56 protein-coding genes and 1 pseudogene (1 of these 57 running past the window's edge) are annotated in these 55139 nt (G+C 66.7%); 28 read left to right on the forward strand and 29 right to left on the reverse strand.

Annotated elements, in window-relative coordinates:
* The 9 genes and pseudogenes from ABE485_RS20410 to ABE485_RS20450 form a co-directional block, all read right to left on the reverse strand.
* Positions 1 to 204 (reverse strand): annotated as a pseudogene (locus ABE485_RS20410) (hypothetical protein); the annotation flags it as partial.
* Positions 201 to 716, reverse strand: coding sequence for a DUF2878 domain-containing protein (locus tag ABE485_RS20415; protein WP_346517095.1), 516 nt, complete (start codon positions 714 to 716; stop codon positions 201 to 203). The gene ABE485_RS20415 and the pseudogene ABE485_RS20410, both read right to left, overlap by 4 nt.
* Entirely contained in the window at positions 713 to 1987 is a 1275-nt protein-coding gene (locus ABE485_RS20420) for a cyclopropane-fatty-acyl-phospholipid synthase family protein (protein ID WP_346517096.1), read from the reverse strand. Before ABE485_RS20420 ends, ABE485_RS20415 begins: the two co-directional genes overlap by 4 nt.
* Positions 1984 to 2760, reverse strand: coding sequence for a DUF1365 domain-containing protein (locus tag ABE485_RS20425; RefSeq protein WP_346517097.1), 777 nt, complete (start codon positions 2758 to 2760; stop codon positions 1984 to 1986). Before ABE485_RS20425 ends, ABE485_RS20420 begins: the two co-directional genes overlap by 4 nt.
* The gene (locus tag ABE485_RS20430; protein WP_346517098.1) at positions 2757 to 4022 is read right to left on the reverse strand and encodes an NAD(P)/FAD-dependent oxidoreductase; all 1266 of its coding nucleotides are present in this window, start codon (positions 4020 to 4022) and stop codon (positions 2757 to 2759) included. The genes ABE485_RS20425 and ABE485_RS20430 overlap by 4 nt, the downstream gene beginning before the upstream one ends.
* A gap of 2 nt (positions 4023 to 4024) precedes the next feature.
* A complete protein-coding gene (locus ABE485_RS20435; protein ID WP_346517099.1) occupies positions 4025 to 4945 on the reverse strand; it encodes an acyl-CoA desaturase in 921 nt (306 codons plus the stop codon).
* Between the two features lie 80 nt (positions 4946 to 5025).
* Complete coding sequence (locus ABE485_RS20440; RefSeq protein ID WP_346517100.1) at positions 5026 to 5940, reverse strand: alpha/beta hydrolase; 915 nt, start codon at positions 5938 to 5940, stop codon at positions 5026 to 5028.
* A 58-nt stretch (positions 5941 to 5998) separates the two neighbouring features.
* Positions 5999 to 6670 (reverse strand): anti-sigma factor, encoded by a 672-nt coding sequence (locus ABE485_RS20445; RefSeq protein WP_346517101.1) that lies wholly within the window; start codon positions 6668 to 6670, stop codon positions 5999 to 6001.
* On the reverse strand, positions 6667 to 7212 hold the full coding sequence (locus ABE485_RS20450) for an RNA polymerase sigma factor (protein ID WP_346517102.1): 546 nt from the start codon (positions 7210 to 7212) through the stop codon (positions 6667 to 6669). Before ABE485_RS20450 ends, ABE485_RS20445 begins: the two co-directional genes overlap by 4 nt.
* 254 nt (positions 7213 to 7466) lie before the next feature.
* On the opposite strand from ABE485_RS20450, the gene ABE485_RS20455 reads away from it, so the two are divergent.
* The gene (locus ABE485_RS20455) at positions 7467 to 8432 is read left to right on the forward strand and encodes a DUF3829 domain-containing protein (protein WP_346517103.1); all 966 of its coding nucleotides are present in this window, start codon (positions 7467 to 7469) and stop codon (positions 8430 to 8432) included.
* Between the two features lie 83 nt (positions 8433 to 8515).
* Here the strand turns inward: ABE485_RS20455 and ABE485_RS20460 are convergent, their stop codons facing one another.
* The 4 genes from ABE485_RS20460 to ABE485_RS20475 all read right to left on the reverse strand — a co-directional run bounded on the left by ABE485_RS20460 (position 8516) and on the right by ABE485_RS20475 (position 13399).
* Positions 8516 to 9499, reverse strand: coding sequence for a Bug family tripartite tricarboxylate transporter substrate binding protein (locus ABE485_RS20460; RefSeq protein ID WP_346517104.1), 984 nt, complete (start codon positions 9497 to 9499; stop codon positions 8516 to 8518).
* Between the two features lie 403 nt (positions 9500 to 9902).
* Positions 9903 to 11630, reverse strand: coding sequence for a ubiquinone-dependent pyruvate dehydrogenase (poxB, locus tag ABE485_RS20465; protein ID WP_346517105.1), 1728 nt, complete (start codon positions 11628 to 11630; stop codon positions 9903 to 9905).
* Between the two features lie 229 nt (positions 11631 to 11859).
* Entirely contained in the window at positions 11860 to 12216 is a 357-nt protein-coding gene (locus ABE485_RS20470) for a hypothetical protein (protein ID WP_346517106.1), read from the reverse strand.
* A gap of 454 nt (positions 12217 to 12670) precedes the next feature.
* Complete coding sequence (locus tag ABE485_RS20475) at positions 12671 to 13399, reverse strand: IclR family transcriptional regulator (RefSeq protein WP_346517107.1); 729 nt, start codon at positions 13397 to 13399, stop codon at positions 12671 to 12673.
* Positions 13400 to 13535: 136 nt separating this feature from the next.
* Between ABE485_RS20475 and ABE485_RS20480 the strand changes: the two genes are divergently transcribed.
* From ABE485_RS20480 to ABE485_RS20525, 10 genes are all read left to right on the forward strand, one after another.
* Positions 13536 to 14462: a hydroxymethylglutaryl-CoA lyase gene (locus tag ABE485_RS20480; protein ID WP_346517108.1), complete on the forward strand. Its 927-nt coding sequence runs from the start codon at positions 13536 to 13538 to the stop codon at positions 14460 to 14462.
* Between the two features lie 12 nt (positions 14463 to 14474).
* Positions 14475 to 15671, forward strand: coding sequence for a CaiB/BaiF CoA transferase family protein (locus tag ABE485_RS20485; RefSeq protein WP_346517109.1), 1197 nt, complete (start codon positions 14475 to 14477; stop codon positions 15669 to 15671).
* 3 nt (positions 15672 to 15674) lie between these two features.
* Entirely contained in the window at positions 15675 to 16655 is a 981-nt protein-coding gene (locus tag ABE485_RS20490; RefSeq protein WP_346517110.1) for a Bug family tripartite tricarboxylate transporter substrate binding protein, read from the forward strand.
* Positions 16656 to 16696: 41 nt separating this feature from the next.
* Positions 16697 to 17695: a Bug family tripartite tricarboxylate transporter substrate binding protein gene (locus tag ABE485_RS20495; RefSeq protein WP_346517111.1), complete on the forward strand. Its 999-nt coding sequence runs from the start codon at positions 16697 to 16699 to the stop codon at positions 17693 to 17695.
* A gap of 4 nt (positions 17696 to 17699) precedes the next feature.
* Positions 17700 to 18599 carry an SMP-30/gluconolactonase/LRE family protein gene (locus tag ABE485_RS20500; RefSeq protein WP_346517112.1) on the forward strand — a complete coding sequence of 300 codons (900 nt, stop codon included), beginning with the start codon at positions 17700 to 17702 and terminating at the stop codon, positions 18597 to 18599.
* 137 nt (positions 18600 to 18736) lie between these two features.
* The gene (locus ABE485_RS20505) at positions 18737 to 19612 is read left to right on the forward strand and encodes a prephenate dehydratase (RefSeq protein ID WP_346517113.1); all 876 of its coding nucleotides are present in this window, start codon (positions 18737 to 18739) and stop codon (positions 19610 to 19612) included.
* A gap of 289 nt (positions 19613 to 19901) precedes the next feature.
* Complete coding sequence (locus tag ABE485_RS20510) at positions 19902 to 20507, forward strand: IS3 family transposase (RefSeq protein ID WP_346517114.1); 606 nt, start codon at positions 19902 to 19904, stop codon at positions 20505 to 20507.
* A gap of 443 nt (positions 20508 to 20950) precedes the next feature.
* Complete coding sequence (groES, locus tag ABE485_RS20515; RefSeq protein ID WP_006221616.1) at positions 20951 to 21238, forward strand: co-chaperone GroES; 288 nt, start codon at positions 20951 to 20953, stop codon at positions 21236 to 21238.
* A gap of 37 nt (positions 21239 to 21275) precedes the next feature.
* Positions 21276 to 22916: a chaperonin GroEL gene (gene groL / locus ABE485_RS20520; protein ID WP_346517115.1), complete on the forward strand. Its 1641-nt coding sequence runs from the start codon at positions 21276 to 21278 to the stop codon at positions 22914 to 22916.
* 209 nt (positions 22917 to 23125) lie between these two features.
* On the forward strand, positions 23126 to 24070 hold the full coding sequence (locus ABE485_RS20525; protein WP_346517116.1) for a YihY/virulence factor BrkB family protein: 945 nt from the start codon (positions 23126 to 23128) through the stop codon (positions 24068 to 24070).
* Positions 24071 to 24143: 73 nt separating this feature from the next.
* Here the strand turns inward: ABE485_RS20525 and ABE485_RS20530 are convergent, their stop codons facing one another.
* On the reverse strand, positions 24144 to 24626 hold the full coding sequence (locus tag ABE485_RS20530; protein ID WP_346517117.1) for a MarR family winged helix-turn-helix transcriptional regulator: 483 nt from the start codon (positions 24624 to 24626) through the stop codon (positions 24144 to 24146).
* A gap of 140 nt (positions 24627 to 24766) precedes the next feature.
* On the opposite strand from ABE485_RS20530, the gene ABE485_RS20535 reads away from it, so the two are divergent.
* The 10 genes from ABE485_RS20535 (at position 24767) to ABE485_RS20580 (ending at position 34485) form a co-directional block, all read left to right on the forward strand.
* Complete coding sequence (locus ABE485_RS20535) at positions 24767 to 26224, forward strand: 2-hydroxymuconic semialdehyde dehydrogenase (RefSeq protein ID WP_346517118.1); 1458 nt, start codon at positions 24767 to 24769, stop codon at positions 26222 to 26224.
* A 22-nt stretch (positions 26225 to 26246) separates the two neighbouring features.
* On the forward strand, positions 26247 to 26681 hold the full coding sequence (locus tag ABE485_RS20540) for a RidA family protein (protein WP_346517119.1): 435 nt from the start codon (positions 26247 to 26249) through the stop codon (positions 26679 to 26681).
* A 21-nt stretch (positions 26682 to 26702) separates the two neighbouring features.
* On the forward strand, positions 26703 to 27749 hold the full coding sequence (locus ABE485_RS20545) for a LysR substrate-binding domain-containing protein (protein ID WP_430795450.1): 1047 nt from the start codon (positions 26703 to 26705) through the stop codon (positions 27747 to 27749).
* Between the two features lie 510 nt (positions 27750 to 28259).
* On the forward strand, positions 28260 to 28811 hold the full coding sequence (locus ABE485_RS20550; protein WP_346517121.1) for a 3-hydroxyanthranilate 3,4-dioxygenase: 552 nt from the start codon (positions 28260 to 28262) through the stop codon (positions 28809 to 28811).
* 13 nt (positions 28812 to 28824) lie between these two features.
* On the forward strand, positions 28825 to 29829 hold the full coding sequence (locus ABE485_RS20555) for an amidohydrolase family protein (RefSeq protein WP_346517122.1): 1005 nt from the start codon (positions 28825 to 28827) through the stop codon (positions 29827 to 29829).
* 51 nt (positions 29830 to 29880) lie between these two features.
* The gene (locus ABE485_RS20560) at positions 29881 to 31056 is read left to right on the forward strand and encodes an ABC transporter substrate-binding protein (protein WP_346517123.1); all 1176 of its coding nucleotides are present in this window, start codon (positions 29881 to 29883) and stop codon (positions 31054 to 31056) included.
* 40 nt (positions 31057 to 31096) lie between these two features.
* Positions 31097 to 32017, forward strand: coding sequence for a branched-chain amino acid ABC transporter permease (locus tag ABE485_RS20565; RefSeq protein WP_346517124.1), 921 nt, complete (start codon positions 31097 to 31099; stop codon positions 32015 to 32017).
* A gap of 13 nt (positions 32018 to 32030) precedes the next feature.
* Entirely contained in the window at positions 32031 to 33014 is a 984-nt protein-coding gene (locus tag ABE485_RS20570; RefSeq protein ID WP_346517125.1) for a branched-chain amino acid ABC transporter permease, read from the forward strand.
* Entirely contained in the window at positions 33011 to 33778 is a 768-nt protein-coding gene (locus ABE485_RS20575; RefSeq protein WP_346517126.1) for an ABC transporter ATP-binding protein, read from the forward strand. The genes ABE485_RS20570 and ABE485_RS20575 overlap by 4 nt, the downstream gene beginning before the upstream one ends.
* Positions 33775 to 34485 carry an ABC transporter ATP-binding protein gene (locus ABE485_RS20580; protein ID WP_346517127.1) on the forward strand — a complete coding sequence of 237 codons (711 nt, stop codon included), beginning with the start codon at positions 33775 to 33777 and terminating at the stop codon, positions 34483 to 34485. The genes ABE485_RS20575 and ABE485_RS20580 overlap by 4 nt, the downstream gene beginning before the upstream one ends.
* On the opposite strand, the gene ABE485_RS20585 is transcribed toward ABE485_RS20580, so the two are convergent.
* The 9 genes from ABE485_RS20585 to ABE485_RS20625 form a co-directional block, all read right to left on the reverse strand.
* A complete protein-coding gene (locus ABE485_RS20585) occupies positions 34482 to 35552 on the reverse strand; it encodes an Ldh family oxidoreductase (protein WP_346517128.1) in 1071 nt (356 codons plus the stop codon). The two genes, ABE485_RS20580 and ABE485_RS20585, sit on opposite strands and share 4 nt — an antisense overlap.
* Before the next feature lie 10 nt (positions 35553 to 35562).
* Positions 35563 to 37083: a mannitol dehydrogenase family protein gene (locus ABE485_RS20590; protein WP_346517129.1), complete on the reverse strand. Its 1521-nt coding sequence runs from the start codon at positions 37081 to 37083 to the stop codon at positions 35563 to 35565.
* A gap of 60 nt (positions 37084 to 37143) precedes the next feature.
* Positions 37144 to 38679, reverse strand: coding sequence for a UxaA family hydrolase (locus ABE485_RS20595; RefSeq protein ID WP_346517130.1), 1536 nt, complete (start codon positions 38677 to 38679; stop codon positions 37144 to 37146).
* 31 nt (positions 38680 to 38710) lie between these two features.
* The gene (locus ABE485_RS20600) at positions 38711 to 39577 is read right to left on the reverse strand and encodes a fumarylacetoacetate hydrolase family protein (RefSeq protein WP_346517131.1); all 867 of its coding nucleotides are present in this window, start codon (positions 39575 to 39577) and stop codon (positions 38711 to 38713) included.
* 33 nt (positions 39578 to 39610) lie between these two features.
* Positions 39611 to 40357, reverse strand: a complete 747-nt coding sequence (locus ABE485_RS20605) for an SDR family oxidoreductase (RefSeq protein WP_346517132.1) — start codon at positions 40355 to 40357, stop codon at positions 39611 to 39613.
* 14 nt (positions 40358 to 40371) lie between these two features.
* A complete protein-coding gene (locus ABE485_RS20610; RefSeq protein WP_346517133.1) occupies positions 40372 to 41781 on the reverse strand; it encodes a TRAP transporter large permease in 1410 nt (469 codons plus the stop codon).
* A 51-nt stretch (positions 41782 to 41832) separates the two neighbouring features.
* Positions 41833 to 42459 (reverse strand): TRAP transporter small permease, encoded by a 627-nt coding sequence (locus ABE485_RS20615; protein WP_346517134.1) that lies wholly within the window; start codon positions 42457 to 42459, stop codon positions 41833 to 41835.
* A gap of 63 nt (positions 42460 to 42522) precedes the next feature.
* A complete protein-coding gene (locus ABE485_RS20620; protein ID WP_346517135.1) occupies positions 42523 to 43497 on the reverse strand; it encodes a sialic acid TRAP transporter substrate-binding protein SiaP in 975 nt (324 codons plus the stop codon).
* Positions 43498 to 43648: 151 nt separating this feature from the next.
* The gene (locus tag ABE485_RS20625) at positions 43649 to 44359 is read right to left on the reverse strand and encodes a FadR/GntR family transcriptional regulator (RefSeq protein WP_346517136.1); all 711 of its coding nucleotides are present in this window, start codon (positions 44357 to 44359) and stop codon (positions 43649 to 43651) included.
* 172 nt (positions 44360 to 44531) lie between these two features.
* On the opposite strand from ABE485_RS20625, the gene ABE485_RS20630 reads away from it, so the two are divergent.
* From ABE485_RS20630 to pyrF, 3 genes are read left to right on the forward strand one after another with little or no spacing between them, the layout of a single operon-like run.
* On the forward strand, positions 44532 to 44930 hold the full coding sequence (locus ABE485_RS20630) for a diacylglycerol kinase (RefSeq protein WP_313621545.1): 399 nt from the start codon (positions 44532 to 44534) through the stop codon (positions 44928 to 44930).
* Between the two features lie 48 nt (positions 44931 to 44978).
* Positions 44979 to 46298: an NAD(P)/FAD-dependent oxidoreductase gene (locus ABE485_RS20635; protein ID WP_346517137.1), complete on the forward strand. Its 1320-nt coding sequence runs from the start codon at positions 44979 to 44981 to the stop codon at positions 46296 to 46298.
* Positions 46299 to 46305: 7 nt separating this feature from the next.
* The gene (pyrF, locus tag ABE485_RS20640) at positions 46306 to 47124 is read left to right on the forward strand and encodes an orotidine-5'-phosphate decarboxylase (RefSeq protein ID WP_346517138.1); all 819 of its coding nucleotides are present in this window, start codon (positions 46306 to 46308) and stop codon (positions 47122 to 47124) included.
* A 98-nt stretch (positions 47125 to 47222) separates the two neighbouring features.
* Here pyrF and ABE485_RS20645 read toward each other — a convergent pair whose 3' ends face one another.
* The 6 genes from ABE485_RS20645 to ribBA all read right to left on the reverse strand — a co-directional run bounded on the left by ABE485_RS20645 (position 47223) and on the right by ribBA (position 51706).
* Positions 47223 to 47789 carry a CinA family protein gene (locus tag ABE485_RS20645; protein WP_346517139.1) on the reverse strand — a complete coding sequence of 189 codons (567 nt, stop codon included), beginning with the start codon at positions 47787 to 47789 and terminating at the stop codon, positions 47223 to 47225.
* A complete protein-coding gene (locus ABE485_RS20650; protein ID WP_346517150.1) occupies positions 47786 to 48292 on the reverse strand; it encodes a phosphatidylglycerophosphatase A family protein in 507 nt (168 codons plus the stop codon). The genes ABE485_RS20645 and ABE485_RS20650 overlap by 4 nt, the downstream gene beginning before the upstream one ends.
* Positions 48293 to 48357: 65 nt before the next feature.
* A complete protein-coding gene (thiL, locus tag ABE485_RS20655; RefSeq protein WP_346517140.1) occupies positions 48358 to 49323 on the reverse strand; it encodes a thiamine-phosphate kinase in 966 nt (321 codons plus the stop codon).
* A 188-nt stretch (positions 49324 to 49511) separates the two neighbouring features.
* Positions 49512 to 50021 carry a transcription antitermination factor NusB gene (gene nusB / locus ABE485_RS20660; protein WP_056325438.1) on the reverse strand — a complete coding sequence of 170 codons (510 nt, stop codon included), beginning with the start codon at positions 50019 to 50021 and terminating at the stop codon, positions 49512 to 49514.
* Positions 49990 to 50520: a 6,7-dimethyl-8-ribityllumazine synthase gene (gene ribH, locus ABE485_RS20665; RefSeq protein ID WP_108005873.1), complete on the reverse strand. Its 531-nt coding sequence runs from the start codon at positions 50518 to 50520 to the stop codon at positions 49990 to 49992. Before ribH ends, nusB begins: the two co-directional genes overlap by 32 nt.
* A 10-nt stretch (positions 50521 to 50530) precedes the next feature.
* Positions 50531 to 51706 (reverse strand): bifunctional 3,4-dihydroxy-2-butanone-4-phosphate synthase/GTP cyclohydrolase II, encoded by a 1176-nt coding sequence (gene ribBA / locus ABE485_RS20670; RefSeq protein WP_346517141.1) that lies wholly within the window; start codon positions 51704 to 51706, stop codon positions 50531 to 50533.
* A 149-nt stretch (positions 51707 to 51855) separates the two neighbouring features.
* Between ribBA and ABE485_RS20675 the strand changes: the two genes are divergently transcribed.
* The 4 genes from ABE485_RS20675 to phnC all read left to right on the forward strand — a co-directional run.
* On the forward strand, positions 51856 to 52674 hold the full coding sequence (locus ABE485_RS20675; RefSeq protein WP_346517142.1) for an HAD-IIB family hydrolase: 819 nt from the start codon (positions 51856 to 51858) through the stop codon (positions 52672 to 52674).
* Positions 52675 to 52687: 13 nt separating this feature from the next.
* A complete protein-coding gene (locus tag ABE485_RS20680; RefSeq protein WP_346517143.1) occupies positions 52688 to 53500 on the forward strand; it encodes an IclR family transcriptional regulator in 813 nt (270 codons plus the stop codon).
* 146 nt (positions 53501 to 53646) lie between these two features.
* Positions 53647 to 54645, forward strand: coding sequence for a phosphate/phosphite/phosphonate ABC transporter substrate-binding protein (gene phnD / locus ABE485_RS20685; protein WP_346517144.1), 999 nt, complete (start codon positions 53647 to 53649; stop codon positions 54643 to 54645).
* A 6-nt stretch (positions 54646 to 54651) separates the two neighbouring features.
* Positions 54652 to 55139: the 5' portion of a phosphonate ABC transporter ATP-binding protein gene (gene phnC / locus ABE485_RS20690; protein ID WP_346517145.1), read on the forward strand. Its footprint extends 283 nt past the window's final position; only the first 488 of its 771 coding nucleotides appear in the window; it begins with the start codon at positions 54652 to 54654; its stop codon lies off the right edge, out of view.

A 55139-nucleotide genomic window follows, 5' to 3' on the forward strand; every position in this document is an offset into this window, starting at 1 on the left:
CCCCCCCACACCCCCCTGGCCTCCCATGCCGCCCGGCCTGCCCCCGCCGGTGGCGGCAACCCCCCCGCCCCCCGCGCCCATGCCCAGCGCCCACACCACGTCGACGATGCCGGCGTTGCCGTGGCCGCGCTGCCAGCGCCACGCCAGCGCCATGGCGATGACCATCGCGACCGCGATGCAGGACCATTGTTGCCAGATCGTCATGATGCCTCCCGGGTCCAGCGGCGCGCGCCCGCGGTCAGCGCCGGCAGCGCCAGCGCCCAGCCCGCAGCCAGCGCGGCGGTGGCGCGCCAGGCCGGCGGTTCGAATTGCACGGGTTGCCAGCCGCGCGCGGCGCCCCAATAGGCCAGCGGTCCGCCCACCGCGCCGAACACGCAAGCCAGCCAGGGCCGCGGACGCAGGTAAGCCAGCGAGTGGTTCAGCGTCAACGCAAACGCGGCCCACACCGCCAGGATCCAGAGCGGCGCTGGCCACGCGTCGGCGGCATAGCGCACCCAGCCCAGCGCGGAAAGCGTGCCATCCAGCGCCACGCCGCACAGCACTGCGGCGCCCGCCAGGCGCAGGTCGGCACGCACCGTCGCCGACACGGCCAGTTGCGCCGCGACGAACACGACGGCGGCGGCCACGCCCGGCCAGGCCAGGCCGCTGCCCGCGCCGATCACGGCGCAGAACCACACGACCTGGTAGCCGATCAGGTTGGCCCAAAAGCGCATCATGTGTCCTCCCGCACCCAGCGGGCGCCCTCGGCGCGTGCCTGCGGATGCGTCAGCAGCAGGTGCGCGACACCGATGGAGCGCTCGCGAAAACCGCCTTCGCAGTACGCCAGATAGAACTCCCACAGGCGGCAGAAGCGCGCATCGAAACCCTGCGCCCGCACCTCGGGCTGACGCGCCAGGAAACGCTCGCGCCAGACTTGCAGCGTGCGCGCGTACGACAGCCCGAAGTCCTCCAGATGCACCAGCGCCAGGTCGCAGGCGCGCGTCTTGGCGCGCAGCATCGCCTCGATCGACGGAATGAAGCTGCCCGGAAAGATGTGCCGCTTGATGAAATCCACCGAGGCCAGCGCCTGTTCGTAGCGATGGTCCTCGATGGTGATGGCCTGGATCAGCGCGCGGCCGCGCGGGTCCAGCAGGCTGGCAACCTTGGCGAAATAGGATTCCAGGAAGTTCGCGCCGACGGCTTCGATCATCTCCACCGACACCACCTTGTCGTACTGCCCCTGCAGGTCGCGATAGTCCCGCAGCACGACGCTGACGCGATCCTGCAGGCCGGCGGCGCGCACCCGCTCGACCGCCAGGTCGTGCTGCTCGCGCGACAGCGTGGCGGTGGTGACATGGCAGCCATGATGGCGCGCGGCGTGGATGGCAAAGCCGCCCCAGCCGCTGCCGATCTCCACCACGCGGTCCGCGGGCCGCAGCGCCAGCTTGCGGCAGATCGCTTCCAGCTTGCGATGGGACGCCGCCTCCAGCGTGTCGTCGCCGTCGGCCCACAGCGCCGACGAATACATCAGGTCATCGGACAGGAACAGCGCGAAGAACGGGTTGCCCAGGTCGTAGTGGGCGGCGATGTTGCGGCGGCTGCCTTCGCGGGTGTTGCGATTGCCGGCATGCCAGCGCCGCAGCGCCCACCCTGCCAGCCGCGCCAGTCCCGACTCCATGGCATCCAGCGTGTCGCGGTTGCGCACCAGCAGGCGCACCAGCCCGACCAGGTCGTCGCAGCGCCACAGGCCGTCGCCGTAGGCCTCGCCCGCGCCGACGCTGCCTTGCGCCGCCACCAGCCGGTAGAACCCCGGATCGCAGACGGCCAGCCGCACTAGCGGCTCGCCGCGGCCCAGCGTGGCGCTGCCCAGGCCGTCCTCGATCAGCAGCCGGCCGTGGTCCAGTGTTGCCAGGCTGGCAAACAGCCGCTGGCGCAACAGGCGGTCGAGCGGACCGGCGCGGCGGCTGGCCGCGATCGCGGCGTGTTCCGGGGACGTCATGGGTTTCATCGCGGTTCTCCGTTGGGCGTGCGGGGATGGTCATAGACGGGATTGCGCTTGAGCCACAGGCGCAGCGCCTGCCAATGAATGGCGCCGACGACTTGCAGGGTCATCAGCGGATAGCGCCACAGCAGGCGCGCCAGCGCCGCGCCGTCCAGGGCGCGGCGTTGCAGGTCCAGGCGCGCGTCGAACTGCGCCACCCCCTCCCGGCTGACCCGCATATGCACACGCAAGTCGTCGCCGGGCAGGCTAAAGCGCCAGTCATAGGCGCAGTCCATGGGCATGAAGGGCGACACGTGAAAGCGCTTGTCGAAGCGCCAGGCCAGCGCGCCGCCCTCGCGCTCGGCGGCGGCGGCGGGCAGCACCACGCAATGGCGCTGCTTCCACGGCGTATTGGTGATCTCCGCCACGATCGCCGCCAGCGTACGGCCGTCGGCGTCAAAGCAGTAATAGAAGCTCACCGGGTTGAAGACGTAGCCGGCGTAGCGAGGGTGCGCCAGCACGCGGATAGGCCCCGCCGGCACGTCTCCCAGATGCGCCCGCAGGCGTTGCCGCACCGCCTGCGCCAGCGGCAGGCCTACGTCGGCGTCGAGATAATCGGCCCGGCGCCACTGCGCCAGGTTGGGCCGCTCCACCGACCACAACCAGCGGCCCTGGAACACGCGATCGATCTCATCCAGATCCAGGTAGAGCTGCGCCATGCGGTAGCCAAAGCCGTGCGGGTGCGGATGGTGGCGCCGGTGCGTCACCCGTCCCTCGTAGACGGCGCTTTGCAGGTTCATGCCGCCTCCCGCGCCCGGACACGCGGCTGCTCCTGGATCGCGCGCACCACGTCCAGCGCGCTGGCCACGCCGTCTTCATGAAAGCCCCATCCCCAGTAAGCGCCGGCGTACCAGCTGCGCCGCCGGCCCGAGATCTCTGCGCGTCGCGCCTGCGCGGCCACCGATTCGTGGGTGTACACGGGATGGTGGTAACGCATGCGCGCCAGCACCTCGCCCGGATCGATGGCGTCGCTGCGGTTCAGCGTGACGATAAACGGCCGCGGCGACGTGATGCCCTGCAGCAGGTTCATGCAATAACTGACCGAACAAGGTGCCTGCGGGTCGGCCGGCACGTAAGCATTCCAGGCGGCCCAGGCCTTGCGCTGGCGCGGCAACAGGCGGGTGTCGGTGTGCAATACGACGTCGTTGTCCTGGTAGGTGATGGCCCCCAGGACCTCGCGTTCCTGCGGCGTCGGGTCGGCCAGCAGCGCCAGCGCCTGGTCGCTGTGGCAGGCGAAGATCACTTCGTCGTGATGTTCCTGGCCATCGCGCGTGATCACCTGCACGCCGCCCGGTTGGCGCCTGACGGCGCGCACGGCGCAGTTCAGCCGTTCACGCACCGTCCAGCGCTGGCGCATGGCGTCGATATAACGGCGCGATCCGCCTTGCACCACGCACCACTGCGGCCTGCCGCTGATGCGCAGCATCTGGTGGTTGGCCATGAACCGCACAAGGTAGCGCGCCGGGAATTCCAGGATGCGCGAGGCCGGCGACGACCACAGCGCCGAGGCCATCGGAATCAGGTGATCGGTGCGAAAGGCCTCGCCGTAACGGTGTTGCGCCAGGTATTCGCCCAGCGTGGGGCCGGGCTCTGGCGAGCGCAGCAGCGCGGGCGACTCCCGGTAAAAGCGCATCAGGTCGCGCACCATGCCCAGGAAGCGCGGCGACAGCAGGTTGCGCCGCTGGCAGAACAGCGTGTCCAGCGACGTGGCGTTATAGGCCAGATCGTCCACCTGCTTGTGGACCGAAAAGCTCATGGTGGTGGGCTTCGACGCCACGCCCAGTTCGGCCAGCAACGCCGTGAAATGCGGGTAATTGAGCGGGTTGTGAACGATGAACCCGCTGTCCACCGCATAGCGCCGGCCGTCCTGTTCAACCGCGTGCGTATGCGTGTGTCCGCCCAGGTAGTCGTTGGCCTCGTACAGCGTGACGTCGTGGTCGCGGCGCAACTTCCAGGCGCATACCAGCCCCGCGATGCCCGAACCGATGATGGCGATGCGCATGTTCACTCCTTGGCGGCGGCCAGCGCCCAGGCCGGCACGGCCTTGAGGTCCCAGATGAGGCCGGAGGCGGCCAGCAGGCGCAGGCCGTACCAGGTGATGTCGATCTCGTGGGTGCGAAACCCCTGCCGCGCAGACCCCGGATAAAAGTGATGGTTGTTGTGCCAGCCCTCTCCGAACGTCAAGAGCGCGAGCCAGGCGTTGTTGCGGCTGTCGTCGGCGGTGTCATAGCGCCGCTTGCCGCAGCGGTGCGCCAACGAGTTGATGGTGACGGTGGCGTGGAACAGGGCCACCGTGGAGATGAAGAAGCCCCACACCAGCATCTGCGGCCCGTCCGTGCCCAGGCCGGGCGCCACGCGTGCCAGCAGCGCGCCCAGGGCGTAGCAGCCCAGCGCCAGCGCCAGCGGCACCGCCGCGTCGAAGCGGTCGAGCCAGCGCAGTTCCGGGTAGCCGCGAAGGTCCGGCACACGCGCCATGTCGGTGGCGAAGGCACGGCGCGTCAGGAACCATCCCATGTGGCTCCACCAGAAGCCATGGCGGCGCGGCGAATGCAGGTCATGCTCATCGTCGGCATGGCGATGGTGATGGCGATGATGGGCCGCCCACCACAGCGGTCCGCGCTGCGCGCACGATGCCCCCAGCACGGCGAACACCAACTGCATGCCGCGCGAGGTGCGGAAAGTCCGATGCGAGAAGTAGCGATGGTAGAAGCCGGTCAGGGCGAACATGCGCACCGCGTACAGCGCGCCCGCCAGCGCCAGCGCAACCGGCGACACGCCGGTCCATAGCACACCCAGGCAGCCGGCGTGCAACAAGGCAAAAGGCAAGGCGCGGGTCCAGTCGATGCGATCGGGGTCACCGCCCGGCGCATCCTGCGCCCGCGTATCGACCCAGCGCCGTATCGAAGCGGTCCAACCGGTAAGCATGGAGCGCATCATCGTGTCCTGTGTGAAACGTGAGGAGATATACGGGCGCGGCGTCGCATCGGATGCGTAGGTGAAAACCCCTATCCGAACGCGTCATCATTCACCTCGGGGGATGAACAGGGTCGGGCCACGAACGCGCTGATGTCGTCAAGTACGGGCGCGTGCCAGCGCAGCGGCCGCGACAGCGCCCCCACCAGCAGCTTGTGGCCGAGGTCGGGGTACTGCACCAGCCGCGCGCACGCGCCCGCCGCCTGCAAGGCGTTCGCCAGGCTGACGCTGTTTCGACGCGGATCCACCGCGGTGTCGGCAATGCCTGTCAGCAGCAGACCGGGTGGCGCGTGGCTGGTGACGTGGTGGATGGGTTGGGAGTCGGCCGGCGTGTCCGGATAGCCGAACACCGGCCGCACGTCGCGCGCCACGATAGGCAGGAAGTCATAGGGGCCGGCCAGTCCGATCCACCCGGCCAGCGTCGCCGGGCTGGAGCCGGCGCCATCCAGCCAGCGCGCGTCCAGCGCCAGCATGGCCGCGATATAACCGCCCGCACTGTGGCCAGCGACGAAGACGCGCGCCGGATCGCCACCATAGGCGCCGATATGGCGCTGGGTCCACGCGACCGCCATGGCGGCGTCGCGCAGGAAGTCCGGAAAGCCGGCCTCGGGATAGAGCCGGTAGTCGGCGACAACGGCCACCATGCCCCGCGCCGCCAGCGCGTCGCCCACGAACCGGTAATCGGCGCGTTCGCCCGTTCGCCAGCTACCGCCGTAGAAAAAAACCACCACCGGCGCGCGCGTTGCGTCCGGTGGCCGGTAGATGTCCAGACGCTGACGCGGCAATGTGCCGTAAGCCATGCCCACCGTGACGCCGCTGGCGTCGGCGGGCACCGCGCCATTGAGCAGCGTCAACGGCGAACAGGCGGCCAGCAGGCCCAGGGCCAGCGCGGCCACGGCCATGATGGCAAGCAGCCCACGCGGGCCGGCAGCGATCCAGGAAGACATGGGGCACTCCGCAACGGAACACCCCTCTATACGCGGCCCGGCCTGCTTTGGATGCAGATCAGATCTTGAGCACGTCGCCCTTCATGATGACCGGTCCGGTGGGCTTGCCCGTCGGCGACCCGCCCGGCGGTTCGAGCGTAATCGCCAGGGTCTGCACCCCCTCCAGCCCCTGGGCGCGCGGCAGCGCCGTCAAGCCTTCGGGCGCCACCACCCCGACCGATTTCGGCGCCTGCCCCGGCGGTATCACCCACAGCTCCAGGGCCTTGCCGCCGGCGCGCGACGCCAGATCCTGCAAAGCATGGACGTGCAGGCCGCCGCGCTCGTCGGCGCGCACCACCAGCATGGCCTGCGCCTCGGGGCTTTGCAGCACCGCCATCAGTTGTGTGCGCGCGGCGCGGTCAACCTGCATCGGGTAGACCACCACCCCTGCCACCAGCATGGCCGCCAGCGCGCCGCTGAGCACGCGCCAGAATGTCAGGCCCTGCCAGCCGCGGCCGCCACCGGGCTTGAGGCGCGATTCGATGGCGCGCCAGACACGGCGCGGCGGCACCCGGGTCGGCAGCGACCACAACAGCGGATAGATGTCGTTTTCCCAGTCGCGCACCTGGCGGCGCAGGTTGGCGTCGGCCGCCATCAAGCCCTCGAAGCGGCGGCGCGCGCCGCCGCGCATGGCGCCGGCCACGTAGTCCGCCGCAAGCCGCTCGCGCAGTTGGGGATTGCTGTAATTCATGACAGACACCTCTTGAGCCGGTCCATGCCGCGCCGCACCCAGCTCTTGATCGTGCCCAGCGGCGCTTGCAGGCGGCGGGCGATCTCGCTGTGGCTGAGGTCGTCGAAAAAGGACAGCGCGATGGCAGTGCGTTGCTGCCCCTCGAGCTGTTTCAGGCAGTCGGCCAGGCGCTGGCCGTCCTGGTCGCGTTGCAACCGCTCGAACGGGCCGGGCGCGTCATCGGCCCAGGCCAGCGTCAGCGCGCCGTCGGCGTCCGGACGCTCCAGGTCCGGCCGACGCAGCTGGTCGATGCAGCGGTTTCGCACGATGCGCGTCATCCAGGTCATGACTTGGCTCTGCTCCGAGGAATAGCGGGCGGCGTTGCGCCAGACATTGATGAAGCTGTCCTGGAGGACTTCCTCCGCCCAGTCGCTTCGCCGCAATATACGTACGGCAAGCGCAAACAGATGCGGGGAAGTCTGACGATAGAGTTCCGCCAGCGCGGACTCCTGCCCGCGTGCGCACTCCTGAATCAAAGCCTGCAGACGAAGCGGGTCGGGCATGGCGGCTATCCGGGTCACTGGCAGTCCGGCCGCGCGTCGGACAACGGCGGTCTGGGGACGGATGTCTTGCAGCGGATGATACAGGCAAGTCCGGGGCGCCGGCGCATCGAGAACCCCCGGTCGCAAGCGCCGGCCGGGCGTTAAAAGCTGGCCTGAAAACTCTTGTGACAGGGCTGAATGACTTTGTAGCGTGTTAAGCAAATGGAGGGCATATCATGCGTCCCCTTCATAACAACCCGCAACAGGAAACAAAGATGTATATGCCGCGCCCCTTGCGCATGTCCGCAGTTCTGCTCGTCACGCTGGCGCTCGCCGCGTGCGGCGACGATAGCGCCAAAAAGGAAGCGAAGGCGCCCGAAGCGACAACCGCTCAGGCCGAAATCACCAAGTACAACCTGTACGTGGATACCGCAAACAACATCTCCACGACGTTCGCGCAGGCACTGGACCGCTACGAGACCTATGCCGTCCCGGCGCTCAAAAGCGGCAAACCGCTCAAGGATTTCGTCATCAGCAATGACACGACCATCCTGCGCACCAAAGAGAAGCTCGACCGCGCGCTGGCCATGACGGCGCCCATCGCCGAAATCGACGCACCGGCCAAGGCATTCTCGGATGCGCTGGGCAAGCTGGCCCCGCTGAGCAACGAACTGCAGAACTATTCGGCCGCCAAGACCTTCCTGTCGGACAACGGCGCATTGGCCCGCGAGAAAAGCCCGGCCTACGTGGCAGCGCTGACCGAAGTCGTGAAGGCGGAAGACGGCTTCTATCGCGGCATTTCCATCAAGGACACGGCCAACACCAAGGAAGCCTTCGAGAAGGCCAAGAAGGACACGGTCGCCTACTACCGCGCCGGCATGGTCTATTACGGCAAGGCCACGATGGACAAGGCGTCGGGCGTGTTCGACGGCAAGGGCCTGGGCGCCGACCAGGACGCGTTCAAGCAGCAGTTGGACAAGATGAATGAGATGGCGCTGGGCTTTGACAAAAAGACGCGCGAAGCCGACCCCAAGGGCTGCAGCGGCATGATGATGAACGTCAACGGCTTCCTGGCCTCCGGCCGCAAGATCCTGGAGCACACCAATAATGGCCGCTACAAGGAAGACGCCGCGCGCACCGGCGCGTTCAAGATGATGCGCCCCACGATCGAAGACGACGCCAATGATCTGCGTCAGAATTTCAACAACCTGATCTCCGACCTGAACGTCGGCCGCTGCTGATCCCTGCCCTTGGAAAGACATTCATCCACTCGTACCCCGGGCACGAGTGGAGGCGGTTATTCAGAACAGATGCTACCGGCCTGCTACTGTTCCTTTAGCCCCAACGACTTCATCAACGGGGCGAACAGTTTCTTTTCGTCCTGCACGCGCGCGGCATAGTCGGAAACGCGCAGCGGCAGCGCCTCGGCCCCCGCATCCAGAAAGCGCGCCTGGATCTCGGGCCGCGCAAGCACCTTGTTGATTTCGGCGTTCATGTGATCGACGACATCATCGCGAGTGCCCGCGGCGGCATACACACCGAACAGGCTGTCCGCGAAAACACCGTCGATGCCGGCCTCGGAAAAGGTTCGTATGTCGGGCGCCACCGCAGCGCGTTGCCGGCTCGCCACCGCCAGTACCTTCAGCTTGCCCGCCTGCACCATGGGAAAGACCGTGGCGGGTCCAAACGCGAAGTCGATCTGGCCCGCCGCCAGGTCTTGGATCGCCGGCGCGACGCCGCGATACGGCGCATGGGTGGCCTGCATGCCAGTAGCCTGCTTGAGCAGCTCGCCGGCCAGATGCGGCGTCGTGCCGTTGCCGGCCGAACCGTAATTGAGAGGATCGGGCCGCTTGCGCGCATATTCCACGAACTCTTCGAGCGTATTGACGCCAAGCGAGGACCGGACAAACAGGAACAACTGGCTGTTGGCCAGCAAGGCAACCGGCCGCAGGTCCCGCTGCGGATCGAACGGCATGCTGGTGAACATCAGGGGGTTGACCGATTCGGTCGTCGATGGATTGAGCAGGAAGGTATGGTTGTCTCCCCCGTTGCGAACGACCTCGGCTCCCGCCACGTTGCCGCCCGCGCCGCCCCGATTCTCCACGATAACGGTCTGCTTCAAGGCCTCGGCCAAGTGCGGCTGCACTGTCCGCGCCAGCACGTCGACCAGCCCGCCGGGCGCCAGCCCCACGACCAGGCGCACGGGCTTGACGGGCCAGGCCTGAGACGGCGTTTGCGCATGGCTGCCCGTCGCCCAGCCCGTCAGCGCCAGCAACATCATGGCCAGACAACGTCTACGCAGCAACATGCGATTCTCCTTGTGGGGGGGGGGCACCCCGCGATCCCGCGCACGGTGCGTCACGTGCCGCACCACGGAGAACCGCCTTGGTGCCTCATCGCGGCGCCGGCCCTCCATCAGCCGCTCATTCTTCACAAAAGTTTAAGCATAAAGAATCCCGGATAACCCTAATTTGCCGGCGACAAGCGCGGCTTATCGAGACGGTTTTAGTCCGAACAAAAAACGGGATGACTCCAATGCGAGCCTCCCGTTCCTATATTCGAGATACCAAAACTCTATCTACACAACCGTAGCAGCGTCCAAGGGCTTTCACACAGCCTCGATCGAGAACGGTCAGTTCCGAGCAGTCCTTCCCGTTCGGCTGACCTGCCCTGACGCACCTCGCCAAAAGCGCCTCCCTGGCGCGCGCCCCTCACCGCCCCAGATTCGTCCTGGCCAATTCAATCACCTCGTCGCCTCTGCCGTTCATGATGGCCTTCAGCATGTACAAGCCAAACCCCTTGGCCTGTTCGAGCTTGATCTTGGGGGGGACGATCAGCTCTTGCGCCGACGTCAGCACGTCGACCAGCACCGGGCCGGGATGAGCAAGCGCCTCCTGCAGCGCGGCATCAAGGAATTCGGATGATTCGACTCGCATGCCTCGTACGCCGACCGCTTCGGCCATGGCGGCGAAATCGGGATTTGACAGGTCGGTGCCCGTATCCAGAAACCCCGCGGCTTTCATTTCCATGGAAACAAAGCCGAGAGAGCCGTTGTTGAAGACGACGATCTTTACCGGAAGCTGCAACTGGGACAGGGACAGGAAGTCTCCCATCATCATCGTGAATCCGCCGTCGCCGGACATGGAAATTACCTGCCGGCCAGGCGCCGCTGCCTGCGCGCCAAGAGCCTGGAGCATCGCGTTGGCCATCGAGCCGTGGTTGAAGGACCCCAGCAATCGGCGCTTGCCATTCATGGTGAGGTATCGGGCCGCCCACACGGTTGGCGACCCGACGTCCACTGCGAAGATGGCGTCGTCATCGGCCAGTTCGTTGATGCGGCGGGCGAGATACTGGGGATGCAGGGAGCGGCCAGCGGGCGCCGGTGCGGCAAGGTTGTCGAGTTCTTTGCGGGAATCCCGGTAATGCCGCAGCGCGGCGTCGAGGAAGGCGCTGTCTTGGCGCTCGTCAAGCTGCTCCAGCAGCGCGGCGATGGTCTCGTCCACGTCCGCGGCAATGCCCAACGTCAGCGGTGCACGCCGGCCGAGAGCGCTTGGATCGCGATCGACCTGCACGATCTTTGCGTGTTTGGGATAGAACGGGCGATAGGGAAAGTCTGTGCCCAGCATCAGCAGGAGGTCGGCGTTTTCCATCGCATGGTAGCCGGACGAAAAGCCGATGAAGCCTGTCATGCCGACATCGTAGGGGTTGTTCCACTCGACGTGCTCTTTGCCGCGCAGCGCATGGATGACGGGTGCCTTGAGGCGCTGGGCCAGCGCGACGACCGCGTCGTGGCTGCCTGCGCAGCCGCTGCCGGCCAGTATCGACACCTTCCCTGCCCCGTTCAACAGTTGGACCAGTTCCTGCACCGCCGTTGCGTCCGGGCGGATGTGCGGACGCGTGGGAGGCAAAGGCCACGAGGCCGGCACGTCCGAAGGCGCGGCAGCGAGCGCCACGTCGCCGGGTATCACCAGGACCGCCACCCCCTGTTTGCCGATCGCCGTGTTGATGGCGCGGGCCAGCACCCCAGGGAGTTGCGCGGGATTGGAGACGAGTTCGACAAATTCCGAGCATTCCTTGAACAAGTCCTGGGGATGGGTTTCCTGGAAGTACCCCAGCCCGATTTCAGACGACGGAATGTGGGCGGCGATGGCCAGCACCGGGACGCGGCTGCGTTGGCAGTCGAACAGGCCGTTGATCAGGTGCAGATTGCCGGGACCGCAACTACCGGCGCACACCGCCAGCGTGCCCGTAATCGCGGCCTCGGCCCCGGCGGCGAAAGCCGCGGTCTCTTCGTGGCGGGTGTGCATCCACTCGATCTGGTCCATCCTTCGAAGGCTGTCATTCAGTCCATTGAGACTGTCGCCCGTCACGCCCCAGATGCGGCGAACCCCTACTTCGGCAAGCACTTTAACAAGATAATCTGCGACGGTTGCGGCCATGGAATGCTCCCTGAAGGAACGCCGCCGGGACACTTATCGCTACGGTTTGCCCCCAGCGCCGGAAGTTGACACACGAGCGGAAATCGTAGCACCGCACCCGGTGCCAAGCCCACACGCCAGATGTCGGCGGCGCCATCCCCTGCCGCACGGCCGCCTTGCGGCAGCTTGTGTCCAAGACCCGCTCTGCCCGGGTCTCGTCCCGGCGCACGACACCCGAGCGGGTCTCTTATCACGCCACCTCCCACAACGCCGCTGTCAGACCCAGCAACAGCAGCGTCGCCGACGCGATGAACCATCGCACGGTTTTCCGGTATTCATCCTCGGCGTCATCCTCCAAACGCAAGGCGCGGTAAAGCGCAATTATCTGCAGCAGGATGGCGAGCAACAAGAACACGCCCGGCAGCACGGACAGCACGCTCCAATTGCCCGGCGCATCGAAGCCCCAGTAGCGCAGGAAACCCAGCGAAAAGCCCAGCAATACCGTGATGGCCGTAATCAATCCAGCCCGAAAGCCCTGGGGCAGTTCGCGTGGTCTGTGGCTGCGGGTCCGAACCAAGTCGTCGTCTGGCTTTTCCGGTGTCATCATTGAGACATTCCGCACTGAGTCCGCTACGGCCCACCCGCTACCGGTTTATGTGGGAACGAAAACTGAACTCCTGCCGTCACTCGAGGCCAGGGTGAATTGATTATGGCGGATATCCGACTCGACGTGGAGTTTCTCCAATTCTGTTTCCGTCAGCCGTTCATCAGAGTTTTCGAACGCGGCCAGTGCTCGTCGCACCTCCGGACGCCAAACCGCTTCCGGGAATCGTCGAGATGCAGGCCCTCGCCGGGTACCCACAGAGAGTGAAGTCGGCGCCGATAGGCCCGCCCGGAATAAGGAACCGAAGAATGCTCGCCTTGCACAAGAGCCGGCCCCTGACGCGCCTGGCTCGGGAGACCCTATCCATCGCACGTCAGCTTGTTTTCGATCTGCCCGCAACGGGCGAGTAATGCGTACAAGGCAGGCCCTATTCCCAGGGCACGGCACTTGCCCCGCATCACCCCACTTTTCCGCTCAGCCGTCTTGCCGCCAGCAAGACCGCATCAAGGTGCGCGTGGCGATGCCGATGCACTGGCGCGGTTAGGGTCACCGCAGCGGCAACACCCCCTTCCGCCAGGAATACTGGTGCGGAAATGCCAGCCACTTCCGCCAAGCGGTCGCCCACGGCCACGATATAGCCATCCGCGCGGATGCGCGCATACAAAGCCTGATCCCTCCCCGGCGCGACACCCAGCACCGGATCGAACGCGGTCAGCACCCGCCCCCCCGTGCCCCGGTCCAGCGGCAGCAGGTCGCCAGCGCGGATGTGATCGCGCACCGGGTGCGGAGAATCCACGCGGTACAGGCATAGCCGCGCATCGCCCTGGCGCACGTGATAGGCAGCGCTTTCGCCAGTTGCCGCAACCAAGTCATTCAGCACTGGCATCACGATGCGCTCCAGAGAAAAGGACGCGGCGTATAGCCCGTGCAGGCGCGCAATCTCTGGGCCCAGCGCGAAGCGGCCATCTTCGAGCCGCTGCACCCAGCCGGCATGCGCCAGCGATGCCAGCAGCCGCAGCACCGTGCTTTTGTACAACTGCGTGCGTTCGGCCAGTTCGACCAGCGAAAGCGAGGCATCCCCTTCGCCAAAAACCGACATGAGGCTCAACGCCCGATCCACCGCGGCCACGCCGCCCTCGGCGGCATCGCGGTCGGCTAATGATTCCGTCGCGGCTTTACGCGGCATGGTGGCTCCTGCATTCCATCTATTAGAACGTTGCATTGTAGGCGGCGCTTGACAAGCGCATTGCGCCTGCCGCATCATTTCAACTTATAGAATCATATTCTATCTTATAGAACACAAGACATGGAGAGAGACACCGATGTCACAACGCCCTTTCGTCCTCATCAGTGAAGTGGGTCCGCGCGACGGCCTACAGTCGGTCAAGGCCACCATGCCGACCGAGGCGAAGTGCCGCTGGATCGACGCGCTGGTGGCCGCCGGCGTCCGGGAAATCGAAGTGGCCTCGTTCGTGCCGCCGAGATTGTTGCCGCAGATGGCCGACGCCGCTGACGTCGTCCGCCATGCCCTCACGCATCCCGGCCTGACTGTCATAGCCCTGGTGCCCAACCTGCGGGGCGCGCAGGCGGCATTGAACGCGGGCGTGCACAAGCTGACTATGCCCGTGTCCGCCAGCCGCGCCCATTCGCTGGCGAACGTGCGCAAGGCTCCTGAAGAGATGGTCGAGGAAGTCCGCGCCATCGCGCGGCTACGCGACGAGATCGCGCCAAACGTGAAGCTCGAGGCCGGCATTTCCACTGCCTTCGGCTGCACGCTCCAGGGAGCGGTTTCCGAGGACGACGTGATCCGCCTGGCGGTCCAGTGCATCGCGGCGGGCGCCGATGAATCCGGCCTGTCCGATACCGTGGGTTTTGCCAATCCAGCCCAGGTGCGCCGGCGATTTCGCCGCCTGCGCCAGGAATTGGGCGGACACGCCGGCGCGGCCCATCTGCACAACACGCGCGGACTGGGATTGGCCAATTGCCTGGCGGCTTATGACGAAGGCGTGCGCACCTTCGACAGTTCGCTGGGCGGGCTTGGCGGGTGCCCCTATGCACCCGGCGCTTCGGGCAACGTGGTCACCGAGGATCTCGTTTTCATGTTCGAGGCCATGGACATCGACACAGGTATCGACCTGGCCGCCCTGTTTGCCGCGCGTGCGCCGCTGGCGGCTGGCCTGCCCGGCGAACCGCTCTACGGCATGACGCCGGACGCCGGTCTGCCCAAGGGTTTCGGGGCGGCGGACTGAAACAGGACAACCATGAACAGCAAAACTCCGACTCGCCTGCCCTATGAGGGCGTGCGCGTCATCGAATTCACCCACATGGTGATGGGTCCGACCTGCGGCATGATCTTGGGCGACCTGGGTGCCGAAGTCATCAAGGTGGAACCCCCCGGCGGCGATAGCACGCGACGGCTGCTGGGCTCCGGCGCAGGCTTCTTCCCCATGTTCAATCGCAACAAAAAGAGCATTGTCCTTGACCTCAAGCGCGCCGAGGGCCGCGAAGCGGCCCGGCGCCTGGTGGCCTCGGCGGACGTCGTCAGCGAAAACTTCAAGCCCGGCGTCATGGCCAAGCTGGGCCTGGACTACGCCGCGCTGCGGCAGGACCATCCCCGCCTCATCTATGTCAGCCACAAGGGCTTCCTGCCCGGCCCCTACGAACAGCGCACCGCCCTGGACGAAGTGGTGCAGATGATGGGCGGCCTCGCATACATGACGGGGCGCGTTGGCGATCCCCTGCGCGCCGGCTCCAGCGTCAACGACATCATGGGCGGCATGTTCGGCGCCATCGGCGCGATGGCCGCGCTGGCCCGGCGCGAAAGCACGGGCGCAGGCGGCGAGGTGCAGGCATCGCTCTTCGAGAACAACGTCTTCCTGGTCGGCCAGCACATGATGCAGTACGCGATGACGGGCCGCCCGCCGGCCCCCATGCCCAGCCGCATTTCCGCCTGGGCGGTGTACGACGTCTTCACGGTACAGAACGGGGAGCAGATCTTCCTGGCCGTCGTGAGCGACAAGCAATGGACGATCTATTGCGACGCGCTCGGCCTGGCGGACCTGCACGGCGACCCCCGCCTGCAATCGAACAATGACCGCGTGCAGGCGCGCGACTGGCTCATGCCGATCCTGCGCAGCCGCATGGCCGAATACAGCGCTGCCGCGCTGGCGGAGGTGTTCGAACGCGAGGGCCTGCCCTATGCCCCGATCACGAAGCCGGAGGAACTGTTCGACGATCCCCATCTGGCCTGCACCGGCGGCCTGGCGCCGATCGCGCTGGGCGACGGGCGCACCTCCAAGGTGCCGCTGGCGCCCTTCACGCTCGATGGCGAACAACCCGGCATCCGGCTGCAGCCTCCCGCTGCCGGCCAACACACCGACGCGCTCCTGCGGGGCGTCGGCTACAGCGAACAAGAGATAGAGGCCCTGAAGGCCCAACACATAGCCCAAGGAGACTGACCCATGTTCACCCTCACCCGCCGCGCTTTCGTCGGGGCCGCGCTGTGCGCGGCCGCCCTGCCCCTGCGCGCCGCCAACGCCTACCCCCATGGCCGCCCGGTTCGACTGATCGTTCCCTATACCCCCGGCGGCGGCACCGACACGGTGGCGCGCGCCATCGCCGCCAAGACCACCTCGGTGGCCGGCTGGTCGGTCGTGGTCGAGAACCGCCCCGGCGCCAGCGGCAATATCGGCCTGGATCTGGTCGCCAAGTCCAAGCCGGACGGCCTGACGCTCGCTCTCGGACAGACCGCCAACCTGGCCATCAACCCCGCGCTGATGCCGAACGTGCCCTTCGACCCCGCCAAGGATTTCGCACCCGTGGTCCTGGTGGCCTCGCTGCCGGTCATGCTGGTCGTCAAGGCAGATGCGCGATGGAAGACGCTGGCCGACCTGGTACACGACGCCAAGGCGGCGCCCGGCGATCTCAAACAGGCGCTGGCCGGCTCGGGCACCGTGGGCCATCTGGCGGGCGAGCTGCTTGCCTACCAGGCCGGTTTCAAGGTTCTCAATGTGCCGTATCGCGGTGCCGCGCCCGCCCTGAACGATCTGCTCGGCGGCAACACCGACTACATGTTCGCCACGCCTCAGGCCGCCCAGGAAATGCTCAAGGGGAAACTGCTGCGGCCGCTGGCCGTCACCGCGCCGGCACGCCTGCCGATCCTGCCCGATGTGCCGACGGTGGCTGAGTCCGGCTATGACGGCTTTGCCGCGGTGGACTGGAAGGCGGTTGTCGCGCCGGCGGGCACGCCCCCCGCCGTCATTGAAAGCATCAACGCGGCGATGGTCAAAGTGCTGGCGGACCCGGCCACCGTCTCGATGTTCACGGCCGAAGGCAGCACGACCCTGGGCGGCGCGCCCGATGCAGCGGTGCGCTATATCCAGGAGGAACAACAGAAATGGGCGCGCCTGATACGCGAGGCCGGCATCCAGACGGCCACCTGAGCCGCTGCCAGAACAACGACAACGACGACGGAGACCTATTCATGCACGCAATGCAGACCCGGCGCGGCGGCCGCGCCCTCCAACTGCTCGCCCACCTGGCCCTGGCGGCCAGCACCGTGGCGCCCGTATGCGCCACGGCGGCCGACTGGCCGACGAAGCCGGTCAGGCTGGTGGTGCCCTATTCACCCGGCGGAACTACCGACTACGCGGGGCGCCAGGTGGCGCAACGACTGTCTGAACTGACCGGAAAGACATTCATTGTCGATAACAAGACGGGCGCATCGGGCACGATCGGCACCCAGGACGTAGTGCGCTCGCCCGCCGACGGCAGCACATTCCTGGTGACCGACACCACCTACACCATGCTTCCCTTGCTGTTCGCGAAACTCCCCTGGGATCACCGGAAGGACCTTGTACACGTTGTCGAGATCATCGAAACGCCGTTGGTGCTCATCGTGCCCGAGACGTCACCGTTCAAGACCTTGGATGACCTCATCCGTTACGCGAAGGCGCATCCAGGCAAGCTCAATTTCGGATCCGGCGGCCAGGCCAGTTCCACGCACCTGGCCGCTGAGGTGTTCAAGAACGAAGCGAAGGTCACACTCACCCACATCCCCTATCGGGGCGCAGGCGCCGCATTGGCCGACGTCATGGCCGGGCAGATCGATGTGCTGATAACGGCAGCGCCAACTGCCATTCCGCCAGTACTGGGAGGCCGCGTACACGCGCTTGCCGTCAGCGGAGCAGATCGCCTGGAAGCCTTGCCGCATGTACCCACCTTCGCGCAGGCCGGCCTGCCCTCTTATCAGGTGCTGAACTGGTTCGGGCTGGCGGCGCCCAAAGGCACGCCTGATGCCATTGTGCAGGAAATGAACCGGCTGGTCGGCCAGGTCATGAACGCCCCCGCCATGCGCAAACAGATGATCGCGCAGGGCGCGCGGCATCGCGACATGTCGGCTGCGCAGTTCGGCGAGTATGTCAACCAACAAGTCACGCTCTGGGCCGACGTCGGCAAGCGCGTCGACATAAAGCCCGAGTGATGCCATGTGGAACATGAGCTTCACGCCCCCAGCCGTTATCGAGGCCCGCGTGCTGTCGTGCTTGCCGGAAGCGCTGCGCCTGCCGCGCGCCAGCGCCTGGGCCAAGGCCAACAAGCCAGGACATGTCATCGACAGTTTTTTGGAAGGCCCGGTGTTCGACGCACGGGGCTGGCTCTATGTGACCGACATCCCGCACGGCCGCATCCTGTGCCTGGATGGCAGCGGCGATTGGCATGTCATCGCACAAACGGGGGGCTGGCCAAATGGCCTGGCGCGGCACTCCGACGGCAGTCTCTGGATCGCCGACTATCGCCACGGCATCCTGCGCTGCGAGCCCGAGAGCGGCCGGGTCGAGTCCGTGCTGGACCATCGCAACAGCGAGTCGTTCAAAGGCGTCAACGACCTGGTGTTCGACGGCGCGGGCCGCCTGTACTTCACCGACCAGGGGCAGACGGGCCTGCACGACCCCAGCGGCCGGGTCTACCGCTACGATTGCGCCAGCGGCCGGCTCGATCTGTTGCTTGGCAACGTGCCCAGCCCCAATGGCATCGCCATTGATGACCAGGCCGGCATTCTCTATGTAGCGGTGACGCGCGCGAACCAGGTTTGGCGCGCACCGCTACTGCATGACGGATCCGTCAGCAAGATGGGTGCGTTCCAGACTTTCTTCGGCAGCAGCGGCCCGGACGGACTGGCGCTGACGCCACAAGGCGGCCTGCTGGTCGCGCACGCAAGCCTGGGCGGCGCCTTCCTGCTGGACGCCCGCGGCAACGTCACCCACTTCCTGCGCAGTCCTGGCGGCCAGACGGTCACAAACATCGCCGTTACACCTGGCGGCCATTCCGTCGTGATGACCGAATCATCCACGGGGAGTCTTTTGCAGGCTGAACTGCCGACACCATGATTTCAGCCAGCGACTCTGGTACGTCTGGCCCGATTCAATCGTTATATGCACATAGACTTGCTCGTATTCTTATACAGCCTGTGCGACTCCGCGAAGTTGGGCGACAGCGCTCGCTGACAAAATTTGATGGCGACACCATGAAAATGACACTTCAGTCGGCGGCAGCCGGCTTGCTGACCATGATGACAATGACAATGACCCCAAGTGTTGCTGGTTCCATTGGATACCTCGGGCCTGCTGGATCGTGGACTCATCAAGCATGCCTGGACCTTTTTGGGCCTGAGGATCTTGTCGCATTATCACGAGACGAACTGTTTGCGAGCTACGCATCGGGCAAGTTGGACCAGGCCTGCGTTCCCGTGACCACTTCGGTCGTGGGCGTCACTCCGTACATAGATGCCGTCCTTGATTTGCCGAATGCTGTTGTTGTCTCTGAGTATCCGAAGATGTTGGGTTACAGCTTGTTGGCGCGTCCCGGCACAAAGCTGAACGACGTTCAAGAGGTGCTTGCCCATCCTGTTGCGTTCGAGGAGGTCAAACCCTGGCTTGACCGTGAAATGCCGAATGTTCGACGCATCGAGTCCTCAAGCGGCGGGGCCGCTGCAAAGACGGTTTCTGAAAGCACCACCTTCGACAAGGCATCTTTCGGCCCCAGAGTTGGCGCCTCCGTGTATTCATTGGAGTCGCTGGTTGACGGGATTGAAGAGGGACCGCACAACGTGACGCGCTGGTGGGTGCTGGGCCGGAACATGCCCGCGCCAAGTGGCCATGACAAGACCTCATTGGTCCTAACTACCTCAGACGAAAACCTGAATGATTCGCTGCGCAGTCTCGTTCTGGCTGATGTGCAGGTTCTTACTGTCTACGAACGCCCAAGCAAGAAAACCCTGGATACGCACCGGTATATCGTCGAAGTGGCCGGTCACGCCAGGCAAGAGCCTTTGGCTTCGCTTCTGAAAGATCATCCCGACTACCGCGTGCTCGGATCCTATCCGCGCAGGCAGGAGAAATAACGCTTCGCGGCTGTGCAAAGCCGCATCGGCACTTCCCATGCATCTTGATTGCCAGGCCAGCCTAACGGCCTTGTTGCTCACCTCACAGCCCCCACGGACTCAACTTCTGACGCATCGAAGAAAGCTATCGGATACATCCTCGCTGACGAACTGCTCTGCCAATCCTTGCCTCTGGCTTTAAAGACGCCAAGTATGCGAGCGCACCTCCATGATCCGCTGTTTGACGAATGTGATGTGCAGCAGGCAACTGCAGTGTAACGGCGCTCGATGCGAAGGGAGGGCAAAGCGATTGCCGGAGGTCTACGGAGTCGAGCCGATCTGCAAGGTGTTGCAGGTTGCCTCGTCAGCCTATCGGCGCCACGCCGCGCGGCTGCGCACTACCTTCCCCGACGATGCGGCCGTGCGGCCGCTGGATCGCGTCAACCGGCAGTTCCGGGCGGATCGGCCAAACCAGCTTTGGGTCTCGGACTTCACCTACGTCTCGACCTGGCGGGCCTGGCTGTACGTGGCCTTCGTCATCGATGTCTACGCCCGGCGCATCGTCGGCTGGCGCATGAGCAAGTCCATGACGACAGACTTCGTGCTCGATGCGTTGGAGCAGGCGCTATACGCCCGCCAGCCCGGCAATGAAGGTTCTCTGACCCACCACTCCGATAGGGGATCGCAATACGTGAGCATCCGCTATAGCGAACGGCTGGCCGAGGCCGGCATCGAACCCTCGGTCGGCAGCCGTGGACAGCTACGACAACGCCTTGGACGAGACGATCAACGGTCTGTACAAAGCCGAACTGATCCACCGTCGCGCGCCCTGAAAGGCCGGGAATCCGTCGAGCTGGCCATCCTGGAGTGGGTCGCCTGGTTCAACCATAAACGCCTGCACTCATCGATCGGCTAGCCGCTTTGTGGTCAGGCCTCGCGCAACTCGCATCCGACGAAGCTTCGATCCAAAGGTCTCATAGAGCAGGGCGCGTAAAGTGCAGGTTTGGGAGTTTGAACTCTATCCCCAGCAGGCCAATTTCCCAAATAAGTACTTATTTATCAACATTTTGAGTTAGTTAATACAGGTTTTTATTTGGGGACATAAACATCAACGGTTCTCCTACTGTGGTTTGCGCTCATCCGAGGCGGTGCCGAAAGTTCCAAACTGGGTGACACAAATTTCAGACTCAATGAAATTCGACAACAGTAGAGCAGTCGCCCAAATATGTAACAGCACCCTCCCCCCCCCTTGAACCCCGGAACATCATCCCTATAATTAGCACTCGACACCGGTGAGTGCTAACAGCCCTCCCGTGGCTAACCGACCATTCACTTTCTTTTAGTTAACAGGAGTTCCTCATGGCCTTGCGTCCCCTGGGCGATCGCGTGATCGTCAAACGCCTCGAAAACGAGCGCAAGACTGCCTCGGGCATCGTCATCCCCGACAGCGCCGCTGAAAAGCCCGACCAGGGTGAAGTCGTGGCCGTCGGCCCCGGCAAGAAGACCGAAGACGGCAAGATCCTGCCGGTCGACCTGAAGGCTGGCGACAAGGTTCTGTTCGGCAAGTACGCCGGCCAGTCCGTGAAGGTTGATGGCGAAGAGCTGCTCGTCATCCGCGAGGACGAAATCCTCGCCGTGGTCCAGTAAACCCCGCCTCAAACGAATTTTCGAAGGAAGCTAAGAAATGGCTGCCAAGCAAGTATTGTTCGGTGATGACGCCCGCGTGCGCATCGTCCGTGGCGTGAATGTCCTCGCCAACGCTGTCAAGACCACCCTGGGCCCCAAGGGTCGCAACGTCGTGCTGGAGCGCTCGTTCGGCGCCCCGACGGTGACCAAGGACGGCGTGTCCGTCGCCAAGGAAATCGAACTGAAGGACAAGTTCGAAAACATCGGCGCCCAACTCGTCAAGGACGTCGCGTCCAAGACCTCCGACAACGCCGGCGACGGCACCACGACCGCCACCGTGCTGGCCCAGGCCATCGTTCAGGAAGGCCTGAAGTACGTTGCCGCCGGTTTCAACCCGATCGACCTGAAGCGCGGCATCGACAAGGCTGTCGCCGCCGCCGTGGCTGAACTGAAGAAGCAATCCAAGCCGGTCACGACCAGCAAGGAAATCGCCCAAGTCGGTTCGATCTCGGCCAACAGCGATTCCTCCATCGGCCAGATCATCGCTGACGCGATGGACAAGGTCGGCAAGGAAGGCGTCATCACCGTCGAAGACGGCAAGTCGCTGGAAAACGAGCTGGACGTCGTCGAAGGCATGCAATTCGACCGCGGCTACCTGTCGCCCTACTTCATCAACAGCCCGGAAAAGCAAGTTGCCGTGCTGGAAGATCCGTTTGTCCTGATTTTCGACAAGAAGATCAGCAACATCCGTGACCTGCTGCCCGTGCTGGAACAAGTCGCCAAGTCGAGCCGTCCCCTGCTGATCATCGCGGAAGACGTCGAAGGCGAAGCGCTGGCCACCCTGGTTGTGAACAACATCCGTGGCATCCTGAAGACCACCGCCGTCAAGGCTCCTGGCTTCGGCGACCGCCGCAAGGCCATGCTGGAAGACATCGCCATCCTGACGGGCGGCACGGTGATCTCCGAAGAAACCGGCATGTCGCTGGAAAAGGCCGGCCTGGCTGAACTGGGCCAAGCCAAGCGCATCGAAGTGGGCAAGGAAAACACCACGATCATCGACGGCGCTGGCGACAGCAAGTCGATCGAAGCTCGCGTCAAGCAAGTTCGCATCCAGATCGAAGAAGCCACGTCCGACTACGACCGTGAAAAGCTGCAAGAACGCGTGGCCAAGCTGGCCGGCGGCGTTGCCGTGATTCGCGTTGGCGCTGCCACCGAAGTCGAAATGAAGGAAAAGAAGGCTCGCGTCGAAGACGCCCTGCACGCTACCCGCGCCGCAGTGGAAGAAGGCGTTGTGGCTGGCGGCGGCGTTGCACTGCTGCGCGCCAAGCAAGCCATCGCTGACCTGAAGGGCGACACGCCTGACCAGAACGCCGGCATCAAGCTGATCCTGCGCGCTGTGGAAGAGCCCCTGCGCACCATCGTCACGAACGCCGGCGAAGAAGCCAGCGTCGTGGTCAGCAACGTGCTGGGCGGCAAGGGCAACTACGGCTACAACGCCGCGACCGGCGAGTACACCGACCTGGTCGAGCAAGGCGTGCTGGATCCCACCAAGGTGACCCGCACTGCCCTGCAGAACGCTGCCTCCGTCGCCAGCCTGCTGCTGACGGCTGAAGCCGCCGTTGTGGAACTGGCCGAAGACAAGCCCGCTGCTCCGGCAATGCCCGGCGGCATGGGCGGCATGGGCGGCATGGACTTCTAAGTCCCGCTTTCCTTGCAAGGCCTCCCCGGCTCCGGCCGGGGAACGCAGTATCCGAAAAACCCCCGGTCCTTCGCCCCGGGGGTTTTTCTTTGCCTGTTGTTTCAGGCGCGCGCCATTCCCCGGGCAAGCACACGTTTGCCAACAATCTGCGGTTTCTCCCGCCGGCATGCGTCCCTACAATGAAGGCTCCCCAGACGGAGCCCAGCCCCATGCGATTGCCCAAGACCTTGCTGCGTATGCTGCGACCTTCCGAGATCGGCGGGTTGCTGATGGACTCCGCCAGACAGTGGTCCAGCCATCGCGCCTCCAGCAAGGGAGCCGCGCTGGCGCTTTACATGGTGTTTTCGCTGGCGCCGATGCTGCTGCTGGTGATCGCCGTGGCCGGCGCGTTCTTTGGCGAAGACGCGGTGCGCTCGGAATTGGTCTCTCAGCTGCGCGACCTGATCGGCGAGCGCGGCGCGGAAGTTATCCAGACCGTGCTGGCCAGCGCCCACGAATCGGGCGGCGGCTGGATCGCCGCGCTGATCTCCATTTTCGTGCTGATCTTCAGCGCCACCACCGCCTTCGCGGAGCTGAAGGCCAGCCTTGACGATCTCTGGGAGGTGTCCGCCAAGCAGAAGAGCGGCCTGCATGGCATGGTGCACAGCCGCATGCTGTCTTTCGGGCTGGTGCTGGTGCTGGCGCTGTTCCTGCTGATTTCACTGACCGTGAACGCGGGGCTCGCCGCCGCGCGCGGCATCTATGGCGATCTATGGACCAGCTCGACATTCGCGCTGGTGGCCGAGTGGATCTCCAACCTGTTTTCCTTTTCGATCGTGGCCGCCCTGTTCGCCGTGATCTACAAGCTGCTGCCCAGCGCGAGGATCTCCTGGCCGGACGTCATCCCTGGCGCCATCGTGACCGCGGCGCTGTTCCTGCTGGGCAAATGGGGCATCGGCGTGTACCTGAGCCGGGGCGCGGCCGTATCGGCGTACGGCGCGGCCGGGTCGCTGATCGCGCTCCTGCTGTGGATTTACTACTCCGCGCAGATCTTCTTCTTCGGGGCGGTGTTCACGCGGCAGTTCGCGCTACGCTTCGGCAAGGCGGAAAGGCCGCGCGTGGCCGAGCCGCAGGCCCCCGCCCCCGCGAATCCGGCGCCCGGTTCCGACGCCTGACGCGCTGGCGGCTCCGGCCTGCTGCGCCGTCCATCGATACGCCGACACGAATCGGATCTACGGAACAGCCCCCCTAGTCCTGCGGCGTCTCCAGGCCCGCCATCAGCCGAAGGCACTGCAGGAATAGCGGCCGCAGTTCGGCCGGGATGGGCTCCAGCACCCGCGCTTCCACCTCGGCGTCGCGCAGCAGGACGCGGGCCAGCAACGCCAGGCCCTCCTCTGTGATCTCCAGCGCATAGGCGCGCGCGTCCTCCGCCGACCGCGTGCGGCGCACGTATCCCTTCTTCGACATGCGCGCGATCATTTCGGCGAATGAATTGCGGTCCAGCGCGATCAACTCGGCGATGCGGTTCTGCGTGGCGCCCGGGTTCTGATAGACGGTGACCAGCAAGGCCTTCTGGCGCGGCGTCAGGTCCTCGTCCGGAAACGCCTGCGCGAACAGGGCTTCGGCGCGGAAGTGGGCGCGGCGCAGCAGGTGGGACGCCACCTGCGTCAGATCGAATTCCTGCAGGGCCCGGGCAGCGGCCGGGCGGGCGGATCGGGAAGGAGCGGTCATCGGGCGTCCAGGGTATAGGCACGGCGATTGTAGGCCGGGGCGTTCTCGAAAATGCGCATTGACTTGGGGTCGTCCGGTGCCTATGATCCGCCAATATAGTACGTATACGTATTTATTTACAGCCCACACGGACCCCGACCATGACGATCCGCCAACTGCGCAATTACCTGGACGGCCGTTTCGAAGACGGCATTTCCACCTTCGACAAGCACAGCCCGGTGGACGGGCAACTGATCGCGCAAGTCCACGAGGCCGGCCGCGGCCAGGTCGACCGCGCGGTCGCCGCGGCCCGCAGGGCGCTGCCGGCATGGGCGGGCCTGTCCGTGGCCGCGCGGACGGACCATCTGCTGGCCCTGGCGGACGGCATCGACCGGCGCTTCGACGACTTTCTGCAGGCCGAGATCGGCGACACGGGCAAGCCCGTGGGCTGGGCCGGCAGGATCGACATCCCGCGCGGCGCGGCCAACTTCCGGACCTTTGCGGAACTGGCGCGCACGCTGGACATGGAAAGCTACATGACCGACACGCCGGACGGCCGCCAGGCGTTGAACTACGCCTACCGCAAGCCGCTGGGCGTGGTGGGAGTCATTTCCCCGTGGAACCTGCCGCTGCTGCTGCTGACCTGGAAAGTGGCGCCGGCCCTCGCCTTCGGCAACACGGTGATCATGAAACCGTCCGAAGTCACCCCGTCCACCGCCACGCTGCTGGCCGAGGTCGCCCACGAAACCGGGCTGCCGCCGGGCGTGCTGAACCTGACGCACGGCTTTGGCCCGGATTCGGCCGGTGAATTCATGACCACCCATCCCGACATCGACGGCATCACCTTTACCGGCGAATCCGCCACGGGCGCCGCCATCATGCGCGCGGTGGCGCCCGGCGTGAAGCCGGTGTCATTCGAGCTGGGGGGCAAGAACGCCGCACTGGTGTTCGCCGATGCCGACTTCGACGCGGCCGTCGACGGCGTGACCCGCTCCGTGTTCGCCAATTGCGGCCAGGTCTGCCTGTGCACCGAACGCGTCTACGTCGAGCGCCCCATCTACCAGCGCTTCGTCGACGCCCTGGCGGCGCGCGCCCGCGACATGCGCATCGGCTGGCCGATGGATCCCGAAACCGAGATGGGCCCGCTGGTGTCGCGCGAACACCGGGAAAAAGTCCTGTCCTACTTTGCGCTGGCCCGCCAGGAAGGCGCCACGGTCGTGGCCGGCGGCGGCGTGCCCGTCTTCGGCGACGCCCGCGACGATGGCGCCTACGTGCAGCCCACGATCTGGACCGGCCTGTCCGAGGATGCCCGCTGCATCAAGGAAGAGGTCTTCGGCCCCGTCTGCCACGTAGCGCCGTTCGACACCGAGGAAGAAGCCATCCGCCTCGCCAACGACACCCGCTATGGCCTGGCGGCCGCCGTCTGGACGCAGAACCTGACCCGCGGACACCGCGTGGCGCAAGCCATGCAGGTCGGGCTGGCGTGGGTGAACTGCTGGTTCCTGCGCGACCTGCGCACGCCCTTCGGCGGCAGCGGCCTGTCCGGCATCGGCCGCGAAGGCGGCCGCCATTCCCTGCATTTCTACACCGAGCCCACCAACGTCTGCATCAAGCTCTGACCACCACGCAAAGGAACGCACGATGAACCAGCCCACCGTCAGCGCCACCACCGTCGCCGGCAAGGCCACGCCCCGCGGCAAGTACCCCCACATCAAGCGCGCAGGCGACTTCCTGTTCGTCTCCGGCACCAGCTCGCGCCTGCCCGACAACCGCATCGCCGGCGCCGACGTCGACGCCATGGGCACCGCAACGCTCGACATCCGCGTCCAGACGCGCGCCGTCATCGAGAACATCCGCGACATCCTGGCAACCGCCGGCGCCACGCTTGGCGACGTGGTCGAGATCAGTACTTTCCTGGTCAACATGAATGACTTCGGTGGATACAATCAGGTCTACGGCGAGTACTTCGACGCCGACGGTCCGGCGCGCACCACGGTTGCAGTGCACCAGTTGCCGCACCCCCAGCTGCTGATCGAGATCAAGGCGGTCGCCTACAAGCCCGTCCGCCAGGCCTGACGGCATCGCGGGCGGCGCAAGATGGGCGGCGGCATTTCGGGTTCACCCAAGGAAAAGGACGCACGCCCCCGACCAGCCGCCGGGGCGGCCGCACGGATGTCGAACTTCCGCATCACGCCCAACGCGCTCAGCCACAAGCTCAAGCTGCACCAGCTTCAAATCTTCGAGCGCGTGCTGGCCCGCCGGTCGCTGTCGCGCGCCGCCAGTGAACTGCACCTGACCCAGCCCACCGTCACCAAGGCGATCCACGACCTGGAAGCCTTCTTCGGCGCCACGCTCTTCGAACGCTCCAACCGCGGCGTCACGCCCACCGAACTGGCCCTGGTGCTGGGCCGGCGCGTCCATGCCATGATGGCCGAGGTCCGCTACATGGCCGACGACATCGACGCCGTGCTGGGCGGCGCAAGCGGCCACGTAGTCGTGGGCACCCTCATCGCGGCGTCCGCCAAGCTCCTGCCCGAAGCCATCGCCCGCCTCATGACGGAGCATCCCGGCATCCAGGTCACGGTGCGCGAAGGCCCCTCCGCCCAACTGCTGCCCGCGCTCGCCACCGGCGACGTCGACATCGTCGTCGGCCGCCTGCCCGGCGCCGACATGGCCTCCATCTCCGGCGTCGCCGTCGACCATCACAAGCTCTATCACGAAGCCCTGTGCCTGGTCGTCGGCGCGCAGCACCCGATGGCCGGCGCCGACCACATTTCCCTTGCAGACCTGATGGACCACATCTGGATCCTGCCCGCGCCCACCTCGCCCCTGCGCGCCTCGATCGAACGCACCTTCTTCGACGCCGGCCTGCGCCTGCCGACCCGCCACGTCGAATCGCTATCCCTGCTGACCAACATCGGCGTGCTCATGCACAGCGACGCGCTCGCCCTCATCCCCTACGACGCCGCCGCGCAATTCCTGTCCATGGGCCTCCTGGCCCGCCTGCCCACCAACGTCTTCGGCGCCTTCGGCGACGTCGGCTACTCCATCCGCGCCGACCGCCCGCTGACGCCAGCGTGCCAGCGGCTGGTGGACTATCTGAAACTGATCACAGCGCAACGGCAGGCAACTGCTGACCTATAGCGATTCGCCGCAAGGTAACGCCACGACGCCCGCCTCACGCGCGTAGCGTCACCATCCCGACGCAAGACACCAAGTAAGCCCCACAAGGCCGCCCGCGCGGCCGACCTGGGGCGGGCCCTGCAAGAGGCTCCAAACCCAACCCGTCAGAGACAAGAACCTAAAGGACTCCAATCGCCCGCGCGACCTGCAAGCACGAACCGCGAGAGCCCGGTGTGGCGGCGGCCTGGGGCGCGCGGGGCGTGTAGATGCGCCCGAGGGAAACCGTAGGGAGCCGAAGGCGGACGAGGTTGACGCAGGGGCAGTCCGGAGCGAAGGCTCCGGACCGCAATCGTAGCCCCGCGCGCCCCAGGCCGCCGCCACACCGGGCGTCTTAAGAACCAACAAGCTCCCAGGGAAACCCCGCGATAGATAACCCGCATATCCAACCGCACAATTTCTATTGTGCAGCCCACCATCCCCCCGCCTAGACTTCACCATCACCCGCTAGTCAAGCGCCCCACGGAGACCCTCATGCCCGCCTACGGCCCGCCGTTGAATTTCCAGCGCTGGATCCAGGACCACGCGCACCTGCTCAAGCCTCCCGTCGGCAACCAGCAGATCTGGCAGGACAGCGACTTCATCGTCACCGTCGTCGGCGGCCCCAACCACCGCACCGACTACCACGACGACCCGCTCGAGGAATTCTTCTACCAGGTCCGCGGCAACGCCTGGCTGTCGCTGTGGATCGACGGCAAACCCGAGCGCGTCGACCTCAAGGAAGGCGACATCTTCCTGCTGCCGCCCCACGTGCGCCATTCCCCGCAGCGCCCCGAAGCCGACAGCGCCTGTCTGGTCATCGAACGCCAGCGCCCCGCGGGCCTGGTGGACGGCTTTGAATGGTATTGCCCGCATTGCGGCCACCTGGTGCATCGCGTCGAAGTCCAGCTCAAGAGCATCGTCACCGACCTGCCGCCGCTCTTCCAATCCTTCTACGCCAGCCCCGAAAAGCGCACCTGCCCCGGCTGCGGCGAAATCCATCCCGGCAAGGGCCACGCACCTTCCGCGCAGCCCACCCCCGCCTAGTCCTCATCCAGACATGATCCAAAAAATCGACATGCACGCGCACTTCTTCCCGCCGATCACCCGGCAGGAAGCGGCCGCGCTCGATCCCGTCAACGCCCCCTGGCTGCGGCCCGACGCCGATGGCACCACCGGGCAGATCATGGCCGGCGACAGGCCCTTCCGCCCCGTCGACGCCACCCTGTGGGATCCCGCGCTGCGCGTGCGGCAGATGGACCGCCACGGCGTCGACGTGCAGATCCTCTGCGCCACCCCGATCATGTTCGGCTACACCTATCCCGCGCGCGCCGCGGCGGACTGGGCCGCGCGCATGAACGACCTGGCGCTCGAACACTGCGCTCATGCGCCGTCCCGCCTGAAGGCGCTGGCGCAGGTGCCGCTGCAGGACCTGGACCTGGCGTGCCGCGAGGCCTCGCGGTCCCGCGCCGCCGGCCACCTCGGCGTGCAGATCGGCAACCACGTCGGCCCGCGCGACCTGGACGACGACACCCTCGTGCAATTCCTGGTCCATTGCGCCAACGACGGCATTCCCGTGCTGGTGCATCCATGGGACATGATGACCGACGGCCGCATGAAGAAGTGGATGCTGCCCTGGCTGGTCGCCATGCCCGCCGAAACCCAGCTCGGAATCCTGTCCCTGATCCTGTCCGGCGCCTTCGAGCGCATCCCGCGCAGCCTCAAGCTGTGCTTCGCCCACGGCGGCGGCAGCTTCGCCTACCTGCTGGGCCGCGTCGACAACGCCTGGCGCCATCGCGACATCGTGCGCGAAGACTGCCCGCAACTGCCCTCTTCCTACACCGACCGCTTCTACACCGACAGCGCGGTGTTCGACCCGCGCTCGCTACGCCTGCTGATCGACGTGATGGGCGAAGACCGCGTGCTGCTCGGGTCGGACTATCCGTATCCGCTGGGCGAGCAGGAAGTCGGCAAGCTTGTCGCGCACGCCGACCTGCTGCCCGGCGTGCAGCAGAAGATCCTGTTCCGCAACACGATGACGTTCTTTGGCTTGCAGGCGCAATAGCGCCCCATCACATCCACGACCGTGACACACGGCATAGCAAGGGGAATCACCATGAAACGCATCCACACGCTGGCCGCCGCGGCGGCCCTGGGGCTCTCGATGGGCGCGGCCGCGCACGCCGACGTCAAGATCGGCCTGCTGACCACGCTGACCGGCCCCGGCTCAGTGCTGGGCCAGGACCAGCTCGACGGCTTCATGCTGGCCGTCGAGCAAGGCGGCGGCAAGCTGGGCGGCGTACCCGTCCAGGTCATCAAGGAAGACGACCAGTTCAAGCCCGAAGTCGGCGTGCAGGCCGCGCGCAAGCTGGTGCAGAGCGACAAGGTGCCCATCATCACCGGCGTCGTGTATTCCAACGTCATGCTGGCGGTCGTGCGCCCCGTGACCAGCGCCGGCGTGTTCCTGGTGGGCTCCAACGCCGGCCCGACCAACCTGGCCGGCAAGGACTGTTCGCCCTTCTTCTTTTCCACCTCCTGGAACAACACCCAGCGCCACGAAGGCAGCGGCGAAATGGCCAACCAGATGGGGTTCAAGAAGGTCTACCTGCTGGCGCCCAATTACCAGGCCGGCAAGGACGCCATGGCCGGCTTCAAGCGCTTCTACAAGGGCGACGTGACGAACGAAGTTTTCACCCAGGTGAACCAGCCCGACTACTCCGTCGAACTGGCGGCGCTGGCGGACGCCAAGCCCGATGCGGCGTACGTGTTCTTTCCCGGCGGCATGGGCGTGAACTTCATCAAGCAGTACCGCCAGGCGGGCCTCTTCGGCAAGATCCCGCTGCTGTCGGTGGACACCATCGACGGCGCCACCCTGCCCGCGCTGCAAAAGGATGCGCTGGGCGCGGTCACCAACGTGCCGTACTCGCCGGACCTGGACAACGCCGCCAACAAGGCCTTCGCGGCGGCGTTCCGCCAGAAGTACGGCCGCGAACCGTCCAGCTACGCCGCGCAGTCCTGGGACGCGGCCCAGCTGATCGGGTCCGCGCTCAAGAAAACCGGCGGCAAGGTCGACGACAAGGAAGCCCTGCGCAAGGCCCTGGAATCCGCCGACTTCCAGTCCGTGCGCGGTGAATTCCGCTATCAGCCCAACCACTTCCCGGTCGCCGGATTCTTCCGCGCGGACGTCGCGGCCGGCGCCGACGGCAAGGTGGGCTTCGTGAACAAGGGCCCCATCTTCCCCGACCTGGCCAAGGTCTCCGACCAGTACGCCGCCCAGTGCGCCATGAAGTGATGCGGGCGGCCCCCGGGGCCGCCGGCCAGGGTTGAACCTTATGTCCACGACGCTGCTCCTGGTGCAGGCCCTGAACGGCCTGCAACTCGGAATTCTCCTGTTCCTGCTGGCCGCCGGCCTGACGCTGGTGTTCGGCATCATGAACTTCATCAACCTGGCGCATGGATCGCTGTACATGATGGGCGCCTTCATCGCGGCCACCGTGTTCCGGCACACCGGCTCCTTCCTGCTGGCCGCGGCGGCGGTCGTGGCCGGCTTGGCGGCCCTGGGGCTGCTGCTGGACCGCATCGCGCTGGCGCGGCTGTATCCGCGCGAACACCTGGACCAGGTGCTGGCCACGTTCGGCTTCATCCTGTTCTTCAATGAACTCACCCGCATCATCTGGGGGCCGGCGCCGATCAGCATGGGGCTGCCCTCCTGGCTGTCCGGCACCATCGATATCCTGGGCGTGACCTATCCGCTGTACCGGTTCCTCATCATCGTGGTGGGACTGCTGGTCGCGGCGGGCTGCTATGTGCTGATCCACCGCACGCGGCTGGGCATGCTGATCCGCGCCGGCTCCACCGACCGCATGATGGTCGGCGCGCTGGGCGTGAACATAGCCCGGCTGAACACGCTGCTGTTCGTGCTGGGCGCCGTGCTGGCCGGCCTGGCGGGACTGATGGCCGGGCCCATCCTGTCGGCGCAGACCGGCATGGGAGAGCCCATCCTGATCCTGACGCTGGTGGTGATCGTGATCGGCGGCATCGGCTCGGTGCGCGGCGCGTTCCTGGCCGCGCTGATGGTGGGGCTGATCGATACGCTGGGACGCGCCCTGCTGCCCGCTCTGCTGCGCGCCGCCCTGCCGCCGGCCGCCGCCAACGCCGCGGGGCCGGCGATCGCGTCGATGCTGATCTACATCGTCATGGCCCTGGTGCTGGCGATGCGGCCGCAGGGCCTGTTTCCGGTCAGGCACGGATAAGGACGGAGACGACATGATCAATCCCTCTCCACGCACGCTGGCCGCCACCGCCCTGCTGCTGCTGCTTGCGCTGGTGCCCGTGTATGCGCAATGGCAGGGCGAACCCTTCCTGCTGGCGCTGTTCGGGCGCGTGCTGGTCTATGGCATCGCCGCGCTGGCGCTCAACCTGCTGCTCGGCTACGGCGGCATGGTGAGCTTCGGCCACGCCCTGTACCTGGGCCTGGGCGCCTATGCGGTAGGTGTGCTGTCGCACTACGGCATCGAGAACGGCTGGCTGCACCTGGCGGCCGCGGCGGGCGCCTGCGCGGTCGTCGGCCTGGTCAGCGGCTACGTGGTCATGCGCACGAACGGCATCGCCTTCATCATGATCACGCTGGCGTTCGCACAGATGTTCTACTTCCTGGCGACCGGGCTGGAAGGCTTCGGCGGCGACGACGGCATGTCGCTGTTCGCTGGCAGCGATTTCGGCCTGTTCCGGCTGGACACGCCGCTGGCGCTGTACTGCGCGGCGTTCGGCGTGCTGCTGCTGGTGCTCGGGCTGATGCACCGGCTGATCCACGCGCCCTTCGGCATGGCGTTGCGCGGCTGCCAGGCCAACGAACGGCGCATGCGGGCGCTGGGGTTTCCCACCCTGCGCTACCGGCTTGCGGCCTACGTGATCTCGGCGGTCATCTGCGGCGTGGCCGGCGTGCTGCTGGCCAACCTGACGATGTACGTTTCCCCGTCATACCTCGCCTGGACCACCTCCGGCGAACTGATCGTGATGGTGGCGCTGGGCGGCATCGGCACGCTGTTCGGACCGGTGGCGGGCGCGCTGGCGTTCCTGCTGCTGGAAGAAGGGCTGAAACTGCTGACGGAGCACTGGATGCTGATCATGGGGCTCCTGATCGTCGGCGTGGTGCTGGCCTCGCGGCGCGGCGTGTACGGCAGCCTGTCGCCCGCGCCCTGGCGCATCGCCCGCCGCGCCGCGCACCGTCCTTCCGGAGAGCCCCAATGAGCGCGCTGCGCATCGAGAACCTGGAAAAACGCTATGGCGGACTGACGGTCACCGACAAGCTGTCGCTGGACGTGGCCAGCGGCGAGCTGCATGCCGTCATCGGACCCAACGGCGCCGGCAAGACAACCCTGATCGGGCAGTTGAGCGGCGAACTGCGGCCCGACGCCGGGCGCGTGCTGCTCGACGGCAAGGACGTCACCCGCATGCCCGTGGAAAAGCGGGTGCGCCACGGCCTCGCGCGTTCTTATCAGATCACCTCCGTCTTCAAGCCCTTCACCGCGCTGGAGAACGTCGCCATGGCGGTGCAGGCGCGGCGCGGCCACAGTTTCCGGTTCTGGCGGCCGGTAAAGGCGACGCCGGCATTGACGGAGCCGGCCCGCGACGCGCTGGCCCTGGCGGGCCTGTCGGCCCGCGCGGACACGCCGGCAAGCGAGCTGGCCCACGGCGAACTGCGGCAACTGGAACTGGCCATGGTGCTGGCCTGCCAGCCGTCGCTGCTGCTGCTGGACGAGCCCATGGCCGGCATGAGCCAGCACGAGTCCGAAGCCATGACCCGCCTGCTGCTGCAACTGCGCGGCCGCTACACGATCCTGCTGGTGGAGCACGACATGCAGGCGGTCTTCGCCCTGTCCGACCGCATCACGGTGCTGGTGTACGGGCGCGCGCTGGCCTGCGGCACCGCCGACCAGATCCGCAACGATCCCCAGGTCCGCGAATGCTATCTGGGCAGCGAGCGCGGCCGCGCCCGGGAGGTCCGCGCATGACCGCCCTGCTCTCGCTGCGCGGCGTCACCGCGCATTACGGCGCCAGCCAGGCCCTGTTCGGCATCGACCTGGACATCGGACCCGGCGAATTCGTCACCCTGCTGGGGCGCAACGGCATGGGCAAATCCACCACCGTGAAGGCAGTGATGGGGTTGAATCCCGCCAGCCGCGGCGCCATTTCGTTCGACGGCGCCGACATCAGCAGGCTTCCCGCCTACAAGGTGGCCCAGCGCGGCATCGGGCTGGTGCCCGAAGGGCGCCACATCTTTCCCAACCTGTCCGTGCGTGAAAACCTGGTGGCCACGGCGCACAACCGGCAGGGCGCGGCTCGCCCCTGGACGCTGGACCGCGTCTATGGCCTGTTCCCCCGCCTGTCCGAACGCGCCCGGCACCTGGGCAGCCACCTGTCCGGCGGCGAACAGCAGATGCTGGCGATCGGGCGCGCGCTGCTGACCAATCCGCGCCTGCTGATCCTGGACGAGGCCACCGAAGGGCTGGCGCCCGTGGTGCGCGAGGAAATCTGGGCCGCGCTGCAATCGCTGAAGCAGACGGGCCTGGCCGTGCTTTGCATCGACAAGAACCTGGAGCCGCTCCTGGCCACGGCCGACCGGCATGCCATCGTGGAAAAGGGCCGCGTCGCCTGGACGGGATCGTCGCAGGCGTTCATCCAGGACGAGGCCCGGCTGCTGCAGTACCTGGGCGTCTAGGCGTCTGCCGGGCGCCGCCAGGCCTTGCGCGCCGGCAGCGCCACGCCCAGCCGGCCGCTCCAATCCTGCATCTCGGCCCACAAGGCCGGCGGCACCGGCAGTCCGTGCTGCCGGCGTTCGGCCTGCGCGGCGGCCTCGGGATCGCCCGGCATGCGCGGCGCACCCGGGGCTTGCGACAGTTCCAGCGCCATTCCCGCCACCACCGCGGCCAGCGCCGCGCCGCCGACGAACCGAGCGGGATCGATGACGATGAAGAAGGCGCCCAGTTCGCGCGGACGCTCCAGCGCTTCGTACATGGACGAGATATGCGGACCGAACGGATTGCCGTTCAACGGCCCGCAAAGCAGCTCGACCATCATCGCCAGGCCGTAGCCCTTGTAGCCGTATTCCTCGCCGCCCAGCGGTCGCAAGGCGCGCGCCGCCTGCGCGTCCGTGCAATCCCGGCCCCGCGCATCCAGCGCCACGCCCGCAGGCAGCGCCACGCCGTCGCGACGGGCGTTCATGACGCGGTTCCAGGGAATGGCGGTGGTGGCCATGTCCAGGCAGAGGGGCTCGCCGTCCGCGCGCGGAAACGCCAACGAGATGGGGTTCGTGCCGAAGAAGGGCTCGCGTCCGCCGAAGGGCGCGGCGATGGAATCCGAATGCGTGAACGCGATGCCGATATGACCCTGCCGGGCCGCCGCCCGGCTATACAGGCCGATGGCCCCGCAATGCGAGGAATCGCTGACGCCCACCGCCGCCACGCCCGCGGCCCCGGCCAATTCGATCGCCAGCGCATTGGCCCGATGGGCCACCACGATGCCCTGCCCCTGCCCGCCATGCACCTGGGCCGTGCCCGGGCCGGTGCGCGTGATGCCGATTTGCGGCCGGGCAAGAATGGAGCCGTGCGCGACCCGGTTCAGATAATGGGGCAGGCGCGCAATGCCATGCGAATCGATGCCCCACAGGCTGGTCTGGGCCAGGCTGTCGGCCAGGCAGCGCGCGTCTTCGTCCGGGAAGTCCTGGGCCAGCAGGCAATCGACGGCCCAGCGCTCCCATCCGGCGGCATCGACCCGGCTCCCGTCCATATTTGGCTTCCTATGTGGCCGCCTGCACGGCGCGGATCACGCCAAGCTCGCGCAGCGCTTCGAGCTGCGTGGCCAGGCTGGAGACGAACTCGGTGGAATCGCCCAGCGTGCCGAACACCGGCTTGAACCGGGCCAGCACCATCGCCCGCCGCTGCGGCGACTGCGACGGAGCGGCCGCGCGCGCCGCGACCTCGGCGCGCGAGAGCAGCTTGGCCAGCCGCGCGGCCATCGGGTCCTGGATGTCGTGGCGGCCGCCCTGCTCGTTCTCGCCGCGCAGATAGTGCAGCCAGGCCGCCACCGCCAGGGTCAGGCGCTGGATGTCGTGCCCTTCGCGCAGGCGGTCGCGGATCGTGTCCAGCAGGCGCTGCGGCAGCTTCTGCGAGCCGTCCATGGCGATCTGCCGGAGCGGATGCGGCAGCGCCGGATTGGAGATCCGCTCGAGGAAGCGCTCGCGATACTCTTCCAGCCCCGCATCGGGAATGCCGCGCAGCGTCGGCGCGATCTCCTCGCGCATCATGGCCTCGACGAAGGCGCGCAGGGCGGGCGTGTTCACGGCTTCGGCCATGGTCTGCAGGCCCATCGATGCGCCCAGGTAGGCCAGCGCCGAATGCGGCCCGCTGACCATGCGCAGCTTCAGGCGTTCATAGGGCGCCGCGTTGCGCACAAAAGTGGCGCCACCCTGGGCGTCCCAGGCCGGACGGCCCGCCGCGAACTTGTCTTCGATGACCCAGTTCAGGTAGGGCTCGCCCAGCACCGGCCAGGCGTCCTCAACGCCGAGCCGCCCGGCGATCCGCTGGCGGTCGTGGTCCTGCGTGACGGGCACGATGCGGTCCACCATGGAATTCGGGAAGGTGCAGTGGCGGTCGATCCAGTCGGCCAGCGTCACGTCGACCCGCAGGGCGAACGCCAGCACCAGGCTGCGCAGGGTGTCGCCGTTGCCGCGCAGGTTGTCGCAGGACAGCAGCGTGACCGGCGGCAGGCCGCGTTCGCGGCGCAGGGCCAGTCCATGCACCAGGATGCCGATGGTGCTGCGCGGCCGCAGCGGATTTTCAAGGTCGTGCAGGATGTCGGGGTCGTCCCAGCGCAGGTGGCCGGTGGCGGGCTCGTGGCTGTAGCCCTTTTCCGTGACGGTCAGGCTGACGATGCGCGTCTGCGGATACGCAATGCGTTCCAGCACCGCGTTGGGGTCTTCGTCGGCCACCATCACCCGCAGGACCGAGCCCACGACGCGCAGCTGTTCGCGTTCCTGGCCGTCGGGCCCGGCGTCGCGCACGGCCAGCGTGTACAGGCCGTCCTGGGGGGTCAGGGCGTCGCGGGTGGCGGGTTGGCGCAGGGACACGCCCAGGATGCCCCAGCTCAGGTCTCCGCTGGCCTGCATGGCCTGGTCCGTCACGACCGCCTGGTGGGCGCGGTGAAAGGCGCCCAGCCCCAGGTGCACGATGCCCGGCGTCAGCCGGCTTCGGTCGTAGCTGGGCTTTTCCACGTCTGCGGGCAGACGCGGCAACGACTCCGTATTCAAACGTTCAAGCATGGATGAGCAGTGCCAAGAGTGGGCGCAACGCCAGGGTATAGCATGCCCCGTGCCGTCTCGCTACATCACCGCGCCCAGTTGCCACGGAACGAACTCGTTTTGCCCGTAGCCGTGCGTCTCGCTGCGCGTGCGCCGGCCGGACGCGGTCTGCAGCATCAGCTGGAAAATGCGTTCGCCCATCTGCGCCACGCTCTGCTCGCCGTCAACCACTTCGCCGCAATTGATGTCGATGTCGTCCGACTGGCGCTGCCACAGCGCGGTGTTGGTGGACAGCTTCAGGGACGGCGCCGGCGCGCAGCCATAGGCGGACCCGCGCCCGGTAGTGAAGCAGATCAGGTTGGCGCCCCCCGCCACCTGGCCGGTGGCGGACACGGGGTCGTAGCCCGGCGTGTCCATGAACACCAGGCCGCGGGTGCGCACCGACTCGGCGTATTCGTAGACGTCGGTAAGGTTGGTCGTGCCGCTCTTGGCGATCGCGCCCAGCGATTTTTCCAGGATGGTGGTCAGGCCGCCCGCCTTGTTCCCGGCCGAGGGATTGTTGTCCATCTCGGCGTCATTGCGGGCGCAGTAGTCCTCCCACCAGCGCACGCGCGCCAGCAGCTTGGCGGCCACGGCGGGGGTTTCGGCCCGGCGCGTCAGCAGATGTTCGCCGCCGTAGATCTCGGGCGTCTCGGACAGGATGGCCGTGCCGCCGTGGCGCACCAGCAGGTCGACCGCCGCGCCCAGGGCAGGATTGGCGCTGATGCCGGAGTAGCCGTCCGATCCGCCGCACTGCAGGCCCACCGTCAGATGGCTGGCCGGCACGGCCTGGCGCTGGACGCGGTTGGCCTGGTTCAGCATGCGTTCGACCAGTTCGATGCCGCGCGCCACGGTCTTGCGCGTGCCGCCGGTGTCCTGGATGTTGAAGGTGTGCAGCATGCCGCTTTCGCGCAGGTGCTCCTGCTCCATCAGGCCGCCGATCTGATTGGTTTCGCAGCCCAGCCCCACGACCATCAGCCCGCCGAAGTTGGGATGGCGCGCATACCCGCCCAGCGTGCGGCGCAGCACCCGCAGCGGCTCGCCGTCGCTGCCCGTGGCGCAGCCCGCGCCGTGCGTCAGCGCCACCACCCCGTCGACGTTCGGACAGGAGGCCAGCGCCTCGGGCCGGATGTCGCGACGAAAATGGTCGGCGATGGCGCGCGCCACCGTGGCCGAACAGTTCACGCTGGTCAGGATGCCGATGTAGTTGCGCGTGGCGATGCGGCCGTCGGCGCGCACGATGCCATCGAACATCGCCGGCGCCGCCACGTAATCGGTGGCGTGCGCGCCCTGCCCGACCGCATAGTCGCGCTCGAAGTCCGAGAACTCCAGGTTGTGGGTATGGACATGCTGGCCGGGCGCGATGTCCTGCCGCGCCACGCCGATGATCTGGTTGTAGCGCCGCACCGGCTCGCCGGCGGCGATGGCGCGCACGGCCACCTTGTGGCCGGGCGGCACCAGGCCCGCGACCGTCACCCCCTCGCTGTCCAGGCGCGTGCCGCTGACGAGCTGCCGCCTGGCGATCACCACGTTGTCCGCCGGGTGGATGCGTATCACTGCGGTATCGGTCTGGGACATGAGGACTCCGGAGCGCAAGGGGATGATTCGTTCAGCCGTCGATCAGGGCGGGATCCCAGGCATGGACGCGCTGGCGCTGTTCGCCCAGGCCCGCGATGCCCAGCTTCATCTCGTCGCCGGCCTTCAGGTATACCGGGGCGGGCTTCTGGCCCATGCCCACGCCGGGCGGCGTGCCCGTGCTGATCAGGTCGCCCGGGTACAGCGTCATGAAGCGGCTGACGTAGGCCACCAGCTGCGCCACGCCGAACACCATGGTGCGGGTGCTGCCGTTCTGGTAGCGCTTGCCGTTCACTTCCAGCCACATTTCCAGGTCCTGCGGATCGGGGATCTCGTCCGCCGTGGCCAGCCAGGGACCGACCGGGCCGAAGGTGTCGCAGCCCTTGCCCTTGTCCCAGGTGCCGCCGCGTTCGATCTGGTATTCGCGCTCGGACACGTCGTTCACCACGCAGTAGCCGGCCACGTGCTTCATCGCGTCGGCCTCGCTGACGTAGCGCGCCTTTTCGCCGATGACCACGCCCAGTTCCACTTCCCAATCCGTCTTGACCGAATCCTGCGGCAGCACGACCGGATCGTTGCAGCCCACCACGGCCGACGTGGTCTTCATGAAGATGACGGGCTCGGCCGGCACCGGCAGGCCGGACTCGGCGGCATGGTCCGCGTAGTTCAGGCCGATGCAGATGAACTTGCCCATGCCGCTCCACGGCGGGGCAATGCGTGCCGGCTGCGCCACCAGCGGCAGGGTCGACGGATCCAGCGCGCGCAGCTCCGCCAGCTTGGCGGGGCTGAGGGTCTGGGCCGTGATGTCGGAGATCACCCGGGACAGGTCGCGGACCTGGCCCTGGGCATCGATCAGGGCGGGCTTTTCAGCGCCCTTGGCGCCATGGCGCATCAGTTTCATAGCAAGTTCCTTGTTGCTGCGGTAGGGGGGAATTCAATTGGACCAGCCGCCGTCGATCACCTGGGCGGTGCCCGTGGTGAAGGCGGATTCGTCGCTGGCAAGATACACCGCCAGCGCGGCGATCTCTTCCGCGCGGCCGATGCGGCCCATGGGCTGGCGCGCCGTGAACGCGGCTTCCACCGCCGCGACGGACTGGCCGCTGGCCTGCGCCTGCGCGTCGATGCGCTGGCGCAGCGACGGCGATTCCACGGTGCCGGGGCAGATCGCATTGCAGCGTATGCCCTGGGCCACGTAGTCCGCGGCCACCGCCTTGGTCAGGCCGATGACCGCCGCCTTGGTGGCGCCGTAGGCGCAGCGGTTGGGCGCGCCCTTGATGCTGCCCGCCACCGAGGCCATGTTGACGACCGACCCCGCGCCGCGCGCCAGCATGCCCGGCAGGCAGGCGCGGATGAGCAGGTACATGGACCGCACGTTCAGGTTGAACGAAAAATCCCAGGCGTCTTCGTCGCAATCCAGGATGGTGCCGGCGTGCACGAAACCCGCGCCGTTGAACAGCACGTCGACAGGGCCGGCGTCCTGCGCCAGCGCGCGCACCGCGCGGCCGTCGGTCACGTCCAGCACCTGGGTGCGGCAGCCGGCCAGGCTTTGCAGGGCCTCGCCGTTCAGGTCCAACGCCAGCACGTCCGCGCCCTCGCGCGCATAGGCCTGCGCCACGGCGCGTCCGATGCCTTGCCCGGCGGCGGTGACGATGGCGGTCTTGCCTTGCAGTCTTCCAGCCATGTGCGTGTTTCCTTTTATTTGCCGGCCATGCCCATTGCGGTGGGCAGCCACAGGGTGATCTGGGGAATGTAGGTGATGGCGATCAGCGCCACGAACAGCGGCACCAGCCACGGCAGGATGGCCATCGTGGTGCGCTCGACGGACAGCCTGGCCACCCGCGCCAGCACGAAGAGCACCATCCCCATCGGCGGATGCAGCAGGCCGATCATCAGGTTCAGGGTCATGATCAGGCCGAAGTGGATCGGATCGATGCCCAGCTTCAGCACGATCGGCAACAGGATCGGCACCAGGATGGTGATGGCGGCGATCGTGTCGATGAAGCAGCCCACGATCAGGATCAGCACGTTGGCCATCAGCAGGAACACCCACTTGTTCTGCGTCACGCTCAGGATGGCGTCGGTCAGGGCCTGCGCGGCCTGCGTCGTGGTCAGCAGCCAGGCGAACACCGACGCCGCCGTCACGATGAACAGCACCGACGCCGTGGTCTCGATGGTGTCGAACGAGGCCTTGGCCAGCGTGCGCAGCGTCATGGAGCGATACCGCACCAGGCCCAGGAACAGCGCCCAGAGCACGGCGGCCACCGCGGCCTCGGTGGGCGTGAACCAGCCCAGCGTCATGCCGCCGATCAGGATCACGGGCGCCATCAGGGCCATGACGGCCGAGAAATTGAACTTCCAGTCCAGGAGCAGCAATGCCGCGAAGGCGACGCCGGTGGCAAGGTTGGGCGACACGCCCGCCAGCGTCATCAGCCAGATGGACAGCGGGAACGACAGCACGATCAGCACTTCCAGCCCCGCCCCGCCCAGCCGCTTCCAGTTGAAGGCGACGTCGCCGCCCCAGTTGTTGCGGCGCGCGTAGTAGGCCACCGTGATCATCATCAGGATCGTCAGCACGAGCCCCGGGATCAGCCCCGCCAGGAACAGCGAACCAATCGACACGTTGGCCATCATGCCGTAGATGACGAAGGGCAGCGACGGCGGGATGATCGGGCCCAGCGTGGCCGACGCGGCGGTGACGCCCACCGCGAACTCGGTCTGGTAGCCGTGATCCTTCATGGCCTTGATCTCGATGGTGCCCAGGCCCGCGGCGTCGGCGATGGCCGTGCCGGACATGCCGGCGAACACCACCGACCCGATGATGTTCACCTGCCCCAGGCCGCCGCGCATCCACCCCACCAGCGCGACCGCGAAGTTGTAGATGCGCCCGGTGATGCCGGCGATGTTCATCAGGTTGCCCGCCAGGATGAAGAACGGCACCGCCAGCAGCGGAAAAGATTCGACGCCCGCGATCATGCGCTGCGCGATCACCACGTCCGGCACGCTGCCCGAGACCAGGATGAACAGCAGCGAGGCGCCCGCCATGGACACCGCCACCGGCAGCCCCATGACCATCAACAGCAGAAAGGATCCAATCAGTATGCCCATGAATCGCTCCAGGAAATGCACTGCGGTTTCTTGGGTGCTGCGGTTCGCGCTTCAGTCCAGCGACTCGTAGGCCGCCGGGTTCTCCAGGATCGAATATCCCTGCCGCCAGTTGCGCACCGACACCTGCAGCGACCTCACGAACATCATGACAAAGCCCGCCAACGCCACCCAGTACACAAAGGCCTTGTTCCAGAACAGCGTGGTCATGGGCTCGTCGCCCACCAGCACGATGTAGCGGTAGGTCAGCCACACCGCATAGCCAAAAAAGGCGGTGCGCAGGATGTCGATCAGCGTCGACAGCGCGCGTCCCGCGGGCTTGGGCAGGTAGCGGTACAGGAAGTCCACCTGGATGTGGCGGCAGGCCCGCACGCACATGGCCGAGCCCACGAACACCACCCCGATCAGGCAATACACCGCCAGTTCTTCGGTCCAGGCGTAGGAATCGTTCAGCACGTAGCGGGAGAAAAACTGCAGGAAGACCAGCATCGCCATCGTCCAGAACATGGCAAGGCAGATCCAGTCTTCCGGCTGGTAGCCGGCCAGGCTGACCTCGTGGTGATCGGCCTCTTCGAAGCTATGGACGATCTCATCGACCGAGGCGGCCTGGTGCGGGCCGGGCGATTGCGCCGGCCCAGGGCTGACGGCCGCCATGGGCGCGGCCTTCGCGTTGGAATGCATGGAGTTCCCCTCGTCCGGGATCGGGTGACGACCGGCGGGCCGCGGCGGCGGCCCGCCCGCGGCTTACTTCACCGCCTGGATCTTTTCCCAATCCGACTTTTCGTAGCCGTACTGCTTGAACGGCACTTTCTCCAGCACGGTGTTGCGGAATTCGTCGACATTGACCTCGGCCACCGTCAGGCCGCGCTTTTTGAAGACCTCGACCATCTTCTTTTCGGAGTCGGCCACTTCCGCCGATGCCTTTTCCGCGGCCTGCTGCGCCACTTCGGCGAAGATCTTCTTGTCCTCGGCGGACAGGCTCTTCCAGAGCTTGCCGGAGATCACCGTGTTCAGGTGGTCGACGATGTGGCCCGTGAGGATGATGTTCTTCTGAACTTCGTAGAACTTCTTGGCCTCGATGGTGGTGAGCGGATTTTCCTGCGCTTCCACCGTGCCGTTCTGCAGGGCCAGGTAGACCTCGGCGAACGCGATGGGCGCCGTGTTGGCGCCACAGGCGCGCGGCATGGCCAGGTACGCGGCCACGTCCGGCACGCGGATCTTCAGGCCCTTCATTTCGGTGCACTTGGTGAACGGACGGTTCGACGTCGTCTGCCGCGTGCCGTAGTAGGTGGTGGCGACGATGTGGTTGCCGCTCTTCTCGTCGTAGCCGTTCGTGAGTTCCTTGTAGATGTCGCTCTTGGTGTAGGCGATCAGGTGTTCGGGACTGCGGAAGGTGTAGGGATAGTAGGTGACGCCGATGCGCGGAAAGCTCTTGGCGGCGAAGCTGGATCCGGAAATGATCATGTCCACCGTGCCCAGGGTCAGGCCCTGGTTGATATCGTTTTCCTTGCCCAGCTGAGAGGCGGGATAGACATCGATGTGATAGCGGCCGTTGGTGCGCTTTTCGATTTCCTGGGCCGCCCACACCGACGAGGTGTGGAAGGGTTCGGAAGTCTCGTACACGTGCGCCCACTTCAGTTTGGTCTGCGCCAGCGCGGTGCCGCTGACGGCAAGCGCGACGGCGGCAAACAGCACTTTGATAGCGTTGCCTGGCTTCATGTTGTCTCCTCTCTTTGAGGTGGCGGGCGCGGCGGATGGCATCCTTGGCCGGCCTGCGTCATGTTTTACATATGGAGTTCACCTACTGAGCTGCACCTGCGTACTGCGACTGCGATCCGGCGGCGCCAGGGCGCCGCCGGCTGTCTGCTATCTAGCGCAATGCCTCGGCCGCGCCGCCGGGCCAACTGGCCGTCAGGCGGTCGTACGAGCAGGAAAGATGATCATGCATGGCCGCCCGCGCGCCTTGCTCGTCGCCGGCCGCGATGGCGTCGATGACGCGGCGGTGCTCGGTGATGGCGACGGCCCAGCTGTCGGGGTTCTCGAAGTAGTCGCCCAGCTTCACGGACAGCGGATTGTGGCGTTCGTCGAACAGTTCGCCCACCACGCGCACCAGCACGGCGTTGTTGGCCATTTCCGCCACGCGCAGATGGAACAGCCGGTCTCCGCGGATGGGCACGCTGCCGGAAGCGGCTTCGTCTTCCATGGCGTTCACGGCGTCGCGCAGGCCCGTCACCAGCGCGGGCACGGGGTTGAGCGCGGCCTGCGCCGCCAGCTCGCCTTCTATCGTGCGGCGGGCGCGGATGGTTTCCAGCGGGCTTTCGGCGGTCAGGCTGGCGCCCGGGGCGCCGGCCTGGCTCTGGACGTACACGCCCGACCCCATGCGCACTTCCACCCAGCCTTCGACTTCCAGCGCGATCAGCGCTTCGCGCACCGACGGCCGGGACACGCCCAGCTTCAGGGCAAGGTCGCGCTCGGGCGGCAGGCGCGCGCCGGCCGGAAACTCGCCCGCATCGATCAGCAAACGCAGCTGGTCGGCGATCTGGCGGTACAAGCGGCGGGGCTCGATAGTCTGGATCGGCATGGAATACAGCTGGATGAAAGGGCAAAAAGGTAAAGTGGCCTTACCAATTGACCAGAATCCTGCGCCTGCTTCAGCTGGGTCACAATTAGGGTTTGCCCAAAGGCCCGTACCGTGCCACACGGGCAACCCTTATCTGTTAAAAAGCCGCCACACACGGCTTTCTTCCGATTCCATGACCCACGATCCGCAACACTCGCCCTTCAAAAGCACCGGCGGCGCGCGCCGCATCCTGAATGCGCTGCGCTATTCCTGGCAGGGCCTGAAGGCGGCCGTCAAATACGAAGCGGCGTTCCGCCAGGAACTGGCGCTGGCGGTCCTGATGATCCCGGCGGCGTTCTTCCTGGGCCGTACGACGGTCGAGGTCTTTTTCCTGGTGGGCGTGGTCATCATGGTGCTGGCGGCGGAACTGCTGAATTCCGCCATCGAGGCGTTGGCCGACGCGCTGTCGGTCGAGCGCCACCCGCTCCTGGGCCGGGCCAAGGACCTGGGCAGCGCAGCCGTGATGCTGCTGCTGATTTTCGCCGGAACGGTCTGGGTGGGGGTGGCCATCAGCCGTTTCGTCATGCATTGACACGGGTCGCATCTCATTGGGGATGCGACGCTATTTATACTGGGAGCCATGATGCCTAAATCGACGTCAGCACCCTCTGAGCGCATCGTCATTGTCGGCGGTGGCGCGGGCGGCCTGGAACTGGCCGCAAAACTGGGCCGTATCCACGGCCGCCAACACGTCACCCTGGTGGACAGCCGTCCCTTCCACATCTGGAAGCCGTCGCTGCACGAAGCCGCCGCGGGAACGCTGGACATCCACCAGGAAGGCCTTTCCTACCTGATGCTCGCCCACATGGACGGCTTTACGTTCGCGCAGGGCTGGCTTGAAAGCGTCGACCGCGAACGCCGCCAGATCACGGTAGGCGCCGTCGCCGACGCGCAGGGCCAGGAAGTCCTGCCGCGCCGCGAACTGGCCTACGACACGCTGGTGCTTGCCCTGGGCAGCACGTCCAACTTCTTCAACACCCCGGGCGCCGCCGAGCATGCGGTGACGCTGGACACCACGGAAAACGCCGAGCAGTTCCGCCTGACCATGCTCAAGGCCATGGCGCAGGTGGACCTGGCCAAGGTGCGCGATCCGTCCGCCCGCCTGGACCTGGTGATCGTGGGCGGCGGCGCCACCGGCGTCGAACTCGCGGTGGAACTGACCGAAGCCAGCCACGTCGTCAGCGCGTACGGACTGCCGAATTTCCGCGCCGAGCGCGACCTGGCCATCACGCTGGTCGAAGGCGCGCCGCGCATCCTGTCGGCGCTACCCGAGAAGATCTCGGTCGCGGCAACCAACCGCCTGACCGAACTGGGCATCCGCGTGGAAACGTCCTGCCGCGTGTCGGAAGTCACCGCCAGCACCGTGCGCACCGCCGACGGCCGCGAATTTCCCGCCCAGCTCTGCATGTGGGCAGCCGGCATCAAGGGCCCCGCCCTGCTGGCCGACCTGGGCCTGCCGCTGAACAAGCTGGGCCAGCTCGAAGTCAACGAACGCCTCGAAACGCCCGATCCGCACATCCTGGCGCTGGGCGACTGCTGCGCGGCGCCGTGGCGCGACGGCCGCACCGTGCCCGCCCGGGCCCAGGCCGCGCACCAGCAGGCGGACTACCTGGCCAAGAAGCTCACGGCCCGGCTGCGCCACGCGGCCGAGCCCACCGCCCCCTACGTCTACCAGGACCACGGTTCCCTGGTGTCGCTGGGCCAGGACGCCGGGGTCGGCAGCCTGATGGGCAAGCTGGCCGGACGGGGACTGTTCGTAAGCGGTACACTGGCGCGCTTGATGTACATGAGCCTGCACCTGATGCACCACAGAGCGGTGCTGGGCGCCTCGCGTACCGCCTCCCTTGCCCTGGCCCGCCTGCTCATGCGGCGCACTCGCCCGCGGGTCAAACTGCACTGAACTCCCCATGAATTTCCTGCAAAAACTCGAACACGCCTGGACCACCAGCAACTCGCTCCTGCAAGTCGGGCTGGATCCCGATCCGCAGCGCTTCCCCCGCGAATTGCAGGACAAGCCCGACGCCATCTTCCAGTTCTGCCGCGACATCGTCGACGCCACCGCGCCCTACGCCTGCAGCTTCAAGCCGCAGATCGCGTACTTTGCCGCGCACCGCGCCGAAGACCAGCTGGAAGCCCTGTGCCAGCACATCCGCGACAATCACCCGGACCTGCCCATCGTGCTGGACGCCAAGCGCGGCGACATCGGCTCCACGGCCGAAAACTATGCCCGCGAAGCCTACGAGCGCTACCAGGCGCACGCCCTGACCGTCAGCCCCTACATGGGCCTGGATTCGGTGGAGCCCTACCTTGCCTGGCGCGACCGCGGCGTGATCGTCCTGTGCCGCACGTCCAACCCCGGCGGCTCGGACTTGCAGTTCCTGAAAATGGACAACGGCGAGCCCCTGTACCTGCACGTGGCGGGGCTGGTGGCCGACAAGTGGAATGCCAACGGCCAGTGCGGCCTGGTGGTGGGCGCCACGTTCCCGAATGAACTGGCCGCCGTGCGCCAGCGCATCGGCGACGCGCTGCCCCTGCTGGTGCCCGGCATCGGCGCCCAGGGCGGCGACATCACCGCCACCGTGAACGCGGGCGCGAACGCCGCGCGCAGCGGCATGATGATCAATTCTTCGCGCGCCATCATCTACGCCAGCGGCGGCGACGATTGGCGCGAGGCCGCCGGCCAGGCAGCCAAGGGCCTGCGCGACGCGATCAACGCGGTGCGCTGAAAACCCGCCGCCCCGCCGCCGAGCCGCCTCAAGGCGGGGCAGCCCCCTCGGGGGGCAGCAAGCGAGCGAAGCGAGTGCGGCGTGGGGGCCCTTCCCCTTTAGCGCCGGTTGATCGGCGCTCCGATGAATGCCAGCACGCTGCGCAAAGCGAATTCCACCGAAGCCTGGCGCACCTGCGCCCGATCTCCGGGAAACACGTGCGTCACCGCGCGGCTGCTGATGCCGTCGCCCACCCGCATGGCAAAGCCGAAGCACACCATGCCCACGGGCTTGCCCGGCGTGGCGCCGCCCGGGCCGGCGATGCCCGTGGTCGACATCGCGACGTGCGCGCCCGGCACCGCCAGTAGCACGCCGTTGGCCATTTCGAGCGCCGTGGGTTCGCTGACCGCGCCGAAGTGATGCAGGGTCTCGGGAGACACCTCCAGCTCGGTCACCTTGGCGTCGTTGCTGTAGGTCACGAAGCCGCGCTCGAACCATTCGCTGGAACCGGCCACGGCCGTCACCGCGCCCGCCAGCAGGCCGCCCGTGCAGGACTCGGCGGTGCCCAGCATCCAGCCCTGGCGCCGCAGCACATCGCCCAGCCGCTCGGACAGGCCGAGGATGGTCGCTTCCGACAATTGCGCGGCCGACATGTTGGTCCGCGCGCCTTCTTGCTGATCGTTCATCCCAAGACTCCTGTGCGGGCCACCAGCGCCATCACCAGCAAGGCATAGCCGGCCGCCACGATATCGTCCCACATGACACCAAAGCCGCCCTTGACGTGGGCGTCGAAGAACTTGATGGGCGGCGGCTTGACGATGTCGAAGGTGCGGAACAGCACGAACGCCAGCGTCTGGGCCATCCAGCCGGCCGGCGTCAGCCACAGCACCAGCCAGAACGCCACCATCTCGTCCCAGACCATTCCGACATGATCCGCCTGCCGGAGTTCACGCCCCACCCGATGGCAGGCCCAGCAGCCGTACAGGAACGCCAGCGCCAGGAACACGCCGATGGCCAGGTCGGACGCCGCCGGCGCCGCCGCGACCCAGATGGCCCACGCAAGCAGCGTGCCCCAGGTTCCCGAGGCCGGCCGGATCAGTCCGCTGCCGAACCCGAAGGCGATCAGGCGGCCCGGATCCCGGCAGACCCAGGACAGTGCGGGGTACGCGGCCCGTGTGCGATCGCGCATGGAAGTGGACGGCTTATCGGAGGAAGGCATGGGTATTGAGTCTGCAAACGACAGGAGGCCGCGGATCAGGCCGCGGGAAAGTGATCGAAGCCCGCGGGCAGGTCGGCCAGCGGGTGGCCTTGCGCATCCAGGACGGTCGTGCCGGGCTGCGGCAGGATCTCGCCCACGCGGGTCACACGGGCGCCGGCAGACGCGGCGGCCGCCAGCACGGCGTCGCGCCGGGACGACGGCGCGGTGAAACACAATTGATAGACGTCGCCCCCGCCCAGCAGCGCGCGGCGCACGGACGCGGCATCCAGGCCCGTCAATGCGGGTGCCATGGGCAGGTCCGCGAAGCGCAGGCAGGCGCCTGCGCGGCTGGCGGCCAGGATATGGCCCAGATCCTGCAGGAGGCCGTCGGACAGGTCGATCGCCGCATGGGCGATGCCACGCAGCGCAAGACCCAGCGCCACTTGCGGCTCAGGCCATTCCAACGCGCCGCGGGTGGCGGCCAGCAGCGCGGCGTCAGCCGGGTATTGCCCGTCCAGCAGCCGGTAGGCCACGTCGGCCGCGCCCAGCTGGCCGGACACCCAGATGTCGTCGCCCGCCTGCGCCCCGTCGCGGCGCAGCGCCTGGCCGGGCGGAACCGCGCCGAACACCGTCACGCTGATCGCCAGGTCATGCGCGCTGCGCGTGGTGTCGCCGCCGATCAGCGGGCAGCCATGGACGTCGGCCAGCGCATGGAACCCTTCAGCAAAGGCCGCGAGCCAAGGCTCGTCCAGACGGGGCAACGCCAACCCGAGCACGCAGCCGATCGGGCGCGCGCCCATGGCAGCCAGGTCAGAAAGATTCACCGCCAGGGCCTTGTGGCCCAGCGCTTTGGGATCGACGTCGGGAAAGAAATGCCGGCCTTCCAGCAGCAAATCCGTGCTGGTGGCCACCTGTTCACCGAGTGGAACAGGAAACAGCGCGCAGTCGTCGCCAACGCCCAGCAAACCGGCCGGCGCGGCACGCGTGAAGTAGCGCGCAATCAGATCAAATTCAGACGCCACCGCGCCTCCACTAAGCGGCGCTTGAAGATCGCCGTTGCACTTTCACGGGTGCCCCGCAGCGGGGCCGCGCGGTTCCGGCTCCGCCAGTCCGCAGCGGCGCCCCCTTGAGGGGGGCCCGCCCAGGGGGGCCCGCCCAGGGGGGCCCGCCCAGGGGAGAGCGCGCAGCGCTGCGGGGGTGGGTCTAGTAGCTATCGCCGTTGCTGCGCCGCGGCCTGGACCTCGTGCGCGCGCACGTCGGCGGCCAGCTTGTCGAGCACGCCGTTGACGAACTTGAAGCCATCGGTGCCGCCGAACGACTTGGCCAGTTCGACGGCCTCGTTGATGGCAACCTTGTACGGCACTTCGACGTGATGGATCAGTTCGAAGCTGCCGATCAGCAGGATGCCGTGTTCAACGGGCGACAGTTCGGCCAGCGGGCGGTCGACGTAGGGCGTGAAACGTTCGCGCAGGGCGGGCGCTTCGCGCAGCACGCCGTGCAGCAAGGTCTTGAACCACTGCGCATCGGCCTCGGAAAAATCCTCGGTGTCGCGCAGATGGGCATCGATCTCGCCGGCGTCCTGCGTGCCTTCGCCGCCGCGCAGCAGCCACGCGTACACGCCCTGCAGCGCAAATTCGCGTGCACGGCGGCGCGCGCTGCGCGCATTGGCGCGGGCCTGCGCCGCGCTATCAGCGCTGGTCGTCGTCTTCTTCGTCGTCAAAATCTTCGTCCTCGTCGTCTTCGTCTTCGTCTTCTTCCTCGGGTTCCAGCGCCGCCACCAGGTTGGCCATTTCGACGGCCACCTGGGCGCAGTCGCGGCCCTTGCCGGCGGCGCGGGCTTGCGCCTGCTCGTCGGTGTCGACGGTCAGCACGCCGTTCGCGACGGGGATGCCGGTTTCGAGGGAGATGCGGGTGATTGCCGTGGCCATTTCATTGCTGACCACTTCAAAGTGATAGGTCTCGCCGCGGATGACCGCGCCCAGCGCGATCAGGGCGTCGAACTCGAACGTTTCGGCCATGTGGGACAGGGCCACGCCCAGTTCCAGCGCGCCGGGAACGGTGGCGACCATCACGTCGCGCTCGTCCACGCCGAGTTCGGCCAGTTCCTTCAGGCACGCTTCGAGTTCGGCCTGGCCGATTTCTTCATTGAAGCGGGCGCGTACGATGCCGATGTGCAGCCCTTCGCCGTTCAGGTCGGGGGTGAGGATGTAAGGGTTCATTTGTCGGCCTTCAGTGTGTTGCGGGAGTATTCTGCGGGTCGCAATCGTAACCCGTAATGGTGAGCGAGAAGCCCGCCATGCTGGGCATCTTGCGCGGCCGGGCCAGAAGCTTCATCTGGCCCACATTCAGGTCGCGCAGAATCTGGGCGCCAATCCCGTAGGTGCGCAGGCCGAAACGGTCGGCGGTGGCCGGATTGGACTGGGCCTTCGGGTCGTTCCAGCCGGCAATCTGGCCAAACAGGTGTTCCGTGGACGACTGGCAGTTCATCAGCACGAGCACGCCGGCCGGGGCGGCGGCAATGGCCTGCAGCGCCTGGGCCACGCCCCAGCTGTGCGGACTTGCGCCGGTATCCAGCACGTCCAGCACGGACGCCGGCTCATGCACGCGCACCAGCGTCTCGGCGTCGGGAGTCACATTACCATGCACCAGCGCCAAATGGGCGGAGCCGGTGGCGGCGTCTTCGTAGGCCACGGCCTCGAAGGTGCCCCAGGCCGTCTGCATGGACCGCTTGCCCACGCGCTTGACGATGGATTCGTGTTCGCTGCGGTATTGGATCAAGTCGGCGATGGTGCCGATCTTCAGGCCGTGCTGGCGGGCGAATTCCACCAGGTCGGGCAGGCGGGCCATGGTGCCGTCGGGCTTGAGGATTTCGCAGATGACGGCGGCGGGCGTCAGGCCGGCCATGGCGGTCAGGTCGCAGCCGGCCTCGGTGTGGCCGGCGCGCACCAGCACGCCGCCGGGCACGGCGCGCACCGGGAAGATGTGGCCGGGCTGGACCAGGTCGGCCGGCTTGGCGTCGCGCGCCACCGCCACCTGGATGGTGCGGGCGCGGTCGGCGGCCGAAATGCCGGTTTCCACGCCTTCGGCGGCCTCGATGGACTGCGTGAAATTGGTGCCGTAGCGCGTGCCGTTGCGGGCGGCCATCATGGGCAGCTCGAGCTGGCGGCAGCGTTCTTCGGTCAGGGTCAGGCACACCAGGCCGCGGCCGTGGGTGACCATGAAGTTGATGGCTTCAGGCGTGACGAATTCGGCGGCCATGACGAGGTCGCCCTCGTTTTCGCGGTCTTCTTCGTCAACCAGGATGACGATACGGCCGGCGCGCAGCTCGGCGATGATCTCGGCAACCGAAGCGATGCCGAAGGATTCCGGCGCGGAGCCGGGCAGGGAGGACAACTGGACGGACATGGCGTGACACGTAAACCAGGCGGGAAAGCCCGGATTTTACCGCCCCTGGAGGCGGATTCCCTATCGGACGCTTTCCGGTCCGTCCGGACGGGGGCATCCGGTTAAACTTTCGCCCGGAGAACTCCCCAAAAAAACGAAGGAAAAACCTCATGCAAGCCCTTGCGGCCATGCCTTTGAACGTCGCCGCGGCCGTCCGCGTCGTCCTGACCGACATCGACGATACGCTGACCACGGAAGGCCGCCTGCCGGCCGACGCCTACGCCGCGCTGGAACGCCTGGAACAGGCCGGCATCCAGGTGGTGCCGATCACCGGCCGCCCGGCCGGCTGGTGCGACCACATCGCCCGCATGTGGCCCGTGCGCGCCGTGGTCGGCGAAAACGGGGCGTTCTACTACGCCTATGACCGCCAGGCCCGCCGCATGACGACGCACTACTGGACCGACGCGGCCTCGCGCCAGGAAAGCCGCAAGCGCCTGGACGCCATCCGCGACCGCGTGCTGGCCGAAGTGCCCGGCAGCGCCGTCGCCAGCGACCAGGACTACCGCGTGGCCGACCTGGCCATCGACTTCTGCGAGGACGTGCCCGCCCTGCCCGACGCGGCGATCAGCCGGATCGTCCAGATCTTCCAGGACGCCGGCGCCCAGGCCAAGGTCAGCTCCATCCACGTCAACGGCTGGTTCGGCGACTACGACAAGCTCACCATGACCCGCACCATGTTCCAGCGCGAATTCGGCGCGGACGTCGCGCAGGCGCTGGACCGCACACTCTTCATCGGCGACTCGCCCAACGACGAGCCGATGTTCGCCTACTTCCCGATCTCGGTCGGCGTGGCCAACATCCAGGCCCAGCTCCACCGCCTGACCCACCGCCCCGCGTTTGTCGCCGCCTTCCATGGCGGCGCCGGCTTCGTCGAAATGGCCGACCGCCTGCTCGCCGCCCGCCAGGCATCCCAAGTCCAGCCGGCCTGAGGTCCTACCCAACGTGGCTACTTCCAAGACCGCTGCGCCCGCCAACGACGGCCGCCGCAGCATCCAGTCCATCGAGGTGGGCGTGCCGCTGCTGGCCGCGCTGGTCGATGCCGGCAAGCCCCTGACGCTGCGCGACCTGGCGGCCGGCGCGGGCATGACGTCCGCCAAGGCGCACCCCTATCTGGTCAGCTTCATCCGCGTGGGGCTGGTGCAGCAGGACGCCGCCACCGGCCAGTACGAACTGGGCCCGTTCGCCCTGCAGATGGGCCTGGTCAGCCTGCAGCGCCTGGACCCGGTGCGCATCGCCATGCCCGAGATCTCCAAGCTGCAGTCAGAAATCGGCCATACGCTGGGCATCGCGGTGCTGGGCTCGCACGGCCCCACCATGATCCACATGACCGAAGCCAGCTATCCGGTGCACGTGAACATGCGTAAGGGCACGGTGATGTCCATGCTGCACACCGCCACCGGGCTGGTGTTCGCGGCCTGGCTGCCGCCCAAGGTCAGCGAACACTACATCGCGCGCGAAGAAGGCGACACCGCCGTCATCGCCAGCGTGCCTCCCCCGCGCAAGGCGTCCCGCGCCAACATCGAGGCGCAGCTTGCCGACATCCGCGTCCACGGCATGGCGCGCGCGCTGGGCAATCCGCTGCCCGGTGTCGACGCGCTGTCGGTGCCGGTATTCGACAACACGGGCGGCATCGTGCTGGCCCTGACCAGCCTGGGCCCCACCGGCCTGTTCGATGTCTCGTGGGATGGCGCGATCGCGCGTCCGCTGCTGGCGTGCGCACAGGAAATCTCCCATAAGCTGGGCTTCCGGGGCTAAGCGCGCTTCGCGCACAAACGAAAACAAAACGAACAAAGCGAACAAAAGACGAAAAGAAAGGCAGGGACTTTCCCAAGTGTGCCGTCCCCAGTTGTGTGTTTGAATTCAGCAAATATTCGATTCATACCTACAACAGGAGACACACGATGCAAGCCTTGCGTCTTTTGCAGGCGGCCACGCTGGCCGCATTCGCTTTCGGAGCATCCGCCGCCCAGGCCGCCGACACCTGCTCCAACCGGGGCGACCTGGACCAGATGTACTGCGACTCGAACAAGGACCTGGTGGCCGACACGCCGACCGACGCGTCCAAGCTCAAGACGCCTTCCACGCTGGTGTTCACCTACACCCCGGTGGAAGACCCGGCAGTCTACGAAGACATCTTCAAGCCCTTCACCAAGCACCTGTCCGAATGCACGGGCAAGCGCGTCGTGTTCTATCAGGTTCAGAGCAACGCCGCTGAAATCGAAGCCATGCGCTCCGGCCGCCTGCACGTGGGCGGCTTCTCGACCGGTCCCACCGCGTTCGCCGTGAACATCGCGGGCGCGATTCCGTTCGCGGTCAAGGGCTACGCCGACGGCTTCCAGGGCTACAACCTGATCGTCATCGTCAAGAAAGACAGCCCCTACCAGAAGCTGACCGACCTGAAGGGCAAGAAGCTCGCGCACACCGCGCCTTCGTCCAACTCCGGCCACATGGCGCCCGTGGCGCTGTTTCCCAAGGAAGGCCTGACACCCGACAAGGACTACAAGGTCATCTTCTCGGGCAAGCATGACCAGTCCGTCATGGGCGTGAACTCCGGCGACTACGACGCCGCGGCCGTGGCCTCCGATGTGTTCAAGCGCATGGTCGAACGCGGCCAGGTCAAGGAAGCCGATTTCCGCGTGATCTACACCAGCGAGAAATTCCCGACCTCGTCCTTCGCCTACGCGCACGACCTGGAGCCGAAGTTCCGCGACCAGATGCTCAAGTGCTTCTACGACTACCGTTTCCCCGCGGAAATGTCCAAGGCCTTCGACGGCGCCGACCGCTTCTATCCGGTGACCTACCAGAAGGACTGGGCCATCGTCCGCCAGGTCGCCGAATCCGGCGGCGAAAGCTTCAACCGCGCCGCCTACGACCGCGAATCCGCCAAGAGCAAGAAGTAATCCAGCATGACGACGTCGCTACGCATTTCCGGCCTGGTCAAGGAATACCGGGCCGGCCGGCCGGTCCTCAACGGCATCGACCTGCAGATCGCCGGGCAGGGGCTCACCGCCATCATCGGACCCTCGGGCACCGGCAAAAGCACGCTCCTGCGCTGCATCAACCGGCTGATCGAACCCACCAAGGGCGAGATCGTCCTGCAATCCCAGGATGGCGCCGTGGACCTGGCGAACGTGCGAGGCGCGTCGCTGCGCCGCGCGCGCCGCCGCATCGGCATGGTGTTCCAGGAATACAATCTGGTCGAACGCCTGACCGTGATGGAAAACCTGCTGACCGGACGGCTGGGCTACACCTCGGCCGTGAAGGCGTGGATGCGCCGCTTCGAACCCGAGGACATCGAGCACGCCTACAAGCTGCTGGACACCGTCGGCCTGGCCGGCTTTGCCGACCAGCGCGCCGACGCGCTGTCGGGCGGCCAGCGCCAGCGCGTGGGCAT

The sequence above is a fragment of the Achromobacter spanius genome, assembly GCF_039673305.1.
GTDB lineage: Bacteria > Pseudomonadota > Gammaproteobacteria > Burkholderiales > Burkholderiaceae_B > Achromobacter > Achromobacter spanius_F.

What these genes read in the sequence shown, in the direction of transcription:
- ABE485_RS20630 (WP_313621545.1), top strand. Translation starts at nt 44,532, where the DNA reads ATGACCCACGATCCGCAACACTCGCCCTTCAAAAGCACCGGCGGCGCG.
- ABE485_RS20525 (WP_346517116.1), top strand. Translation starts at nt 23,126, where the DNA reads ATGCGATTGCCCAAGACCTTGCTGCGTATGCTGCGACCTTCCGAGATC.
- ABE485_RS20450 (WP_346517102.1), bottom strand. Translation starts at nt 7,212, where the DNA reads ATGCCCGACCCGCTTCGTCTGCAGGCTTTGATTCAGGAGTGCGCACGC.
- ABE485_RS20535 (WP_346517118.1), top strand. Translation starts at nt 24,767, where the DNA reads ATGACGATCCGCCAACTGCGCAATTACCTGGACGGCCGTTTCGAAGAC.
- ABE485_RS20565 (WP_346517124.1), top strand. Translation starts at nt 31,097, where the DNA reads ATGTCCACGACGCTGCTCCTGGTGCAGGCCCTGAACGGCCTGCAACTC.
- ABE485_RS20600 (WP_346517131.1), bottom strand. Translation starts at nt 39,577, where the DNA reads ATGAAACTGATGCGCCATGGCGCCAAGGGCGCTGAAAAGCCCGCCCTG.
- ABE485_RS20570 (WP_346517125.1), top strand. Translation starts at nt 32,031, where the DNA reads ATGATCAATCCCTCTCCACGCACGCTGGCCGCCACCGCCCTGCTGCTG.
- ABE485_RS20550 (WP_346517121.1), top strand. Translation starts at nt 28,260, where the DNA reads ATGCCCGCCTACGGCCCGCCGTTGAATTTCCAGCGCTGGATCCAGGAC.
- ABE485_RS20485 (WP_346517109.1), top strand. Translation starts at nt 14,475, where the DNA reads ATGAACAGCAAAACTCCGACTCGCCTGCCCTATGAGGGCGTGCGCGTC.
- ABE485_RS20575 (WP_346517126.1), top strand. Translation starts at nt 33,011, where the DNA reads ATGAGCGCGCTGCGCATCGAGAACCTGGAAAAACGCTATGGCGGACTG.
- ABE485_RS20585 (WP_346517128.1), bottom strand. Translation starts at nt 35,552, where the DNA reads ATGGACGGGAGCCGGGTCGATGCCGCCGGATGGGAGCGCTGGGCCGTC.
- ABE485_RS20445 (WP_346517101.1), bottom strand. Translation starts at nt 6,670, where the DNA reads ATGAATTACAGCAATCCCCAACTGCGCGAGCGGCTTGCGGCGGACTAC.
- groL (WP_346517115.1), top strand. Translation starts at nt 21,276, where the DNA reads ATGGCTGCCAAGCAAGTATTGTTCGGTGATGACGCCCGCGTGCGCATC.
- ABE485_RS20430 (WP_346517098.1), bottom strand. Translation starts at nt 4,022, where the DNA reads ATGCGCATCGCCATCATCGGTTCGGGCATCGCGGGGCTGGTATGCGCC.
- ABE485_RS20530 (WP_346517117.1), bottom strand. Translation starts at nt 24,626, where the DNA reads ATGACCGCTCCTTCCCGATCCGCCCGCCCGGCCGCTGCCCGGGCCCTG.
- poxB (WP_346517105.1), bottom strand. Translation starts at nt 11,630, where the DNA reads ATGGCCGCAACCGTCGCAGATTATCTTGTTAAAGTGCTTGCCGAAGTA.
- ABE485_RS20610 (WP_346517133.1), bottom strand. Translation starts at nt 41,781, where the DNA reads ATGGGCATACTGATTGGATCCTTTCTGCTGTTGATGGTCATGGGGCTG.
- ABE485_RS20460 (WP_346517104.1), bottom strand. Translation starts at nt 9,499, where the DNA reads ATGTTGCTGCGTAGACGTTGTCTGGCCATGATGTTGCTGGCGCTGACG.
- groES (WP_006221616.1), top strand. Translation starts at nt 20,951, where the DNA reads ATGGCCTTGCGTCCCCTGGGCGATCGCGTGATCGTCAAACGCCTCGAA.
- ABE485_RS20420 (WP_346517096.1), bottom strand. Translation starts at nt 1,987, where the DNA reads ATGAAACCCATGACGTCCCCGGAACACGCCGCGATCGCGGCCAGCCGC.
- ABE485_RS20545 (WP_430795450.1), top strand. Translation starts at nt 26,703, where the DNA reads ATGGGCGGCGGCATTTCGGGTTCACCCAAGGAAAAGGACGCACGCCCC.
- phnD (WP_346517144.1), top strand. Translation starts at nt 53,647, where the DNA reads ATGCAAGCCTTGCGTCTTTTGCAGGCGGCCACGCTGGCCGCATTCGCT.
- ABE485_RS20635 (WP_346517137.1), top strand. Translation starts at nt 44,979, where the DNA reads ATGATGCCTAAATCGACGTCAGCACCCTCTGAGCGCATCGTCATTGTC.
- pyrF (WP_346517138.1), top strand. Translation starts at nt 46,306, where the DNA reads ATGAATTTCCTGCAAAAACTCGAACACGCCTGGACCACCAGCAACTCG.
- ABE485_RS20620 (WP_346517135.1), bottom strand. Translation starts at nt 43,497, where the DNA reads ATGAAGCCAGGCAACGCTATCAAAGTGCTGTTTGCCGCCGTCGCGCTT.
- ABE485_RS20625 (WP_346517136.1), bottom strand. Translation starts at nt 44,359, where the DNA reads ATGCCGATCCAGACTATCGAGCCCCGCCGCTTGTACCGCCAGATCGCC.
- ABE485_RS20495 (WP_346517111.1), top strand. Translation starts at nt 16,697, where the DNA reads ATGCACGCAATGCAGACCCGGCGCGGCGGCCGCGCCCTCCAACTGCTC.
- ABE485_RS20675 (WP_346517142.1), top strand. Translation starts at nt 51,856, where the DNA reads ATGCAAGCCCTTGCGGCCATGCCTTTGAACGTCGCCGCGGCCGTCCGC.
- ABE485_RS20435 (WP_346517099.1), bottom strand. Translation starts at nt 4,945, where the DNA reads ATGCTTACCGGTTGGACCGCTTCGATACGGCGCTGGGTCGATACGCGG.
- ABE485_RS20645 (WP_346517139.1), bottom strand. Translation starts at nt 47,789, where the DNA reads ATGAACGATCAGCAAGAAGGCGCGCGGACCAACATGTCGGCCGCGCAA.
- ABE485_RS20475 (WP_346517107.1), bottom strand. Translation starts at nt 13,399, where the DNA reads ATGCCGCGTAAAGCCGCGACGGAATCATTAGCCGACCGCGATGCCGCC.
- ribH (WP_108005873.1), bottom strand. Translation starts at nt 50,520, where the DNA reads ATGAACCCTTACATCCTCACCCCCGACCTGAACGGCGAAGGGCTGCAC.
- ABE485_RS20605 (WP_346517132.1), bottom strand. Translation starts at nt 40,357, where the DNA reads ATGGCTGGAAGACTGCAAGGCAAGACCGCCATCGTCACCGCCGCCGGG.
- ribBA (WP_346517141.1), bottom strand. Translation starts at nt 51,706, where the DNA reads ATGTCCGTCCAGTTGTCCTCCCTGCCCGGCTCCGCGCCGGAATCCTTC.
- ABE485_RS20615 (WP_346517134.1), bottom strand. Translation starts at nt 42,459, where the DNA reads ATGCATTCCAACGCGAAGGCCGCGCCCATGGCGGCCGTCAGCCCTGGG.
- ABE485_RS20590 (WP_346517129.1), bottom strand. Translation starts at nt 37,083, where the DNA reads ATGCTTGAACGTTTGAATACGGAGTCGTTGCCGCGTCTGCCCGCAGAC.
- ABE485_RS20540 (WP_346517119.1), top strand. Translation starts at nt 26,247, where the DNA reads ATGAACCAGCCCACCGTCAGCGCCACCACCGTCGCCGGCAAGGCCACG.
- ABE485_RS20560 (WP_346517123.1), top strand. Translation starts at nt 29,881, where the DNA reads ATGAAACGCATCCACACGCTGGCCGCCGCGGCGGCCCTGGGGCTCTCG.
- ABE485_RS20490 (WP_346517110.1), top strand. Translation starts at nt 15,675, where the DNA reads ATGTTCACCCTCACCCGCCGCGCTTTCGTCGGGGCCGCGCTGTGCGCG.
- ABE485_RS20470 (WP_346517106.1), bottom strand. Translation starts at nt 12,216, where the DNA reads ATGATGACACCGGAAAAGCCAGACGACGACTTGGTTCGGACCCGCAGC.
- ABE485_RS20455 (WP_346517103.1), top strand. Translation starts at nt 7,467, where the DNA reads ATGTATATGCCGCGCCCCTTGCGCATGTCCGCAGTTCTGCTCGTCACG.
- ABE485_RS20415 (WP_346517095.1), bottom strand. Translation starts at nt 716, where the DNA reads ATGATGCGCTTTTGGGCCAACCTGATCGGCTACCAGGTCGTGTGGTTC.
- ABE485_RS20555 (WP_346517122.1), top strand. Translation starts at nt 28,825, where the DNA reads ATGATCCAAAAAATCGACATGCACGCGCACTTCTTCCCGCCGATCACC.
- ABE485_RS20480 (WP_346517108.1), top strand. Translation starts at nt 13,536, where the DNA reads ATGTCACAACGCCCTTTCGTCCTCATCAGTGAAGTGGGTCCGCGCGAC.
- ABE485_RS20595 (WP_346517130.1), bottom strand. Translation starts at nt 38,679, where the DNA reads ATGTCCCAGACCGATACCGCAGTGATACGCATCCACCCGGCGGACAAC.
- ABE485_RS20505 (WP_346517113.1), top strand. Translation starts at nt 18,737, where the DNA reads ATGAAAATGACACTTCAGTCGGCGGCAGCCGGCTTGCTGACCATGATG.
- ABE485_RS20650 (WP_346517150.1), bottom strand. Translation starts at nt 48,292, where the DNA reads ATGCGCGATCGCACACGGGCCGCGTACCCCGCACTGTCCTGGGTCTGC.
- ABE485_RS20580 (WP_346517127.1), top strand. Translation starts at nt 33,775, where the DNA reads ATGACCGCCCTGCTCTCGCTGCGCGGCGTCACCGCGCATTACGGCGCC.
- ABE485_RS20440 (WP_346517100.1), bottom strand. Translation starts at nt 5,940, where the DNA reads ATGTCTTCCTGGATCGCTGCCGGCCCGCGTGGGCTGCTTGCCATCATG.
- ABE485_RS20500 (WP_346517112.1), top strand. Translation starts at nt 17,700, where the DNA reads ATGTGGAACATGAGCTTCACGCCCCCAGCCGTTATCGAGGCCCGCGTG.
- ABE485_RS20425 (WP_346517097.1), bottom strand. Translation starts at nt 2,760, where the DNA reads ATGAACCTGCAAAGCGCCGTCTACGAGGGACGGGTGACGCACCGGCGC.